Annotated in this window: 50 protein-coding genes (1 of these 50 cut by a window edge); 15 read left to right on the plus strand and 35 right to left on the minus strand. The window is 71.0% G+C overall.

The window, feature by feature from the left end; all coding sequences use genetic code 11:
* Positions 1-151: 151 nt before the first annotated feature.
* The 3 genes from ACZ7OI_RS19145 to ACZ7OI_RS19155 form a co-directional block, all read right to left on the minus strand.
* Positions 152-556 carry a DUF3040 domain-containing protein gene (locus tag ACZ7OI_RS19145; protein WP_451998853.1) on the minus strand — a complete coding sequence of 135 codons (405 nt, stop codon included), beginning with the start codon at positions 554-556 and terminating at the stop codon, positions 152-154.
* Positions 557-1722: 1166 nt separating this feature from the next.
* Complete coding sequence (locus tag ACZ7OI_RS19150) at positions 1723-2940, minus strand: DNA polymerase IV (RefSeq protein WP_470265987.1); 1218 nt, start codon at positions 2938-2940, stop codon at positions 1723-1725.
* 157 nt (positions 2941-3097) lie between these two features.
* Positions 3098-3823 (minus strand): methyltransferase domain-containing protein, encoded by a 726-nt coding sequence (locus tag ACZ7OI_RS19155; protein WP_470265535.1) that lies wholly within the window; start codon positions 3821-3823, stop codon positions 3098-3100.
* A gap of 112 nt (positions 3824-3935) precedes the next feature.
* Here ACZ7OI_RS19155 and ACZ7OI_RS19160 point away from each other — a divergent pair, with 112 nt between their 5' ends.
* From ACZ7OI_RS19160 to ACZ7OI_RS19175, 4 genes are all read left to right on the plus strand, one after another.
* The gene (locus ACZ7OI_RS19160; RefSeq protein ID WP_470265536.1) at positions 3936-4787 is read left to right on the plus strand and encodes a ParA family protein; all 852 of its coding nucleotides are present in this window, start codon (positions 3936-3938) and stop codon (positions 4785-4787) included.
* 3 nt (positions 4788-4790) lie between these two features.
* A complete protein-coding gene (locus tag ACZ7OI_RS19165) occupies positions 4791-5609 on the plus strand; it encodes a DNA-formamidopyrimidine glycosylase family protein (protein WP_470265537.1) in 819 nt (272 codons plus the stop codon).
* A gap of 375 nt (positions 5610-5984) precedes the next feature.
* On the plus strand, positions 5985-6557 hold the full coding sequence (locus ACZ7OI_RS19170) for a GNAT family N-acetyltransferase (protein WP_470265538.1): 573 nt from the start codon (positions 5985-5987) through the stop codon (positions 6555-6557).
* A 653-nt stretch (positions 6558-7210) separates the two neighbouring features.
* Positions 7211-8236 (plus strand): quinone-dependent dihydroorotate dehydrogenase, encoded by a 1026-nt coding sequence (locus tag ACZ7OI_RS19175; RefSeq protein WP_470265539.1) that lies wholly within the window; start codon positions 7211-7213, stop codon positions 8234-8236.
* A 384-nt stretch (positions 8237-8620) separates the two neighbouring features.
* On the opposite strand, the gene ACZ7OI_RS19180 is transcribed toward ACZ7OI_RS19175, so the two are convergent.
* The 9 genes from ACZ7OI_RS19180 to ACZ7OI_RS19220 all read right to left on the minus strand — a co-directional run bounded on the left by ACZ7OI_RS19180 (position 8621) and on the right by ACZ7OI_RS19220 (position 22122).
* Entirely contained in the window at positions 8621-9919 is a 1299-nt protein-coding gene (locus tag ACZ7OI_RS19180) for an allophanate hydrolase-related protein (RefSeq protein ID WP_470265540.1), read from the minus strand.
* A 386-nt stretch (positions 9920-10305) separates the two neighbouring features.
* The gene (gene pspM, locus ACZ7OI_RS19185) at positions 10306-11304 is read right to left on the minus strand and encodes a phage shock envelope stress response protein PspM (RefSeq protein WP_470265541.1); all 999 of its coding nucleotides are present in this window, start codon (positions 11302-11304) and stop codon (positions 10306-10308) included.
* Positions 11305-11338: 34 nt separating this feature from the next.
* The gene (locus ACZ7OI_RS19190) at positions 11339-12205 is read right to left on the minus strand and encodes a PspA/IM30 family protein (RefSeq protein ID WP_470265542.1); all 867 of its coding nucleotides are present in this window, start codon (positions 12203-12205) and stop codon (positions 11339-11341) included.
* Between the two features lie 254 nt (positions 12206-12459).
* Positions 12460-12909 (minus strand): helix-turn-helix domain-containing protein, encoded by a 450-nt coding sequence (locus ACZ7OI_RS19195; protein ID WP_162834710.1) that lies wholly within the window; start codon positions 12907-12909, stop codon positions 12460-12462.
* Positions 12910-13009: 100 nt separating this feature from the next.
* Positions 13010-13474: a CinA family protein gene (locus tag ACZ7OI_RS19200; RefSeq protein WP_470265543.1), complete on the minus strand. Its 465-nt coding sequence runs from the start codon at positions 13472-13474 to the stop codon at positions 13010-13012.
* Positions 13474-14121, minus strand: a complete 648-nt coding sequence (gene pgsA, locus ACZ7OI_RS19205) for a CDP-diacylglycerol--glycerol-3-phosphate 3-phosphatidyltransferase (RefSeq protein WP_470265544.1) — start codon at positions 14119-14121, stop codon at positions 13474-13476. The genes ACZ7OI_RS19200 and pgsA overlap by 1 nt, the downstream gene beginning before the upstream one ends.
* Positions 14118-15566: a 30S ribosomal protein S12 methylthiotransferase RimO gene (rimO, locus tag ACZ7OI_RS19210; RefSeq protein WP_470265545.1), complete on the minus strand. Its 1449-nt coding sequence runs from the start codon at positions 15564-15566 to the stop codon at positions 14118-14120. The genes pgsA and rimO overlap by 4 nt, the downstream gene beginning before the upstream one ends.
* 161 nt (positions 15567-15727) lie before the next feature.
* Complete coding sequence (locus tag ACZ7OI_RS19215) at positions 15728-19954, minus strand: AAA family ATPase (RefSeq protein WP_470265546.1); 4227 nt, start codon at positions 19952-19954, stop codon at positions 15728-15730.
* A gap of 119 nt (positions 19955-20073) precedes the next feature.
* A complete protein-coding gene (locus ACZ7OI_RS19220; protein WP_470265547.1) occupies positions 20074-22122 on the minus strand; it encodes an acyltransferase family protein in 2049 nt (682 codons plus the stop codon).
* 110 nt (positions 22123-22232) lie between these two features.
* Here ACZ7OI_RS19220 and ACZ7OI_RS19225 point away from each other — a divergent pair, with 110 nt between their 5' ends.
* Entirely contained in the window at positions 22233-22805 is a 573-nt protein-coding gene (locus tag ACZ7OI_RS19225) for an amino-acid N-acetyltransferase (protein WP_470265548.1), read from the plus strand.
* A 4-nt stretch (positions 22806-22809) separates the two neighbouring features.
* On the opposite strand, the gene ACZ7OI_RS19230 is transcribed toward ACZ7OI_RS19225, so the two are convergent.
* Both ACZ7OI_RS19230 and ACZ7OI_RS19235 read right to left on the minus strand, forming a co-directional pair.
* Positions 22810-23217 (minus strand): hypothetical protein, encoded by a 408-nt coding sequence (locus ACZ7OI_RS19230; RefSeq protein WP_470265549.1) that lies wholly within the window; start codon positions 23215-23217, stop codon positions 22810-22812.
* Between the two features lie 44 nt (positions 23218-23261).
* The gene (locus tag ACZ7OI_RS19235; protein ID WP_470265550.1) at positions 23262-25823 is read right to left on the minus strand and encodes a DNA translocase FtsK; all 2562 of its coding nucleotides are present in this window, start codon (positions 25821-25823) and stop codon (positions 23262-23264) included.
* Positions 25824-25963: 140 nt separating this feature from the next.
* Here ACZ7OI_RS19235 and ACZ7OI_RS19240 point away from each other — a divergent pair, with 140 nt between their 5' ends.
* From ACZ7OI_RS19240 to ACZ7OI_RS19255, 4 genes are all read left to right on the plus strand, one after another.
* The gene (locus tag ACZ7OI_RS19240) at positions 25964-26611 is read left to right on the plus strand and encodes a hypothetical protein (RefSeq protein ID WP_470265551.1); all 648 of its coding nucleotides are present in this window, start codon (positions 25964-25966) and stop codon (positions 26609-26611) included.
* Positions 26612-26782: 171 nt separating this feature from the next.
* Positions 26783-27592 (plus strand): lysophospholipid acyltransferase family protein, encoded by an 810-nt coding sequence (locus ACZ7OI_RS19245; protein WP_470265552.1) that lies wholly within the window; start codon positions 26783-26785, stop codon positions 27590-27592.
* 47 nt (positions 27593-27639) lie between these two features.
* Positions 27640-28254, plus strand: a complete 615-nt coding sequence (gene wrbA / locus ACZ7OI_RS19250; protein WP_470265553.1) for an NAD(P)H:quinone oxidoreductase — start codon at positions 27640-27642, stop codon at positions 28252-28254.
* A gap of 41 nt (positions 28255-28295) precedes the next feature.
* Positions 28296-29240 carry an EamA family transporter gene (locus ACZ7OI_RS19255; protein ID WP_470265554.1) on the plus strand — a complete coding sequence of 315 codons (945 nt, stop codon included), beginning with the start codon at positions 28296-28298 and terminating at the stop codon, positions 29238-29240.
* Between the two features lie 222 nt (positions 29241-29462).
* Here the strand turns inward: ACZ7OI_RS19255 and ACZ7OI_RS19260 are convergent, their stop codons facing one another.
* The 6 genes from ACZ7OI_RS19260 to thyX form a co-directional block, all read right to left on the minus strand.
* On the minus strand, positions 29463-31052 hold the full coding sequence (locus tag ACZ7OI_RS19260; RefSeq protein WP_470265988.1) for a ribonuclease J: 1590 nt from the start codon (positions 31050-31052) through the stop codon (positions 29463-29465).
* 104 nt (positions 31053-31156) lie between these two features.
* A complete protein-coding gene (gene dapA / locus ACZ7OI_RS19265) occupies positions 31157-32170 on the minus strand; it encodes a 4-hydroxy-tetrahydrodipicolinate synthase (RefSeq protein WP_470265555.1) in 1014 nt (337 codons plus the stop codon).
* A gap of 112 nt (positions 32171-32282) precedes the next feature.
* On the minus strand, positions 32283-33785 hold the full coding sequence (locus ACZ7OI_RS19270; protein ID WP_470265556.1) for a serine/threonine-protein kinase: 1503 nt from the start codon (positions 33783-33785) through the stop codon (positions 32283-32285).
* Positions 33786-33869: 84 nt separating this feature from the next.
* Positions 33870-35111 (minus strand): Nramp family divalent metal transporter, encoded by a 1242-nt coding sequence (locus tag ACZ7OI_RS19275; protein WP_470265557.1) that lies wholly within the window; start codon positions 35109-35111, stop codon positions 33870-33872.
* Between the two features lie 97 nt (positions 35112-35208).
* A complete protein-coding gene (locus ACZ7OI_RS19280; protein WP_344284707.1) occupies positions 35209-35607 on the minus strand; it encodes an ACT domain-containing protein in 399 nt (132 codons plus the stop codon).
* A gap of 10 nt (positions 35608-35617) precedes the next feature.
* Positions 35618-36358: an FAD-dependent thymidylate synthase gene (gene thyX / locus ACZ7OI_RS19285; RefSeq protein ID WP_470265558.1), complete on the minus strand. Its 741-nt coding sequence runs from the start codon at positions 36356-36358 to the stop codon at positions 35618-35620.
* A 101-nt stretch (positions 36359-36459) separates the two neighbouring features.
* On the opposite strand from thyX, the gene ACZ7OI_RS19290 reads away from it, so the two are divergent.
* Both ACZ7OI_RS19290 and ACZ7OI_RS19295 read left to right on the plus strand, forming a co-directional pair.
* On the plus strand, positions 36460-36984 hold the full coding sequence (locus tag ACZ7OI_RS19290; protein WP_470265559.1) for a toxin-antitoxin system HicB family antitoxin: 525 nt from the start codon (positions 36460-36462) through the stop codon (positions 36982-36984).
* 464 nt (positions 36985-37448) lie between these two features.
* Positions 37449-38324 carry a DUF4097 family beta strand repeat-containing protein gene (locus ACZ7OI_RS19295; RefSeq protein WP_470265560.1) on the plus strand — a complete coding sequence of 292 codons (876 nt, stop codon included), beginning with the start codon at positions 37449-37451 and terminating at the stop codon, positions 38322-38324.
* A gap of 621 nt (positions 38325-38945) precedes the next feature.
* Here the strand turns inward: ACZ7OI_RS19295 and ACZ7OI_RS19300 are convergent.
* Entirely contained in the window at positions 38946-40160 is a 1215-nt protein-coding gene (locus ACZ7OI_RS19300; RefSeq protein WP_470265561.1) for a winged helix-turn-helix domain-containing protein, read from the minus strand.
* A gap of 50 nt (positions 40161-40210) precedes the next feature.
* Here ACZ7OI_RS19300 and ACZ7OI_RS19305 point away from each other — a divergent pair, with 50 nt between their 5' ends.
* Positions 40211-40765, plus strand: coding sequence for a GNAT family N-acetyltransferase (locus tag ACZ7OI_RS19305; protein WP_370935891.1), 555 nt, complete (start codon positions 40211-40213; stop codon positions 40763-40765).
* Here ACZ7OI_RS19305 and ACZ7OI_RS19310 read toward each other — a convergent pair.
* The gene (locus tag ACZ7OI_RS19310; protein ID WP_470265562.1) at positions 40755-41231 is read right to left on the minus strand and encodes a GtrA family protein; all 477 of its coding nucleotides are present in this window, start codon (positions 41229-41231) and stop codon (positions 40755-40757) included. The genes ACZ7OI_RS19305 and ACZ7OI_RS19310 overlap by 11 nt on opposite strands.
* 152 nt (positions 41232-41383) lie before the next feature.
* Here ACZ7OI_RS19310 and ACZ7OI_RS19315 point away from each other — a divergent pair, with 152 nt between their 5' ends.
* Both ACZ7OI_RS19315 and ACZ7OI_RS19320 read left to right on the plus strand, forming a co-directional pair.
* The gene (locus ACZ7OI_RS19315) at positions 41384-41899 is read left to right on the plus strand and encodes a hypothetical protein (protein WP_470265563.1); all 516 of its coding nucleotides are present in this window, start codon (positions 41384-41386) and stop codon (positions 41897-41899) included.
* 20 nt (positions 41900-41919) lie between these two features.
* On the plus strand, positions 41920-42633 hold the full coding sequence (locus ACZ7OI_RS19320) for an SAVMC3_10250 family protein (protein WP_470265564.1): 714 nt from the start codon (positions 41920-41922) through the stop codon (positions 42631-42633).
* A gap of 3 nt (positions 42634-42636) precedes the next feature.
* On the opposite strand, the gene ACZ7OI_RS19325 is transcribed toward ACZ7OI_RS19320, so the two are convergent.
* The 13 genes from ACZ7OI_RS19325 to ACZ7OI_RS19385 form a co-directional block, all read right to left on the minus strand.
* Positions 42637-43086: a tetratricopeptide repeat protein gene (locus ACZ7OI_RS19325; protein WP_470265565.1), complete on the minus strand. Its 450-nt coding sequence runs from the start codon at positions 43084-43086 to the stop codon at positions 42637-42639.
* On the minus strand, positions 43083-43832 hold the full coding sequence (dapB, locus tag ACZ7OI_RS19330) for a 4-hydroxy-tetrahydrodipicolinate reductase (protein WP_470265566.1): 750 nt from the start codon (positions 43830-43832) through the stop codon (positions 43083-43085). The genes ACZ7OI_RS19325 and dapB overlap by 4 nt, the downstream gene beginning before the upstream one ends.
* Positions 43829-45193 carry a M16 family metallopeptidase gene (locus tag ACZ7OI_RS19335; RefSeq protein WP_470265567.1) on the minus strand — a complete coding sequence of 455 codons (1365 nt, stop codon included), beginning with the start codon at positions 45191-45193 and terminating at the stop codon, positions 43829-43831. Before ACZ7OI_RS19335 ends, dapB begins: the two co-directional genes overlap by 4 nt.
* 82 nt (positions 45194-45275) lie before the next feature.
* A complete protein-coding gene (locus ACZ7OI_RS19340; protein ID WP_470265568.1) occupies positions 45276-47525 on the minus strand; it encodes a polyribonucleotide nucleotidyltransferase in 2250 nt (749 codons plus the stop codon).
* 240 nt (positions 47526-47765) lie between these two features.
* Positions 47766-48035, minus strand: a complete 270-nt coding sequence (gene rpsO / locus ACZ7OI_RS19345; RefSeq protein ID WP_037812514.1) for a 30S ribosomal protein S15 — start codon at positions 48033-48035, stop codon at positions 47766-47768.
* Between the two features lie 164 nt (positions 48036-48199).
* Positions 48200-48676 carry an RNA 2',3'-cyclic phosphodiesterase gene (gene thpR / locus ACZ7OI_RS19350; RefSeq protein ID WP_470265569.1) on the minus strand — a complete coding sequence of 159 codons (477 nt, stop codon included), beginning with the start codon at positions 48674-48676 and terminating at the stop codon, positions 48200-48202.
* 4 nt (positions 48677-48680) lie between these two features.
* Positions 48681-49157, minus strand: a complete 477-nt coding sequence (locus ACZ7OI_RS19355) for an XRE family transcriptional regulator (RefSeq protein WP_470265570.1) — start codon at positions 49155-49157, stop codon at positions 48681-48683.
* A gap of 159 nt (positions 49158-49316) precedes the next feature.
* A complete protein-coding gene (locus ACZ7OI_RS19360; protein WP_354746819.1) occupies positions 49317-50282 on the minus strand; it encodes a bifunctional riboflavin kinase/FAD synthetase in 966 nt (321 codons plus the stop codon).
* A 41-nt stretch (positions 50283-50323) separates the two neighbouring features.
* The gene (truB, locus tag ACZ7OI_RS19365) at positions 50324-51244 is read right to left on the minus strand and encodes a tRNA pseudouridine(55) synthase TruB (RefSeq protein ID WP_470265571.1); all 921 of its coding nucleotides are present in this window, start codon (positions 51242-51244) and stop codon (positions 50324-50326) included.
* Between the two features lie 212 nt (positions 51245-51456).
* On the minus strand, positions 51457-52776 hold the full coding sequence (locus tag ACZ7OI_RS19370; RefSeq protein ID WP_470265572.1) for an MFS transporter: 1320 nt from the start codon (positions 52774-52776) through the stop codon (positions 51457-51459).
* Between the two features lie 112 nt (positions 52777-52888).
* A complete protein-coding gene (locus ACZ7OI_RS19375) occupies positions 52889-53710 on the minus strand; it encodes a PhzF family phenazine biosynthesis protein (RefSeq protein ID WP_470265573.1) in 822 nt (273 codons plus the stop codon).
* Between the two features lie 61 nt (positions 53711-53771).
* A complete protein-coding gene (locus tag ACZ7OI_RS19380) occupies positions 53772-55109 on the minus strand; it encodes an MATE family efflux transporter (protein ID WP_470265574.1) in 1338 nt (445 codons plus the stop codon).
* A 753-nt stretch (positions 55110-55862) separates the two neighbouring features.
* Positions 55863-56873, minus strand: a complete 1011-nt coding sequence (locus ACZ7OI_RS19385) for a DHH family phosphoesterase (protein ID WP_470265575.1) — start codon at positions 56871-56873, stop codon at positions 55863-55865.
* 25 nt (positions 56874-56898) lie between these two features.
* On the opposite strand from ACZ7OI_RS19385, the gene ACZ7OI_RS19390 reads away from it, so the two are divergent.
* Positions 56899-57671: the 5' portion of a TRM11 family SAM-dependent methyltransferase gene (locus ACZ7OI_RS19390; RefSeq protein ID WP_470265576.1), read on the plus strand. The gene runs 262 nt beyond the window's last position; the window shows 773 of its 1035 coding nt (coding positions 1-773); its start codon is at positions 56899-56901; its stop codon lies beyond the right edge, outside the window.

Here is a 57671-nt window from a genome sequence, read left to right on the forward strand (position 1 = left end):
CGCACACCGCGCGTTCCCGGAGCTGACGCAAACCGAGCACGCACCGCCCGCGCGTTCGGGAACCCCGTGTCCCGCTAGCCGGTGCAGTCCGTGCCCGCGCACGAGAATCCGCGCTCCGCCCCGAGGGGAGAAGCGCGGATTCGCCGTCGTGCTATTGGCCTTCGAAGCGCTGGCGGAAACGTTCCTCCATGCGCTGGGTGAAGGAGCTCTTGCGGCCGGACGGCTTCCCCCCGCCGCCTCCGTCGTCATGGCTGTCCTTGCCGCCGCTGTCGCTGTGGCGCAGCGACGTCACGGCCATCATGACCCCGAAGAACATCACGAGGAACCCGAGCACGCTGACCACCGGCACGTCGGCGACCCGCAACACCGGGATCACCACGCCGAGCACCAGCAGCGCAACGCCCACCACGAACAGGGCGATCCCCTGGATGCGCCGACGGCGCGCGGGTCGGCGCAACCGGGTGCCTCGCACCGTGGATGCGAACTTGGGGTCCTCGGCATAGAGCTCGCGCTCGATCTGGTCGAGCAGCCGCTGCTCATGCTCGGAGAGTGGCATCTTTCCTCCTCCGGCACAGCTGTCGCGGGCGCCGGGCCGCGCAACGTCCTGGACCCAACAGCCAACCCCAGGCGGGGTGGCACTGTCCAGGATACGAGCCCCGCGCGCGTCCGACTACCCGATCCCCGATCCGGAAATGATCGAATCGGGGGAAATCCCGCACAACGCGGGTTGACAGTGCGTCACCGCGACAGAAGTCACCCCTTTCGGCGCAGTCCAGGGCCCTCCGCAGCCCCGTCGGCCTCCCCCGCGCGGGGTCCCTCGTCACGGAGAGAAACTGTCCTCGCGCCGACCACCCGGCCCGCCGACGCCCTCGCCGACGCGATCTTCCGCCGATCGATACCCTCCGATATTTTTTCACTCGCACGGAGCCAAGATCGGCAATCCCCCACCACGCGAACAACCCGGATTCCGCTGACTCAGAGCGACCGCCGAACCCCTGTTTCGGACCCCGGAGGCCGAGCCCGCACCGGACGCTTATCGCCGACCAAGCACCCATTTCGGCGAATCGCCCACGAACCCGCCGAGGGGGACGAGTCCGGCACCCTCGGTGGGCTCAGCCGCGTGGGGACCGCAGCGAAGGTCCGGCTGCGTTCAGGACAGGGTTTCGCGCCGCCGCCAGCCTGAGCGCCCTGCGGTGCGAAACCAGCGCCCGCGGGACGCCGAGCAGGCACTGCGAATTTCGCGCGCTTCGCCGCTCTGCATCTCGTGCGCTTCACGGCTCTGCACCGCCGACCGAGGCCGCGTAGCTTGCCCCCTCTGCACCGCCAACCAAAGCCTCGCGGCTCGACCGCGCTGCGCCGCCGACCAAAGCCACGCGGCCTAACCGCTCTGCGCCGCCGACCAAAGCCACGCGGCCTAACCGCTCTGCGCCGCCGACCGAAGCCTCACAGCCCGACCCCTCTGCACCACCGACTAAAGCCACGCGGCTCGACCGCTCCGCGCCACCGACCGAAGCCACGCAGCTCGACCGCGTGGTTTAAGACGACGCACGCGATCCGGGCACACGCGGCAACGTGGTGAGCCCGAACCGCAGCCGCTCAGCTCACCCCCGCGACGAAATCCCCGTGCCTCCGGACGGAAACTCGGCCTTCGACCCGCCACGGGACCCGGCACAGAAAACACCGGCCTCGCAAACGCCCCCTCCCACGAGACCCCTCCAGCCCTCACTCCTCCCGAGGAGAAAGCAGCGAAGCAGGCCGAATCGCCGCCGACCCGAACTTCAGCCGTGCCACGTCCGCCGCCACCTCGGCGTCCCGCCAGCGCGGCTCATCGTTCGCGAACGACAGCTGCTCCCCCTCGTCCCCGGTGTCCAGGCCCTCCACTCGCACTCCGATCAGCCGGACCGCTCCAGTCGGCGCGTGCTCCGTCAGCAGCTCAACGGCCGTGCGGTGGATGTCCCGGGCCACGTCCGTCGCCGAGAGCACGGTGCGCGCCCGGGTGATCGTGCGGAAATCGGCGAACCGCACCTTGATCGACACCGTCCTCCCGCGCAGCCCGCGCGACCGGAGCGTCGCCCCGACCCGTTCGGACAGGCGCAGCAGCTCCAGGCTCAGCTCGTCGCGGTCCAGGACGTCGACGTCGAAGGTGTGCTCGGCTCCGATCGACTTCTCCTCCGACTCCGGCTCCACGGCCCGGTCGTCATGGCCGTTCGCCAGCGCCCACAGGTGATCCCCGACGGCCCGGCCCACCGCGCGCCGCAGCCGGGCGGGCGGGGTGGCGGCGATGTCCGCGATCGTGTGCCAGCCGTGTTGCCGCAGCTGTTCCTCGGTCCGCTTCCCCACCCCCCACAGCGCCGACACCGGCAGCGGGTGCAGGAACTCCAACGTCTCGGCGGCGGGGACGATCACCATCCCGTCCGGTTTCGCCATCCCCGAGGCCAGTTTCGCCACGAATTTCACCTTCGCGACGCCCACCGAACACGCGATCCCGTGTTCCGCCTGCACTCGCTCCCGAATCCGCGCACCCAGCACGCCCGGAGTAGCCCCCAGCCGCCGCAGCGCGCCTCCTACGTCCAGGAACGCCTCGTCCAGGCTCAGCGGCTCGACGAGCGGCGTCAGCTGCCGGAAAATCCCCATGACGCCGCGCGACACCTCGCCGTACAGCCCGGGCGTCGGCTGGATGCACACCAGCTGCGGGCAGAGCCGTTTGGCCGTGGAGAACGGCATCGCCGAGCGCACTCCGAAGCGCCGCGCCGGATAGCTCGCCGCGGCGACGACCGAGCGCGGGCCGCCGCCGGACACGACGACCGGCTGGCCCGCCAGCTCCGGCCGCGTGCGCAGTTCGCACGACACGAAGAAGGCGTCCATGTCCACGTGCAGAATCGAGCATCCGGTGTCGTCCGGCAGCTCGGTCGCGCCCGTGGTGACGCGATAGCGGCCCATCCCGCTCGGCAGTTCGGCGTTTCTCCCCACGCCTCCGGACGCTACCCGCCGCCACCGACAATTCCCGGCGCTCGAGCCGCGGCGACCACGCTTACGGGTGGTCCGCGATACCGCCAGGACGATTCCCGCACCGCGACGCGGCTGGGAACTGAGCTTCTCAGCCCCGCCGGGCGATCGCGTGCAACCGGCCCGCGACATCGCGCAGCGCGGGCACCGCCGAAGCGCTCAGCTCGAACTCGGCCAGTTCGTCCTCGCGGACCCCGCCGGGCACGACGTCCGAGATCACCCGGTCGCCCTGCAGCAGCGTGACCTCCAGGCCGGCGGCCACGAGGGACTCGGTCAGCCCGGAACTGTCGTACCTGCGCAGTACGGTGTCCCCCGCGACAACCCCGTCAGAACCTTCCAGCAGCCGCTGCGCCTCGGAGATCCGGCCGGCCAGCGCGCGATGCAGCACGGCCGCGGTGCGGTTGGCCACCAGCACCGACACGGCACCGCCCGGCGCGACGGCCGCGGCGAGTGCGTCGAGCACCGCGCGCGGGTCGTCGACGACCTCCAGCAGGCCGTGCGCCAGCACCAGGTCCGCCGACCCGGCCGGGACGTGCGCGCCCAGCGCGTCGGAGTCGTCGGCGATCACCGTGATCCGCCCGGAGACGCCCTCCTCCTCGGCGCGCCGGCGCAGCGTCGCGAGCGCGTTCGGGTTCGGTTCGACCACGGTGACCAGGCATCCGGCCGAGGCGAACGGCACCGCCCAGCCGCCGCTCCCGCCGCCGACGTCGACGACGACCGGCTGCTCCACGCCGCGGGCGCGGGCGGCCCGCAGTTCGGCCTCGAGCGCCCGGCGAACGGCGCCCGAACCCCGGGCTGCCACGGTGTCGGTCTTCATGGCCGACAGGGTAATGGCCGCCGGTCACTTGCCGTGACCCGCGTGGGCGCCGCAGCGGCGTTCGCCACCTTCCGCACTACCGCCCCGGCTGGCGGGCCGTAGGCTGTGTCGAGTGCACACGGTCGCCGTTCTCAGCCTCAAGGGTGGTGTCGGCAAAACGACGGTCGCGCTCGGTATCGCGTCGGCCGCGCTGCGTAGGGGAACCCGCACGCTCGTAGCCGACCTCGACCCGCAGGGCAACGCCACCACCTCGCTCGACCCGCCGTTCACCGACGCGACGCTCGCCGACGTGCTCGAGACGCCCGCGCGGGCCGTCATCGAACGCGCGATCGCGCCGAGCGTGTGGAGCGAGGAGATCGACGTGCTGGTCGGCGCCGAGGAACTGGAGTCGCTCAACGAACCCGACTCCGACGGCCGCCGCCTGGAAAACCTTTCCCGCGCGCTCGACGAGCTGCATCAGCACCCGTTGCGCGAGGACCCGTACGAGCTGGCGATCATCGACTGCCCGCCGTCGCTCGGCCGGCTCACGAAATCGGCGCTCGTGGCAGCCGACAGCGCGCTCATTGTGACTGAGCCCACAATGTACGCGGTGGCGGGCGCCCAGCGCGCGCTCGAAGCGATCGAACGGATCCGCGAGGACAGCAATCCGGCGCTGCGGCCGATCGGCGTCCTGGTGAACAAGCTGCGCGTGCGGTCGTACGAGCACCAGTTCCGGGTCGCGGAGCTGCGCGAGAACTTCGGCTCCCTGGTGATGCCGACCGCGATTCCGGACCGGCTCGCGGTGCAGCAGGCACAGGGCGCGTGCAGCCCGATCCACGAATGGCATTCCCCTGGCGCGCAGGAGATCGCGCTGACCTTCAACATGGTCCTCGCCAAGATCCTGCGCTCCAATCGCGCCGGACGGCACCGCGTGCGCGCCGAGGAAGAAGCCGCGCAGGCGGAAGTGTCGGAAACCGCGGGCTGAACCGTGCCCGAGGGCGACGCCGTATTCCTGGCCGGAAAGCTGCTCGACCGCGCGCTCGCCGGGAAAACGTTGGTGCGCGGGCAGTTCCGGCATCCCGAACTGGCCACAGTGGACCTCGCCGGCCGTGAGGTGCACGGCGTCGGCACCGTCGGCAAGCACCTCTTCACGCGCTTCTCCGGCGACCTGACGCTGCACAGCCATCTGCGGATGGACGGCTCCTGGAAGATCCAGCCCGCGGGCGCGAAGTGGCCGATGCCAGCCCATCACGCACGCGTCGTGCTGATGACCGAGGACGTCCAGGCGATCGGTTTCCGCTTGCACGACCTGAAACTGGTGCCCACCGCCGAGGAGCACGACCTCGTCGCACACCTCGGACCGGATCTCTTGGATCCACAATGGACAGACGAGCACGCCGCACTGGCCGCCGCCAACCTGGCCGCGCAGCCAGACCGGGAACTCGGCGACGCCCTCCTGGACCAACGGATCATGGCCGGCGTCGGCAACCTGTACAAATGCGAGATCTCTTTCCTGCTGGGGGTTTCCCCGTGGACCCCAGTGTCCGAAGTGGACCCCGCGCGAGCGGTGACGCTCGCCCGGAAACTGCTGGTCGCCAACGCGTGGCGGCACGAGCAGGTCACCACCGGCGACCTCCGCCGCGGCCGCCGCACCTGGGTCTACGAACGCACCCGCCAAGGCTGTTTCCGCTGCGGCGGCCCGCTGCTGGTGCGCCAGCAGGGCGACGGACAGTACCAGCGCCCGACCTGGTGCTGCCCGCGCTGCCAGCCCGGCCCCGTCCCGGCCGACGGACCGCCGCGCAAATGATGTTGCCGTACCGAGAGGTTCGCGGTTAGCGTGGCAGTACACGAGAGAGGAGGTGGTCCTAAGTTGTATTCACACAGGACTCGTGAGGTGGCTGTCCGCTAGCGGATGGCACGTGTTGGGACTTTGAGCAGCGATGCAACAGAGCCACCTTCGGCTCATCGCCTGCTTCACGTGCTGCCTGCTGACGAATACCAGGCAGTCACCGGGTTCCCGGGGTTCTCGAGCACCGGTCCGGCTCGAGCCTGGACGCTGACGGCGTCCAGGAGGCGCCCCGGGAATTTCCATGTCCGCTTTTCGGTCCCCCCGCGCGATGTTCCCTCTCCGCGATCACCGCGGCGGTTCCTGCGGAACGGCAGAAGTCGCTAGGCTTGGGGGATGCTCAGGCCGGACTATCCGATCAGCACCGAACGCCTGCTCCTCCGCCCCTTCAGGAACGACGATCTCGATGCCCTGAACTCGTTCCAGTCCCGCGCGGACGTCGTCCGCTACCTGTACTGGGGACCTCGCAGCCGCGCGGAATCCGCCGCCGCGCTGGCGAAGCGAGTCCACAGCGCGACGCTGTCGGAGGAAGGCCAGTTCCTCGCCGTCGCCGTGGAACTCGCCGAAACCGGGCAGCTCATCGGCGACCTCAACCTCGAATACCTCAGCGCCGAACACCGCCAAGGCGAGATCGGCTTCGTCTTCCACCCCGACCACCACGGAAAAGGCCTGGCCCTGGAAGCAACCCGCGAAGTCCTGCGGCTCGGCTTCGAAGACCTGGGACTGCACCGCATCATCGGCCGCTGCGACGGCCGCAACACCGCGTCGGCGGCGTTGATGGAGCGCCTGGGCATGCGGCAGGAAGCAAGGCTGCGGGAAAACGAGGTCGTCAAGGGCGCATGGACCGACGAACTGGTCTACGCCATGCTCGAAGACGAGTGGAAAGCCAGCACTGCCCGGCTGAACTGACCGCCGGATGGCGGTGGCCAGCAAGTTTCGCGGATGTCGCCTGGGTTCGGGAGTCCGATGGTTCGGCAGGCTCCTGGCTGAAACCTGGCCTGGCTCAAGCCGGTCCCCAGGCACCGATGCGGCCACGACCTTGAAGAGCCCCCGCGTGCCGTGAAGGGCTCCTTGAAGGACTTAGATTCCCTCAAGGAGCCCCTCACAGACATCGCTAGCGCGAGGTCGCCGCAGCAGTTGACGCTGTGAGGGGAACCCTGACGGACTCTGATTCCCCCAGGGTTCCCCTCACAGACGCCCGCTCCCTCAGAGTTCCCCTCACAGACCGGCATTCCCTCAAGGAGCCCTTCACAGACCACCCACCGCACCCAACAAGCGAGCCGCCCAACCGCAGCCCGCGCCCCCCACTATCGAGGCACCCAGCCCCTCCCCCGCACCCCGATACGAAGCCTCCCTGCGGTCTGGGGTTGCTTGTCAAGGCATCTTTCCCGCCTTGACAAGCAACCCCAGACCGTCAGCACAATCAAGCTTCGGGGTGCCCCACGCAACGCACCCGGGCGCAACGTCGCCCCCAGGCGACGAGCCGCCCAGCAACGCGACCCCCGCCACAAGACCCCGAGCCACCCCAGCAACCCCACCCCCCATACGGCAGCATGGACCCCGTGCTCTTCGACAGGATCGTCCGCCCAGCGATGTACCGGCTCGCCTACCACGACCCCGAGGTAGTCCACGAACGCACGGTCACCCTCCTGAGCCGAGCCGGAACCGCCCTCCGCCCCATCGCGAAGGCCTACCGGACGAACGATCCCACCACAGTCCTGGGCCTGACCTTCCCCAACCGCATCGGCCTGGCCGCGGGCATGGACAAGAACGGCCGAGCCCTCCACGCCTGGCCGTCCCTGGGCTTCGGCTTCGTCGAAGTAGGCACCGTCACCCGCCACCCCCAGCCGGGCAACCCCAAACCCCGTCTCTTCAGCCTCCCGGCCACCGACGCGGTCATCAACCGCATGGGCTTCAACAACGACGGAGCCCAAGCACTGGCCGACCGCCTGGCCGCACACGGAAAACCCGCGGTACCGCTGGGAATCAGCATCGGCAAGTCGAAGGTGACGCCGCTGGACGAGGCCGTCGAGGACTACCGCTACTCCCTCCGCGCCCTGCACCCCTTCGCCGACTACTTCGCGATCAACGTCAGCTCCCCGAACACCCCCGGCCTCCGTGCGTTGCAAGACAAATCCGCACTCGCCGAACTGCTCGCCGAACTCCGCAAGACCGGCGGCGAACTCGGCGGCAACACGCCGCTGCTGGTGAAAGTCGCCCCCGACCTCACCGACGACGCCCTCGCCGAACTCCTCGAAGTCTGCCTGGACCACGGCGTAGCCGGAATCATCGCGACCAACACGACCCTCTCCCGCGCCGGCATCGCCCCCGCCGAAGCCGCGCTCGCCTCCGAAACCGGCGGCCTCTCCGGCCGCCCGCTGACCGAACGCGCGGCCGAAGTCGTGCGCTTCGTCCACGAAAAGACCGAAGGCAAGCTGCCGATCATCGGCGTCGGCGGCATCCTCGGCCCGGACGACGCCCGCCGCATGCTCGACGCCGGCGCCAGCCTCGTCCAGCTCTACACCGGCTTCGCCCTGCACGGGCCCGGTCTGGTCCGCCGCGTCGGCCGGGGGATCGCCGCCCGGTAACGGTCGGGCCCGAGTTCGACCGCCGAAACTGCCCAGCCGCGACGTCTGGGTTCCGGCGCGCAAACCACCGGCGAACGACCGCTCGGCAGGACCAGAGTGGCGCGGCTTCGATCGCTCGGCCCCGGCCCAGCCGACCGCTGGCGGCACAAGCCGGGCCCGCTCCTCGCCAAGCCGGGCCCGCTCCTCATCAAGCCGGGCCCGCTCCTCATCAAGCCGGGCCCGCTCCTCATCAAGCCGAGCAGGGCAGTGCCGGGGCCCGAGCCCGAACGCGCGCACTCAGGCCCCCGCCTCAGGTGCCAGGGCCCGAGCCCGACGTGCGCACCCAAGCCCCTCCGCCTCAAATGCCAGGGCCCGAGCCCGAACGCGTAGTCAGGCCCCTCCGCCTCAGCCAGGGAACCGCGGCCCGCCAGTGCTGACGAACCTCAAATACCCCCGCCAAGACGCATACCGGTCCAACCCTTCCCCGCCTGCCGCGGCCGCGGGTTCGCACAGCACCGCAAGCGGTGAACTCCCGTCCTCCAGCTCCACCCGGCCCACCACGAACGGCGCCGCCAAGCCCTCCGCGAAACGGTCGAACGCCGCCGGAGACAGCCGCCAGCGCTCGCCGTCCACACCGGCCGAGCCGGAGACCACTCCGGGCTGGGGCGGGGTGACACCGTCCAGCAGCACCAGGCGGTAGCGCTCCGCAGTCCGGACCAGACCGCCGAACCGCGCCCCGTGCAGCTCGTCATGCAGCGGCTGTCCGCACAAATGCGCGCCGAACACGACGACGTCGACGCTCTCGCTCGGGTACGGGTCCGGCGACTGCTCGCCAGTCAGCACCGAAGCCAGGTCGATGCCGATCTGGTCCTCGAACGCCCGCGTCACCACAGTGATCCCGTACGGCCGCCGATCCCCCGGCACGGTCGCCGCGGCGAGGTCCAGTGCGTTCAGCGTCGCGTCCAGGACGCCGACGGTCGGCAGCAGCACCGCATCCAGATCCGCGAGCAGCGAGCGGGCTCCAAGCGCGTCTCCGGCCCCGTAAAGCGCGCTGACGTCCACTGGGACCAAGACAGCACCGGAAGCCTCCAGAGAGGCAGCGGCGACGTCGAACGCCCTCCTCGCGGGCAGCGGGAGACTGGCTTCGGCGGGAATGCCGAGGCGCGGGTGCTGTCCGGCGGCAAGGCGAACGTCGGCGGGCCACTCGCGGACCGTCGAGTCCGTGCCGCGCATCGCCGCGACGGCCCGCTGGGCGGTCGTGAGGCGGTGCGCGGACACCGAGACGGTCGGCCCCGGGATCAGCCCGGGCGTCGGCTTGAGGGTGAGCACCCCGGGCGGGGCGGCGATCTCTCGCGAGGACGAATTCAGTGCCAGGTCGACGATCTCGAGACCGACCGCCGCGTTTTCCGGGTCTGCGACGGTGGTTCCGAGCACCACCGCGCCGGCGTCGGTCAGGCGGGCGAGCGCGGGCGGGCCGTCGGCGTCCGCGGCGCAGACGGTTCCGGCCAGCGGGAGGTCTTCGCCCGCGTGGACGCGTTCGTCGACGGTTTTCGCTTCGACGAGCACTTCCTCCATGGTGCGCACCGAGGCCCAGAGTCCGGGGCGGTCGGCTTTCGCCAGCCGCTCGAACGCGGTGCGGACCCGCTCGTGCGAGCTGGGCGGAGGGACGGGAACAGGATCAGGTTCCGGCGGGAGCGTAGTCACGAGGGCGTCCTTTCCTCGGCGGGATCGGAGGAGTCCACTGTGTACGTCCGGCGCCGCGAACCTCAGCCCGTGACGCCGGGCCTGGCAGATGCCAACACCGACCTCATGGGAAAAACGTTAAACCGCAGACGTTTCCGTCACCAGCAGGATCGGATTACGCGATTGTTGCGGTATGCGGGGGAAACTCACGCACCGTCGCGGCCGAACTGTCCCGTTGCGCCGACCGGAATCCCAAACTCGGCCATCAGGACGGCGTTCCGCCCGGCCGCGGCGATTCCCGGAGCCGGCGCGAAGCAGCGCGCCCGGACCACATTCACCCCAGGATCGGGCGTTTCGCGGCGGATTACCGCGCCGTGCGACCCCGCAAAGGGGCCGGACCGGGCAGGTCAGCTGAGGTCTTTCAGGGCCAGCGCCAACCCGGCGAGCCGGTCCGTCGCGTCGGTCAGCGCCTCCCGCGACGTGACCATCCCGTCGCTGCTCGCTGCCACCGCCCGACCGGCCGCGGCGACCAGGCCGCCGTAGCCTTCGATCCCGTCGTCGAGCTGTTCGCGCAGTTTCGCCACCGCGGCGTGCAACGCCGACCGTTCGCGTTCCGGCGCGGAATTGCGGCCCCGCTCGATCGCCTGGATCCGGTCGGCCAGGCCGCGCAGCGCACGGGCGGCCTCGTCGGCCGTCGCGCGGGCATCGGCGACCGAGACCTCCGGAACCGCGGTGGTGCCCAGAGAAGTCGGCACCGACAGCTGCTTCAAGAGTTCCCGCAGCGAAGCCTCGGACTCGGCCAACCGCTCCATCGGCTCGCGCGCGGCCGAACCGGCGGCGGGCAGCGGCGGCGGGCCGCTGGACGCGGCGGGAAGTTCGACCTTCTTCAGCTCTCGCAACCGCATCCCGGTGCGGACGCTGAACGTCCCGAACACCAGCGTCGCGAAACCGGAGAACACCGCCTGCCCGATCTCCGGGCCGGCCACCGCTCCACCGAGCAGGCCGGTAGCGGTGAGCACGGTGAGGATTCCGAGCAGGATCGTGACCAGCACCCACAAAGTGAGCACGCGCGAGGTGCGGCGGATCCGGCGCTGGTGCTTCGCGCTCGGTTCGTTCCAGCGCTGCCATTTGGCCCGGACCTCGGCGACCGCGGGCACCTGCCCGGCAACCGTGGAAAATGCCGCGGACGCCGCGGACCCGGCCGCACTCGACGGGCGGCGCGGCACCGGCGGCGAGACCGGACCGCGCGGGGTCCGGCCGCTCTGCTGCGGCTTCCCGCCGGCCTCGTCGGCCGGCGGGAAGTACCGCTGCAGTTTTTCCTGAGCGCGCTGGGCGTAGTCGGGCAACCGCTCGATGTGCTTCTCGAGCTTGGCGTTGAACTCGCTGAAGTCCCGCCTCTTGGTCATCCCGTCGCCCCCTGCGCCGCTCGTGCCCGGCCGGTCAGGCCGGGTTCTTGCCCTGTTCCGCCTGCACGCGGGCCTGGATCTCCCGCTGGATGTCGCCCGAGGCGGCGGCCGGCTTGGCCGCAGCCGCGCCCGCGCCGGCGCCCGCGGACGCGCCGCCGTCGGTGACCTGGGCGACCGAGTCGCCGCGCATCGAGGCGCGGATCTGCTCCAGCCGCGAGTGGCCCGCCATCTGGGTGGCCGACTCCTGGACCTCCATCATGCGGCCCTGCACCGAGTTCTGCGCCAGCTCCGCCGAGCCCAGCGCGGTGGTGTAGCGCTTCTCGATCTTGTCCCGGACCTCTTCCAGCGACGGCGTGTTGCCCGGCGCGGCCAGCTGGCTCATCTGGTTCAGCGAGGCGGAGACCTGCTCCTGCATCTTCGCCTGCTCCAGCTGCGAGAGCAGCTTGGTGCGCTCGGCCAGCTTCTGCTGCAGCATCGTCGCGTTGCGCTCGACGGCCTGCTTGGCCTGCGTGGCCGCCTGCAGCGACTGGTCGTGCAGCGTCTTGAGGTCTTCGATGCTCTGCTCTGCGGTGACCAGCTGCGCGGCGAAGCTCTCCGCCGCGGTCTCGAACTGGGTCGCCTTCGCCTCGTCGCCCTTGCCGCGGGCCTCGTCGGCCAGCACGAGCGCCTGGCGCGTCGACGCCTGCAGCTTCTCGACCTCGCCGAGCTGGCGGTTGAGCTTCATCTCCAGCTGACGCTGGTTGCCGATCACGGAGGCGGCCTGCTGCGTCAGCGCCTGGTGGTTGCGCTGCGCCTCCTCGATGGCCTGCTGGATCTGTACCTTCGGGTCGGCATGCTCGTCGATCTTCGACGAGAACGCCGCCATCATGTACTTCCAGAACTTCACGAACGGGTTGGCCATCTCCTCCGCCTGCCTTCTTGCGTCCCACGGGCCCTGATTGCTTCGGGGCGGGGCGTCGCTCCCCTAGTCGCACAACGTACCGACCCCGGCGTTGGGTTCCATCGTGTCAGGTCGGCCTCCGCCGTTCCAGGCGACCCCGGGGGAATTCAGGGTCAGCCCTGACCGGCGGTCAGGACCCGCCCGGAAGGGGAACCCCGCGCACGCCGACGGCCCCGGGGAGAGCCCCGGGGCCGTGCAGCGAAACAGCGCAGGCGTTACGCCGCGATCGTGGACGCCAGCTTCGGCGCGCCGATCGTGGTCCGCAACGTCGTGTTCATCCGCGGAGCGGGCTGAAGCCGCAGGTCGGAGAGGTCGTCGCCGATCAGCTCCGACACCAGGCGGCCGCCTTCGAAGCCGGCCTCGCCGCGGTCGGGCACCGTCTGGCTCGGCGCGGTCTCCACCTCTTCCACCGGCGCGACCTCGACCTTGTCGAGAGCCGAAACGTCCGCGGCGACCTTGTGCAGCAGCTCGCCCAGCGGCAGCTCCAGCGCCTCGCAAATCGACGCCAGCAGCTCGCTGGAAGCTTCCTTCTGGCCGCGCTCGACCTCGGACAGATAACCGAGGCTCACCCGGGCGGCGCGGGAGATGTCACGCAGCGTCCGACGCTGGTTGGTGCGGGCATGACGGAGCCGATCACCGATCGCCTCGCGCAACAGCACGGTCATCACGCGCCTCCCTTCCCGAACTGGTGCCTCCTACGTTACCCAGAGCGGTACCCCGAGTGCAGGACTTGACACGTACGTACGCCAAGGGCGAACGCCGTTTTCAGTCTAGTTGTTCCCCGAGCAGCACGAACGCGGCGCGCACCGACGCGGTCCGAATCGTGTCCCGGTCACCGGACTCGGCCAGTTCACGCACCGTGGTCACGCCCGGTCCGCTGAGCCCGAGGTACACCGTTCCCGGGGCGACTCCGTCCTGCGGATCCGGCCCCGCGACACCGGTCAGGCCGAGCCCCCAGGTCGCCCCGCAGCGCTCCCGCGCGCCCCTGGCCAGCTGCGCGGCGACCTCGGGGTGCACCGCTCCGTGCTCGGCCAGCAACTGTTCGTCGACGCCGGCGAGCGCGGCCTTCAGCTCTGTGGCGTACACCACCAGACCGCCGCGCAGCACCGCGCTCGCTCCCGGCACCTCGGCGAGCGTGGCGCAGACGAGACCGGCCGTGAGCGACTCCGCGGCCGCCACGGTTTCCCCCCGGCGGGTGAGGGTCGCGACAAGTTCGCGAGCCTCGGTCATCAAGATCCCATCGCGCGCCGGCCGGCGGCGCGCAGCCGGATCGCGCGGACCAGGTAGTCGACGCCGGTGACCACCGTCAGCGCCACCGCGATCCCCATCAGCGCCCAGCGCACCGGGTCCGCTCCGGCCGGGAGCGGCAGCAGGTAGGTCACGATCGCGAGGATCTGCGCCATGGTCTTCGCCTTGCCGCCGCGGCTGGCCGGGATGACGCCGTGCCGGATCACCCAGAACCGCAGCAGCGTCACGCCGATCTCGCGCACCGCGATCACGATGGTGACCCACCAGGACAGCTCCCCCAGCGCGCTGAGCCCGATCAGCGCTGCGCCGATGAGCGCCTTGTCCGCGATCGGGTCGGCGATCTTGCCGAAGTCGGTGATGAGCCCGTAGCGGCGGGCGACCCAGCCGTCGACCTGGTCGGTGGCGGACGCGATCGCGAACAGCCCGGTGGCGATCGCGCGCCACGTCGTGTCCTCGCCGTGGCCGGTGAACAGCGCCACGACGAACAGCGGGACCAGCACGAGCCGCGAGATGGTGAGCAGGTTCGCCAGGTTCAGCGTCGGGACCGGGGTGGCTTCGGGCACCTGGGCCCCGCCCTCGGAAGCGGCGCGGGGCACGCCCTCGCCCGCCCCGCTGGGCGCGGCACTCACCGGCCGGCGTCCGGCGCCGGGCGGACGACCAGGTCGACGCCGGCGGAGTCGACGACCTCGCAGCGGACGATGTCGCCCACCGCGAGCGGCTTGGTGTCTTCGTCTTCGAGGATGACGCATTCCCCGTCCACCTCGGGGGCCTGGTGCGCGGCGCGGCCGACCGCGTCGTCGCCGTCCGTGCCGTCGTGCTCGACCAGGACGTCCACGAAGGTGCCGATCCGGTCCTCGGCGCGCTGCGCGGTCAGCTCCTCGACCAGCGCCGAGATGCGCGCGACGCGCTCGGCGACCACGGCCGGGTCGAGCTTGCCGTCGAAGGTCTCCGCCTCGGTGCCGTCCTCGTCGGAGTAGCCGAACACGCCGACCGCGTCGAGCCGGGCCCCGGTCAGGAACCGCTCCAGCTCGGCGAGGTCGTCTTCGGTCTCGCCGGGGAAGCCGACGATCACGTTGGTGCGGATGCCCGCCTCGGGCGAGTGCTCGCGGATCTGCTCGGTGAGCGCGAGGAAGGAATCGGTGGAGCCGAACCGGCGCATCCGGCGCAGCACCTGCTCGCTGGAGTGCTGGAAGGACAGGTCGAAGTAGTCCGCGACGCCCGGCGTGGTCGCGATCGCCTGCACCAGCTGCGGCCGCGTTTCGGCGGGCTGCAGGTAGGACACGCGGACGCGCTCGATGCCGTCGATCTCCGCCAGGCGCGGCAGCAGCAGCTCGAGCGCGCGGGTGCCGTCGCGGCCGAAGTCCTTGCCGTACGACGTGGAGTTCTCGCTGACGAGGAACAGTTCCTTCGCGCCGTTCTCGGCGAGCCAGGCCGCCTCGGCGACGATCTCGTCGGGCTGGCGGGACACGAACGACCCGCGGAACGACGGGATCGCGCAGAACGAGCAGCGCCGGTCGCAGCCGGAGGCGATCTTCAGCGCGGCGACCGGGGAATCGTCCAGCCGCGTGCGCAGGACGCGCGGGCCCCAGCCGTGCTGCGCGTGCCCGGGCACCTCGACCTCGGCCGTCGCGGCGGGCCGCTGCACCGGGCTGATCGGCAGCAGCTTGCGGCGGTCGGACGGGGTGTGCGCGGCGATCGCGCGGCCGGCGACCACGTCGTCCAGCCGCGAAGACAGGTCGGCGTAGTGGTCGAAGCCGAGCACCGCGTCGGCCTCGGGCAGGCTGTCGGCGAGTTCGTTGCCGTAGCGCTCGGCCATGCAGCCGACCGCGACGACCTTGCGTCCGGTGTCGGCCGCGGCGAGCAGCGTGTCGACCGAATCCTTCTTGGCCGATTCGACGAAGCCGCACGTGTTGACCACGACGACGTCGGAGTCCTCCGGTTCGGCGGCCAGCTCCCAGCCGCCCGCGGCCAGCCGGCCCGCCAGCTCCTCGGAATCGACCTCGTTGCGGGCGCAGCCCAAGGTCACGAGGGAGACACGGCGGGCGCGAGCGGAATCAGCGGCTGGAGAAGGCACGACGCTCAGGGTAGCCGTCGCATTCGGACCGCCCCGCGACGGCGTCGCCCAGTGCGGTGACGCGGTCTCCTCCGGCCGGGTCGCTCCGCCCATGCCTGGGGCTCGACGCGGTGCCATGGGGTGCGGGGTGTTGCCGGGACCGGAATCAGTCTCCGAGCGGGTCACTCCGCCGCGGACACGTCCGGAACCGTCAGCAGGGTCAGCTCCGCGTCGTCCAGCGCCTCCAGGTCGACGTCCGGGCCGGCCAGCCGCATCGCCTGCGCCCGGATCGCGCGTTCGAGCAGGCCACGGGCCGAGCGGCCGTTCGCGAAACCGGTGCCGCGGTCGAGCCCGGCCATGAATCCGGGCAGCGCTTCGGCGAGCCCGGCGTCGAGGCGGTAGCCCTGTTTCCCCGCCATGGCCGTGAAAATCGCGGCCAGCTGCGCGTTGTCGTAGTCGGCGAAGTGCACGGTGGCGCCGAAACGGGACCGGAGGCCAGCGTTGGCGTCGAGGAAGCGGTCCATGTCCGCCGGGTAGCCCGCGGCGATCACGATCAGGTCCTCGCGATGGTTCTCCATCTGCACCAGCAGTTCGGCGATCGCCTCGGATCCGAAATCGCTGCCCGTCCCGGCGCCTTGCACCAGCGTGTAGGCCTCGTCGACGAACAGCAGCCCGCCGATCGCCCGCTCGCAGACCTCGCGGGTCTTCGGCGCGGTCTGGCCGATGTACTCGCCCACCAGGTCCGGCCGCGCGACCTCGACGAGGTGCCCGGACGGCAGCACGCCCAGCTCGCGGTACAGCTGCCCCATCAGGCGCGCGACGGTCGTCTTCGCCGTGCCCGGGTTGCCGGTGAACACCAGGTGCCTGCTGCGCGCCCCGACCGGCAGCCCGGCCTTGCGGCGGCGCGCGTCCAGCCGCGTTTCCGCGACCAGCGCGCGGACCTGCGACTTCACCTCGTCCAGGCCGATCATCCCGTCGAGTTCGGCCAGCAGGTCGTCCAGTCCCCGGCGCGGTCCGGCGTCGTCGCTGACCGCGACCCCGGCTTCGCCCGGAAGGTCCGCGGCCACCAGGACGGCCAGCTGGTCCGACGGCGTGTCCGGCGCGGCGGCCAGGCGGCTGGACTGCCCGCTGATCGCGGCTTCCAGCAGGCCGCGCGCGGACCGGCCGTTCGCGAACCCCCGGCCGCGCGGGATGCGGCGGATCGCCTCGGGCAGCGCGGCGGCGAGATCGGCGGACAGTTCGTAGCCCTGGCTCTTCGCCATCACCGTGAAGATCCCGGCGAGTTCGTCGTTGGAGTAGTCCGGGAACTCGATCCGGCCGGAGAACCGCGACCGCAGCCCGGGGTTGGACTCGAGGAACTCGTCCATCTGCTTGGGATAGCCCGCGACGAAGACCACCAGGTCCTCGCGATGGTTTTCCATCTGCACCAGCAGTTCGGTGACGGCTTCCTTGCCGTAGTCGTCGTTGTCGTCGCGCACGAGGTTGTACGCCTCGTCGATGAACAGCACGCCGCCCGCGGCCCGTTCGCACACCTCGCGGGTCTTCGGCGCGGTCTGGCCGGTGAACTCGGCGACGAGATCGCCGCGGCCGACTTCGACCAGGTGACCGGAGGGAAGCACGCCCAGCTCGCGGTAAATCTGCCCGACCAGCCGCGACACCGTCGTCTTCGCCGTGCCCGGGTTGCCGGTGAAGAGCAGGTGGCGGCTGCGGACGGCGACCTTCATGCCCGCGTCGCGGCGCCGAGCGTCGACCGCCATCTCGTCCACCATGGACCGCACGCGCTGCTTCACCGAATTGAGCCCGATCATCGCGTCCAGCTCGGCCAGCAGTTCGGGGAGACTGCGCCTCGGACCGGAGTCGTCCACCGCACCCACGCCGGACTCGCCGGGCTGGGGCAGGTCGGCGGCGACGAGCGTGACGAGGTCCGCGCCGCCGTCGGTGGTCAACCGGGTCGACTGCTTGCCGATCGCCGCTTCCAGCAGCACGCGCGCGGACCGGCCGTTCGCGAAGCCACGGCCGCGCGGGATCCGCCGCACCGCTTCCGGCAGCGCCGCGAGCAGGTCCGCGGACAGCTCGTAGCCCTGGCCCTTCGCCATCGCGCGGAAGATCTGCGCCAGCTCGTCGTTGGAGTAGTCCGGGAATTCGATCGTGCCGGCGAACCGCGAGCGCAGGCCGGAGTTGGACTCCAGGAAGGCGTCCATCTCCTTGGGATAACCGGCCGCGAAGACCACCAGGTCCTCGCGATGGTTTTCCATCTGCACCAACAGCTCCGCGACCGCTTCCCGGCCGAAGTCGTCGTCCTTGTCGTTCACGAGGTTGTACGCCTCGTCGAGGAACAGCACCCCGCCGACGGCCCGCTGGACCGCCGCGCGGGTCTTCAGCGAGGTCTGGCCCACGAACTCGCCGACCAGGTCGGTGCGGGTCACCTCGACGACGTGGCCCTTGGGCAGCGCGCCGAGCGCCTGGTAGATCTTGCCGAGCAGCCGGGCGACGGTCGTCTTCGCCGTGCCCGGATTTCCGGTCAGCAGCAGGTGCCGGCTGCGCACGGCGACCTTCATGCCCGCTTCCCGGCGCCGCGCGTCGATCGTCATCTCCGACGTCAGCGAGCGGACCCGCTCCTTGACCGCGGCGAGGCCGATCATCCCGTCCAGCTCGGCGAGCAGTTCCTCGATCGAGGATCCGCCGCGCTGTCCCGCCGCGGCCACGAGCGGTTCGATGTCCGGGTGGCCGATCTCGATCCGGCTGCCCGGCATCGCGCCGCGGCTGATCGCCTGCCGCGAAGCCGCGTCCAGCAAGGCCTCGACCGTGCGGGCGCTGGGTTCCTTCGCCAGCGCGGCGAGGCGGTCGCGCACGTCGCCCGGCAGGCCGAACGAGCGTTCCCGGGCGAGGACGTCGAGCAGCGCGGCGGCTTCGGCGGGCCGGTCGAACCGGGGCAGCCGGTACTGCAGCATGGTCTGCACCAGGTCAGGGGCCTCGGTGCTGAGCTGTTCGAGCACCTTCTCGGTGCCGTCCAGGATGATCAAGCGGCAGCTGTCCTGGTCGCGCGCGTAGTTGCGCAGCATGCGGACGGTGGCGGCGACGTCCTTCTCGAAGAGGGCGTCGACGCGCTCGGCGAGCAGCAGCGCGGAGCCGCCGTTCTCGATGTCGTTGATCGTCGCGGGCACCGAACGCTCGACCGGGTCGTCGGCGTACTCGGCGAGCAGGGCGGCGCAGTCGAAGAACTCGGCGGTGTCGAACCCGACCTCGGCCTCGGTCAGCGACGCCTTCAGCGCCCGCGTGAACCGGCGCTGGCCGGTGTTCGCCTCCCCCACCAGCAGGATGAACGGATTCGGCTGCTTGGTGCCCGCCGTCATCCTGGCCGCTTCGCGCTTCTCCCACTCGGCGTAGGCGGTTTGCCATTCCTCGTACGCCTTTTCGTAGCGGGACTGCTCCTTGCGCTGCCACATCCGGTTGCCCGCGGCCAGCAGGTCGAGCGTGACCGACCGGCTGTGCCGCGCCATGTCGCCGAGCACGTTGTTGCCGGAGCCGTCCGAACCCGGCCGTTCCGGTTCGGGCGGCGGGGGTTCGCCGGGGCCGTTCGCGGTGCCGTGCCGGGTGGCGTCCGCCCACGCGACGACCCGGGTGGCGCGCGCGACGAACTCGGCCATCGACTCGGTCCCGGAGACGAACATCCCGGTCTGGCCCAGGCTCTCCACGCGGATCTGCGGCTGGACGGGATTCGGCGCCGGGGCGCTCGCGGGGGCCGGCGCCGCGGCGACCGGCAGCGGCCCCGAAGGCGCGGGTGCGGCGGGCGGCGGCTGCGCCGGGACTTGGCCGGACCACGGGCCGCCCTGCGGCGCGGGCGGGAACCCGGGCTGCGGCGGGCGGTAGCCCTGCGGAGGCGAGGGCGGGCCGTTGTAGCCGCCGGGATTCCCTTGCGGCGCGGGCGGTCCGGCGTATCCGCCCGGGTTGCCCTGCGGGCCTGGATAGCCGCCGGGGCTGCCCTGCGGGCCGGGGTAACCGCCGGGATTGCCTTGCGGCGCGGGCGGTCCCGCGTAACCGCCAGGGTTGCCTTGCGGTCCGGGGAATCCGCCGGGGTTGCTCTGCGGGCCGGGATACGGCGGCCGGGGGCCGCCGCCCGGGTAGCCCTGCTGACCGCCCGGGTACTGCTGCGGCGCGCCGTATCCGCCCGGGGCGGGCACGCCGGGGGCGGGAGTGCCCGGCGGCGGCACGCGCCGGGCGGCGCCGCGGTAGCCGGGGTCCGCGGGCGGCTGCGTGTACTGCCAGTTCCCGTCCGGCAGCCGCCGCTGCCACGCCTGGCCGGGGACGAGCAGCCATCCGACGCCGTCCGGGCCGGTCAGCGCGGCCGTCCGGCCCGCCGCCGCCTCGGACTGTGCGGCCTGGAATGCGTCCCACCCTGCGCGCGTCAAAAAAACCAGCTCCCCCTCAGGTGCCCGTGCGGCAAGCCCGCCGCCGCCCCATTGTGCCCAACCCGGGACGCTCCGCGACGGCTAGTCGCCGAAGTCGTCCGTTCTCTCCTTGCGCGCGGTCACCACTGCAGGGCGTGTTTGAGCTGTTTGACCGCGATCGGCGCGAGTGTCGTGTTGAAGGTCGCGGACGGATGGTTGTCGTCCATGTAGACGAGCACGTTCCCGACGACCGCGCGGCAGCGTTTCTGGTCGCAGTAGTAGTCGGTGAAGTCCAGGAACGTGACGTTGTCCGGGATGTCTTCGACCCGCTCCCACGACGGCGCCGGGGCTACCGCGGCGGGCCGCGGCACCGAGCAGGACGCGTCGGTCGGGCTCTTCTGCGCGACGCAGCTGGCCATGTTGAACGCGTAGCGCGGGTTGTCGCGCACGGCCACGACCGGGATGTTCGCGTCGTTCAACTCCGACCAGACGTCGACGAAGCCCTTCGGCGTCGACTCGTTCGGCCCCGGTTTGGCATTCACCGTGCCGAGCATGACGACCGCGTCCGGGCGGGTGTCGAGCAGTTCGTCGGTGGCGGCCTTGTTCCAGTCGATGCAGTTCTTGTCGCCCGGCATCAGCTCGGAGCCCGACGAGTACGGGCACGCGCCCTTCAGCATCGTCGTGACCTGCCAGCCGTCGGAGACGACCGCGGGCCGGAAGGCGGCGAGGTACTGCTGGATGTGCGAGTCGCCGACGAGCACGATCCGCTTGGCCGGCGGCCCTTCCGGGCCCTCCGTGCAGATCTCCAGCTCCTTGTTGCGCGGCGACTTCGAGCACTGGTCCGGCGAAATGCGGGCCCAGTCGTCGGCGAGCTTCACCGTCGGCGGCACGATCGACGGCGACGGCGAACCGCGGTAGACGAAGCCCTGCGCGTGCGCGACCGCGCCCGGGTGGTCCGGGTCGCCGATGGCGATCTCGTAGTTCGCCCGCGCGCTGCTCACGCCCTGCCAGACGCCGCTCGCGACGAGCACCGGGGCCAGCGCGAGCACGCCGAACCGGTAGGCGCCCCAGTGTTTCGCGGTGCCGATCTTCGACAGCCGGATCGGGTTCTCGATCAGGTGGTAGGTCAGGATCGAGAGCAGGAACGACACCCCGACGACGAACGTGCCGCCGAGCAGGCCGACCGCCGCCCGGTCGCGGATGATCAGGTAGAAGACCAGCACCGGCCAGTGCCACAGGTACAGCGAGAAGCTGAGATTGCCGACGTAGCCGAGGAATTTCGAGCTGAGCCAGCGGTCCGCGCCGAGCACGCTGCCGGTCTGCCCGGCCACCAGCACCAGACCGGCCGAGACGGTCGGCCACAGCGCGATCCAGCCGGGGAACACGCTGTCGACCTCGAGCAGGACGCCGCACAGCACCAGACCGGCGACGCCGACCCAGCCGAGCACGATGCGCAGCGGCCGCGGCAGCGTGACCTGGTCGAGGAACATCGCCATCAGGCCGCCGAGCGCGAATTCCCATACGCGGGTGAGGCCGTGGAAATAGGCCAGCGGCTGGTCGGCCGCGGTGAGGTAGACCGAGTACGCCAGCGAGGCCGCGAACAGGACGATCAGCAGCAGGTTCACCGTGGCGCGCAGCGACCAGCCGAGGCGGCGCACGAGCAGGCCGAGCCCGACGAACAGCAGCGGCCACACCAGGTAGAACTGGCCCTGGATGGACAGCGACCAGAAGTGCTGCACGAGGCTCGCGCTGTTGTGCTGGGCGAAGTAGTCCACCGAATCGGCCGCGAGCTGCCAGTTCTCGTAGAACAGCGCCGACGCGACGACCTCGCGGATGGTCTGGAACCAGCGGTCCTGGGGCAGCAGCAGCTGCGACACGACCACGACGGTCAGCAGCACGGTCATCGCGGCCGGGAAGAGCCGCTTGATCATCCGGCCCCAGGTGGCGCGCAGTTCGATCCGGCCGCGCAGCAGCGCCCGGTAGAGCTGGCCGGTGATCAGGAACCCGGAGACGAGGAAGAACACGTCGACGCCGCCGGAGATCCGGTCGAACCACACGTGGTAGACCACGACCAGCACCGACGCCAGCGCCCGCACGCCCTGCAGCTCGGGCCGGAACCGGGCTTGCGCGCTCGGCCCGGCGGGAGGGTTGCCTGGTCGTTCCGGGGCCACCACGGTACTGCCGGACATGCAGGTTCCTCCCGAGGGCCGGTAGCCGGCCGACGGCCGCCGACTACTGGTCATGTGCGCTCACTAGCTATACGTGACGACGCCCGCCGTCACGCATCCGGGGTCCCCCGATGGAGCCGCTCGGCGCACCCGGTGCTCGCGGTAGTTATCTTGACCTGGTGCCCGATTCCCGTCCTCCGTCCGTCCGCCGCGCGCGGATCGCCGACGTCCGCAAGATCAAGGCCCTCGTCGACTCCGACGCCGGCCGCGTGCTCCTCGAGAAGGATCTGGTCACGCTGTACGAGGCGGTGCAGGAGTTCTGGGTCGCGACCGACGAGAACGGCTCCGGGAACGACGCCGACGTGCTAGGAGCGGCCGCGCTGCACGTGCTGTGGGAGGACATCGGCGAACTGCGCACCGTGGTCGTCGACAAAGCGGCGCGCGGCCGCGGGATCGGGCGCGCGCTGGTCGGCAGGCTCGTCGAAGAGGCCCGCGAGCTGGGGCTGAAGCGGCTGTTCGTGCTGACGTTCGAGACGTCGTTCTTCTCCGGGCACGGGTTCGTCGAGATCGACGGCGCCCCGGTGTCGCACGAGGTGTACGAACAGATGCGGCGCTCGCTCGACCCGGGCGTCGCGGAGTTTCTCGACCTGCCCTACGTCAAGCCGAACACGCTGGGGAACTCGCGGATGCTGCTCGAGTTCTGAGCGCTCACGAGAACCGGACGAGGATCCGGCCCCCCGACCCGTCCACGGCCGCGAGCTTCACCGTCGTGCCCGCGAAGGTCGTCGCGTCCGGGCCTTGGCGGCCGGTGTGCAGCTGCACGGACGTGTGCTCGCCGCGCCCCGGCTCGGTCAGGACCAGCGCCACGACCGCCTCCCCCGCCACGAAGCACTGCCTGCCCGGTTTGCAGCGCGAATCCGAGACCAGCTGGCGATAACGCACAGTCAGGTCCCGGCCGGAGACCTGTACCTCCTGGCCGGGCGTGAGCGCCACGTTCCCGCCCACGTCAGCGGCAGGCGGTCGCGACGGTGTCTGCGCGACGGCGACCGTGCCGCCCGCACACCCGGCCAGCGCGGCGGCCGTCCCGATACCCAGTGCGAGCTTCTTGAGGTCCATGCTGAGGGGACGAGACCGGCCCGCCGCCGGGTTGCACGCGCGGCTCAGAAGTCTTCGTCCTCGCCGCCGGCGGGCGCCCCGCCCGCGTCGGAACCGCCGCGGATCATGAACAGCACCGACTCCAGCTCTTCCGGCTTGATGAGCACGTCGCGGGCCTTCGAACCCTCCGACGGGCCGACCACGCCGCGGCTTTCCAGCAGGTCCATCAGCCGTCCGGCCTTGGCGAACCCGACGCGGAGCTTGCGCTGCAGCATCGAGGTGGAGCCGAACTGCGACGTGACGATCAGCTCGGCGGCCTGCAGCAGGACGTCGAGGTCGTCGCCGATGTCCGGGTCGATTTCCTTCTTCTCGCCGGCCTTGGCGCTGGTGACGCCCTCGTTGTAGTCCGGCTGCGCCTGTTCCTTGGCGAAGTTGACGACCGCGGCGATTTCTTCGTCGCCGACGAACGCGCCCTGGATGCGGACCGGTTTCCCGGCGCCCATCGGCAGGTAGAGCGCGTCGCCCATGCCGATCAGCTTCTCCGCGCCCGGCTGGTCGAGGATGACCCGCGAGTCGGTGAGCGACGACGTGGCGAACGCGAGCCGCGAGGGGACGTTCGTCTTGATCAGGCCGGTGACGACGTCGACCGACGGCCGCTGCGTCGCGAGCACCAGGTGGATGCCCGCGGCGCGGGCCTTCTGGGTGATCCGGACGATCGCGTCCTCGACGTCGCGCGGGGCGGTCATCATCAGGTCGGCCAGCTCGTCGACGATCGCCATGATGTACGGGTACGGCTGGTACTCGCGTTCGCTGCCCGGCGGCGCGGTGATGTCGCCGGAGCGGACCTTGGCGTTGAAGTCGTCGATGTGGCGGACCCGGTTGGCCTGCATGTCCTGGTAGCGCTGCTCCATCTCCTCGACGAGCCAGGCCAGCGCGGCGGCGGCCTTCTTCGGCTGCGTGATGATGGGCGTGATCAGGTGCGGGATGCCCTCGTACGGCGTCAGCTCGACCATCTTCGGGTCGATCAGGATCATCCGGCATTCCGCGGGCGTCGAGCGGGCCAGCAGGGACACCAGCATCGAGTTCACGAAGCTCGACTTGCCGGAACCGGTGGAACCGGCGACCAGCAAGTGCGGCATCTTCGTGAGGTTCGCGGTGACGAACTCGCCCTCGATGTCCTTGCCGAGCCCGATCAGCATCGGGTGGTTGTCCTTGACCGTGGTCGGCGCGCGCAGCACGTCGCCGAGGCGCACCATCTCGCGGTCGGAGTTGGGCACCTCGATGCCGACCGCGGACTTGCCCGGGATCGGCGCGAGGAGGCGGACGTTGTCGGTGGCCACCGCGTAGGCGATGTTCTTGGTCAGCGCGGTGATCTTCTCGACCTTCACGCCCGGGCCGAGCTCGACCTCGTACCGGGTGACCGTCGGGCCGCGGGTGAAGCCGGTGACCTGTGCGTCGATGCTGAACTGGTCGAGGACGCCGGTGATCGCCTCGATCATCTGGTCGTTGGCCTTGCTGCGGGACTTCGGCGCGTCGCCGAGCTTCAGCAGGTCCGGCGGCGGGAGCGCGTAGTCGCCCTCGACGGTGCGGGTGACCGACAGCGCGGGTTCCGGCGCCTTCTTCGGCTTCTTCTCCGGCACCTCGGCAGGCGGCGCGACCGGCTTCGGCGGCCGGATCGGCGTGGCCGGCTCGGCGAGCGCGGCGTCGATGTCGAGCTGCTCGCCGTCCTTGTCGGCGCTCGCCTGGCGCCGCCGCGACGGCTTCCGCAGCCGGACGGACTTCGGGTCGACCTCGGGTTCGGGTTCTTCGGTGTCGTGCTCGTCGCGCTGGCCGGCCTCGTACTCGGCCAGCTCCTGCTCGTCGAGACCCCAGGTGCGCAGCCGGTGCGGGATGTCGCGGACCGGCGTGCCGGTGAACACGAGCACGCCGAACAAGAGCGCGAGGATCAGCAGCGGCACCGCGACCCACGTGGTGACGCCCTTGGTCAGCAGCCCGCCGGAAAACGCGCCGAGAATGCCGCCCGCGTACATCCGGCCGTCGTTGGTGTCCGGGAGCGCGGTGAAGATGTGCAGCATCCCGAGCACGGACAACACGACCAGCACCGTGCCGATGACCATCCGCGGCCGGGTTTCCGGCTGCGGCTCGGACCGCATCAACGCGACCGCGACCACGAGCAGCACCAGCGGAAGCGTCACCGCCCCCGCGCCGAGCACCGTCCGGGTGGCGACCTCGACCCCCGCCCCGATCGGCCCGGCGGCCCGCCACCAGACACCGACCGCGGCGACGATGGCCAGCGCGATCAGCCCGAGAGCAAGCCCGTCGCGACGGTGTTCCGCTTCGAGCTCCCGCGTGCGCCCTACGGTCCGGGCGAGCGAGCCGATCCCCTTGGCGGCGAGGTTCCAGGTGCTGCGCACGCCCCGCCCGAACGCCCCGGAGTTCTTGCGGCCGGCCGGACGCCGCGCAGGAGACGTCCGGGGCCGGGAGCTGCTCCTGGCCCTGGTGGAACCGCCTTTCGACGACCTGCTCGAGGCAGCCGTCCGAGACTTCGCCGGCGTACGCGAACTACGCGCCGGTGCCTTCCCGCCGCTTCCCGCAGTGCTCCGCTTTCTCGTCGCCGACCCAGCCATGCCTCCACGGTAACGGGCGCGGACCGATAGTCACATGTGCCACTCGCAGCGCACCCGAAACAATCGTCTCTGGATCACAGTGGATCTTGTGGAAGCATCGGGGTGTCCCTCGCCGTTCCCCTGGAAGCCGAGGCCCCTTGATGCCGAGCCCCGCCGAGGTCGTGCGCGCGCTTGCCGACCGCACTGCTTTTGCTGCCGCACCTCGGGGTACGGGGCGATACCACTACCTCCGGACGTCCGGGTGGCACGGGCATACGGACCAGACCACGGCCGGGCGGATCCTGTCGGCCAGCACGGAGTTCTTCGACCGCGAGGACTGGATCGCCCCGGACGGTTCCGGACGGCTGCTGGTCCGGCAGGGAGACACGGTCGTGCGCCCGAGCGGCGACTTCCCGCCGGGAGGTTTGATGGGCGATTTCCTGACCGCGACGGACCTGCCGTCCGTGGCTGCCGCATTGCGCCGCCGGACGAGCCGAGCGGGGGTGGTCAAGGCTTTCGGCACTTTCTGGCGGACCCAGGTCGTGCCCCCGGAACTGCAGCGGTCGCTGCTCCAGTGCTTGGCCGAGCAGCCGGGGCTGGCGGTGGAGGACACGGATCTGCCGGGGGTTGCGGTGAGCGTCCGGGATTCGGCGTTCGCGAGGACGCGGCAGCTCGTGTTCGATCCGGAGACCGGGATGGTGCTGGAGAGCCGGGATGTCGACGAGGACGGGACGGTGTCGGGCTGTACCCGCTGGTTGGAGTCGGGTTACACGGACTCGACTGGGGTTCGACCGGCGGAGGGTTGCTGACCGGTGACAAACCGGCTCGGCGCTGAGGGCGGCGAATGCCGGGCAGCACCGACCGCGAGTCCGGCAGCGACCTGCCCTGAGCAGCTACTACAGGCCGCGAAGGCGGTATCGACTCCACGCCACCCCGAACCGTGTTGTCCCAGGTGGACCCGCCCGTGAAATGCTCTGCTCATGTTCGCGCTGCAACAGGACGAGGCTCCGCGCCGTGCCCCCGCGATCTGGCGGACGATGCTCAACATCGACCGGGGCCTGGTGAACCTCGTCGGGCGGCTCACGGTCACCGGTTCGGTCCCGAGGGAACTCCGGGGCAAGCCGCTGCTCATGGCGGCCAATCACATCGGCGTGTTCGACGCCTTCGTGCTCATGGCGGCCTGCAAGCGGATCGGCATCAATCCCCGGTTCATGCTCGCCGGCGGGATTCTCGACGCTCCGGTGATCGGCCCGGCGCTCAAGGTCAGCGGGCATCTGCGCGTGGACCGGGCCAAGGCGGCGACCGCGATCGGGCAGTTCGCTGAGGCGGCGGAGGCGTTGCGGACCACGCGCGAGCCGATCGTCGTGTATCCGGAGGGGCGGATCAGTCACGACCCGGGGCTGTGGCCGGAGCGCGGCAAGACCGGGGCGGCGCGGCTCGCGCTGGCCGCGGGGGTGCCGGTCATTCCGATCAGCCAGTGGGGCGCGCACGAGGCCGTGTACTGGGGCACGGAGACCGTGAACGGGCCCGCGGATCTGCTGCCGCTGGCGAAATCCGGGTTGAGCGCGCCGTTGCGGCGGCCTCGGTTCAAGGTGCATTTCGGGACGCCGGTGGACCTCTCCGACGTCGAGCCGGAGCGGCCGGGCGCGGGCGTTCGCGCGCACGCCAAGATCATGCAGGCCATCACGGACGGGCTGATTCCGTTGCGCCGCCACGAACCCATCCGTCCGCGCTTCCACGACCCGACCCGGCCGACCGACACGGTCAGTCCCTGGAAACCGCAGCGCTGAGTCCGGATCGTGGGACACACCAACCAGTCCGGCTAGGGTCGCGAGGTGTGAGCACCCGCATTCTGGTCGTCTACTACAGCGCTACCGGCAACACCGCCGCCCTTGCCGGCGCGCTCGCCGAAGGGGCGGGCGAAATCGGGGCGGAGGTACGCGTCCGCACCGTGGCCGAGACCGCGCCGCCGGAGGCGGTGGCGAGCAATCGGCGTTGGCAGGCCTGGGTGGATTCCGGACCGCACCACGAGCTCGCCACGCTGGCCGATCTGGAGTGGGCGGACGGGCTCGCGCTCGGCAGCCCGACCCGGTTCGGCGGGCCCGCCGCGCAGCTGAAGTCCTTTGTGGACACCACGGGCGGCCTGTGGGCGCAAGGAAAACTGGCCGACAAGGCGGCGACGTCGTTCACCTCGGCGTCCACCGCGCACGGCGGCCTCGAAGCAACTGTGCTGGCAATCAACAACATCTTCTACCACTGGGGCGCGATCGTCGTCCCCCTCGGCTACGCCGATCCGCACCTGATGGAGTCCGGCAACCCGTACGGCGGCTCGTTCGTCTCGCGCAAGTCCGCGGCGCCGGACGACACCGCGCTGCGGGCGCTCCGGCTTCAGGGACGGCGGCTGGCGACGATCGCGACGCACGTCGCGACGGGCCTGAAGCGCCTGGAATAACTCGGTTTCGTTCGGTAGTCCCGCTCCGTAGTGTCCCGCGCGTGACCACCGAACTCCCTGTCCTGGAACGACCCCGGGTGATCCGCCGGGGCCGCGGGCTCTCGCTCGTGCTGTTCGCCGCGGTCTTCTTCAGCACGTCCGGCACGCTCGCGAAACCGGTCATGGGCGCGGGGATGACGCCGGAACAGGTGGCGGTGCTGCGGATCGGGACGGCGGGAGTCCTGCTGCTGATCGGCACCGCGCTCTTCGCCCCGCACACGCTGCGGGTCCGGCGCGGGGAATGGTCGATGCTGCTGGCGTACGGCGCGCTCGGCGTCGCCGGGACGCAGCTGCTGTATTTCATCGCGGCGGAACGGATCCCGGTCGGCATCGCGATCCTGCTGGAGTTCCTGTCCCCGGTGCTGATCGCGTTGTGGGTGCGCGTGGTGCGGCGGAAGCGGCTGCCGCGCATGTTGTGGTTCGGGATGGCGGTGGCGCTGCTGGGGCTGGCGCTGGTCGCGCAGGTGTGGCAAGGGCTGCGGCTCGACGCGATCGGGCTGCTGGCCGGGACCGGCGCGGCGCTGTGTTCGGCCGGGTACTTCCTCATCGGCGAACGCGCGGTCGCCGACCGCGAACCGCTCGGGCTGGTCACCTGGGGCATGGTGATCGGCGGGGTGTTCGTGAGCCTCACCGCGCCGCCGTGGACGCTGCCACTGAGCATGGCGGGCCAGACCGTCCCGTTCGGGCCGTGGACGCCGCCGCTGTGGCTGCTGCTGATCTGCCTGGTGGTGCTGTCGACGGCGATCCCGTACGTCGCGGGGATCTCCGCACTGCGCCACTTGCCCGCTTCGGTGGCCAGCGTCGTCGGGCTGCTCGAACCCGTCGCGGCGGCGGCGTTCGCGTGGGCGCTGCTCGGCGAAGCGCTCGCCTGGCCGCAGGCGGTCGGCGCCGCGCTGCTGCTCGGCGGCGCGTACCTGGTCCAACGACAGACCGCCGCGGTGGCCTGACTCCCCCTCCGGATGGAGACGGGAACCAACCTCGGGCGGGATGTGTCCTATCCGCGGGGCCGCCACACTGGAGCGAGCCGCACGAGAAACCTGGGGGATCTCATGGACAACCGACCGAGCCGGGCCGAGCAGCGCAGAGCGCGCAACGCGCTCGCCCGCCAGGCAGCGATCGTCGTGATGGCGTTGCTGCTGGCGGGCGCGCGCCGCTGAATCAGAGCGGGCTCAGACCGGGATAACCGTCGGCACGATCATCGGCCGCCTGCGGTAGGTGTCGGCGACCCACCGGCCGACGACCCGGCGCACCGCCTGCGCGATGCGGTGGGTGTCGGTGATGCCCTCGGATTCCGTCCGCGCCAGCTCCATCTCCACGAGCGGCACGACGGCGTGCAGGGCCTTCGGGTCGTCGGAGAAGCCGCGGCCGGAGATCGTCGGGCTGCTGACCGCGCGGCCGGTGTTCGAGTCGATCACCACGGTGATCGCGATGAACCCGCCCTCGCCCAGCACCAGCCGGTCGGACAGGGTCGACTCGCCGACGTCGCCGACGGACAGCCCGTCCACGTACACGTGCCCGACCTCGACGCGGCCGGTGCGCGAGGCCTTGCCGTCGACCAGGTCCACGACCACGCCGTCCTCGGCGATCACCACGTTGTCCGGCGCGACGCCGGTGCGGATGGCGAGCTCTCCGTTGGCGCGCAAGTGTTTCCACTCGCCGTGCACCGGCATCACGTTGCTCGGCCGGACCGCGTTGTACAGGTAGAGCAGCTCGCCCGCGGACGCGTGGCCGGACACGTGCACCTTCGCGTTGCCCTGGTGCACGACGTTCGCGCCGAGCCGGGTCAGGCCGTTCACGACGCCGAACACCGCGGTCTCGTTGCCCGGGATCATCGAGCTGGCCAGCACGACGGTGTCGCCCGCGCGGATCGAGATCTGCCGGTGCTCGCCGCGCGCCATCCGCGACAGCGCGGACAGCGGCTCGCCCTGCGAACCCGTCGACACGAACAGCACCTTGCTTTCGGGCAGGTTGCTGGCCTGGTCCAGGTCCACGAGCAGGCCGTCCGGCACGTTCAGCAGGCCCAGTTCGGCCGCGATGCCCATGTTCCGGACCATCGAGCGGCCCACGAACGCCACGCGGCGGCCGTGCCGCACGGCGGCGTCCAGCACCTGCTGCACGCGGTGCACGTGGCTGGCGAAACAGGCGACGATCACGCGCTGGTCGACCTTGCGGATCACGTCGTCGACCACCGGGCCGATGTCGCGCTCGGGCATGACGAACCCGGGCACCTCGGCGTTGGTCGAGTCGACGCAGAACAGGTCCACGCCCTCGTCGCCCAGGCGCGAGAAGCCAGCCAGGTCGGTGAGCCGCCCGTCGAGCGGCAGCTGGTCGAGCTTGATGTCGCCGGTGTGCAGCACGACGCCGGCCGGCGTGCGGATGGCGACCGCGAGCGCGTCCGGGATCGAGTGGTTCACCGCGAAGAACTCGAGGTCGAACGCGCCGACCTTGCGCCGCTCCCCCTCGCGGACCTCGATCAGCTTCGGGCGCTGGCGGTGCTCCTTGGCCTTCGCCGCGAGCAGCGCGTTGGTGAACCGCGAACCGTAGATCGGCACGTCCGGGCGCAGCCGGAGCAGGAACGGGACGGCTCCGATGTGGTCCTCGTGCCCGTGGGTGAGCACGAGGCCGTCGATGTCGTCGAGCCGGTCCTCGATCGCGCGGAAGTCCGGCAGGATCAGGTCGACGCCGGGCTGGTCGTCCTCGGGGAAGAGGACGCCGCAGTCGACGATCAGGAGCCTGCCGTCGTATTCGAAGACGGTCATGTTGCGCCCGACCTCGCCGATGCCGCCGAGCGCGACGACGCGCAGGGCTCCCTCGGGAAGGGCGGGCGGGAGGTGCGTCGGGCCGGGTCCGGCGGGAAGTGAAGTCACCGGGGCATTGTCCCAACGCTGGTGTGCGAGGTGGGGGCGGTGTAGGCCGCCTGCGAATCTGCTTGTGCCACCCGTGCACCATGCCAGTCCGAGGCCGCGCTGTCCTCCAGCGGCACGCCGCCCTGGGCGAGATCGGCCGCGATCTGCTCGAACTGGTCGTCGAACGGGGCCACGATCGGCAGCCGCGGGTCGCCGATGTCGAACCCGCGCAGCCGCAGCGAAGCCTTGCTGAACGCCACGCCGCCGACGCGCGACATCGCCCGCAGCACCGGCAGCATCGCGCGGTGGTTCGTGCGCGCGGTGGAGGTGTCGCCCGCCTCGTAGGCCTCGATCATCGCGCGGATGCGGCCCGCCACGACGTGCCCGATCACGCTGACCACGCCGACCGCGCCGACCGACAGCCACGGCAGGTTCAGCCCGTCGTCGCCGGAGTAGTAGGCGAGGTGGGTGTTCGCGATGACCTCGGAGCCCGCGATCAAGTCGCCCTTCGCGTCCTTCACCGCGACGATCCGCGGGTTCTCGGCCAGCCGCTGCAGGGTGTCGACCTCGATCGGCACGATCGAGCGCGGCGGGATGTCGTAGAGCATGACCGGCAGCTCGGTCGAGTCCGCGACCGTGGTGAAGTGCGCGTACAGCCCGGCCTGGCTCGGCCGCGAGTAGTAGGGCGTGACGACGAGCAGGCCGTGCGCGCCCGCGTCGGCGGCGGCCTGTGCCTGCTCGATGCTGTGCGCGGTGTTGTTGGTGCCCGCCCCCGCGACGACGGTCGCGCGGTCGCCGACCGCCTCGACGACGGCGCGGATCAGCGCGGCCTTCTCCTGGTCGGTGGTGGTCGGGCTCTCGCCGGTGGTGCCGTTGACGACCAGACCGTCGTTGCCGAGGTCCACAAGGTACTCGGCCAGTTCCTGGGCCCGCTTCACGTCCAGCGCCCCGGCCCGGTCGAAGGGGGTCGCCATCGCGGTGAGCACGCGGCCGAACGGACGTCCGGGCGCGGCGGCAGGTGAGGTGGACATGGCCACGACGGTACCTCGTCGGACCGCCGAACCCGGCCTCGACCTGGTGTGCCACCGGGAACTTCGGAGAATTTCCGCCGCCGCGCCGCTTCGCGCGGAACTTCTCGCGCGGCTACTTGACCTTGACGGTGATCTGCGCCGGGATCTGGTCGTTGCTGGTGCGCGACAGGACACAGTAGATCTTCCGGTTCGGACCGCTGCTGCTGTCGTTGTCCGGCTGCACCTGCCAGGCCTGCTGGGTCGGCACGATCGCCCGGTACGCCAGCCCCGCGCGCTGCTGCTGCGGCACCACCGCGGAGCGGAACGCCGCCGCGCAGCGCGCCTCGGCCGCCCGGCTGAGGTCCTCCAGCCCGGGATACGGGGCGACGACCGCGTCGCTGTCGCTCCAGCTCTCCAGCGGCAGCGGGTCGGCGACGTCGTAGACCTCGAGCGTGTGGTTCTTCTTGCAGTCGACGTTGTTGTCCGAGCTGATCACCACGCCCGGCTGGACCACGGCGTTGTAGCAGATCTGGTAGGAGGAGATCTGGGTCTTGAGGTAGCCGTCCGGGCCGTAGGTGACGGTCTCGGCCTGCTGTACGTCCTTCTTCGGCGACCACACCGGCTTGCCGAGGAAGAACCCGCCGACGAGCGCCGCGACGACCAGCACCGCGATCGCGCCCGCCCACCAGCCGCGCCTGCTCTTGCCTTCCGGCTTCGCGGCCATCCGGGTCGGCTGCCCGCTCACCCGGGTCTCCTGCTGCGGCATCACCGCGGTCGCCGGACGTTGCGTCGGGCCGGTCGCGTGCGCGAGCTGCGCCCGCGCCTGCGTCGCGGTGAGCCGGGCTTCCGGGTTCGCCACCAGCAGGCCGAGGATGACCGCGCCGAGCGGCCCCTGCACGCGGGTCAGGTACGGCACTTCGGTCATGATCGCGTGCAGCGTGGCGGCCGTGGTGGGCCGTTCGAACGCGACGATGCCCTCGACGGCGAAGTACAGCGTCGCGCCGAGCGACCACAGGTCCGATTCCGGCATCGCCTCGCGGCCTTCGACCCGTTCCGGGGCCATGAACGCGGGCGAGCCGACGATCATCCCGCTCGTGGTGAGCCGGGGGTCGTCGATGGCGTGCGCGATGCCGAAGTCGGTGAGCTTCACGCGGCCGTCCGGCGCGACCATGATGTTGGCCGGTTTGACGTCGCGGTGCACGATCCCGGCGGCGTGCGCGGCCTGCAGCGCGGACAGCACCCGCTCCCCGATCATCGCCGCCTGCTGCTCGGGCATCGGGCCGTGCGCGCGCACCAGGTCGGCGAGCGTGGGCGCTTCGACCAGCTCCATCACGATCCAGGTGGTGCCCTGGTCGGTGACCACGTCGTACACCGTCACGACGGCCGGGTCGTTGAGCCGCCCGCCTGCCCGCACCTCGCGCAGGATCCGCTCGGAGAACACCGCGGCGCCTTCGGCTTCGGGCAACCGCAGTTCCTTGATCGCGACCTGCCGTCCGATCACCTGGTCCTGCGCGCGCCACACGATGCCCATGCCGCCGCGGCCCAGTTCGCCGAGCAGCAGGTAGCGGCCGGCCACCACGCGGCCGGCGGGGGCCGTGCGGTTCGGGTCGTGCGGGCGGGTCTGTTCGTCGGTCACGGGGTCGGGCTCCTCGGTCGGCTTCGCGCAGATGCTAGTCGGACCGTGGCGCGGGCTTGCCGGTTCCGTCCGGTTAGGACTGCCTCAGCCGCCGAAGGTGAGCACGATCAGCACGACGTTGAGCAGGATGATCACCGCGGCGACGACCGAGGCGAGCACCGTGGTGGTCCGGCGGTTGACGTCCTCGCCCATCAGGCCGCGGTCGGCGGTGAGCCGGATCAGGGGCACGAGCGCGAACGGGATGCCGAAGGACAGCACCACCTGCGACACCACCAGCGCCGCGCTCGGATCTGCTCCCAGCGCCAGCACGACGATCGCCGGGCTGAGCGTCACGAGGCGGCGCGCGACGATCGGAATCCTCTTGCGCAGCAAGCCTTGCATGATCATCGCGCCCGCGTACGCACCCACCGACGTCGACGCCAATCCGGACGCGAGCAGTCCGATCGCGAACAGCAGCGCGACGCCCGGCCCGAGCGCGGCGGCGACTGCCCCGTGCGCGCCTTCGATGGTGTCGACGCCTTGCTGGCCTTGAAGATTCGTCGCCGCCACGAGCAGCATGCCGAGGTTCACCGCGCCGGCGAGCAGCATCGCGAACCCGACGTCGTAGCGAGTGGCCCGCAGCAGGCTCCGGCGACGCGCGGGTTCCGGTTTGCCGTGCCGGTCGCGGACCAGTCCGGAGTGGAGGTACACCGCGTGCGGCATGACCGTCGCGCCGAGCATCGCGGCCGCGATCAGGACGCTGTCGCCGCCGCTGAACCGCGGCACCAGGCCGTGCGCGATCCCGGCGGCGGACGGCGGTTCGATGAACAGGCTCGCCAGGAACCCGACCGCGATCACCACCAGCAGACCGGTCACGACGCGTTCGAACGGACGCTGCCCGCCGCGGTCCTGCACCGCGAGCAGCACCAGCGACACGAGGCCGGTGATCAGCCCGCCTGCGACCAGCGGAAGCCCGAAAAGGAGGTTGAGCGCGATCGCGCCGCCGACGACCTCGGCCAGGTCGGTGGCGATCGCGACGATCTCGGCCTGCGCCCAGTACGCGAGCCGCGCCCGGCCGGACAGCCGGTCTCGCAGCGCTTCGGGCAGCGACTGGCCGGTGACGAGACCGAACTTCGCCGACAGGTACTGCACCAGCACGGCCATCAGGTTCGCCGCGACGATCACCCACACCAGCAGGTAGCCGTAGCGCGCGCCGGCGCTGACGTTGGCCGCCACGTTGCCCGGGTCGACATACGCGATCGCGGCGACGAACGCCGGCCCGAGCAGCGCCCAGCCTGCCCGCAGCCGGGCCACGCCGCGCGGACGTGCCGCTTCCGCCACCGCCATGTGCGCCCACTCCCTGATATCGGTCGCCCCAACTCGAAGTTTAGGCATGCCGAACTTTGCCGGGCAAGGGTGTGCTGCGCCACGCTCCTGAGCTTTTTCAGGCGGGCAGGAGGACTTCGTGGCCCGCTTCGCGGAAGGCGGCCACTGCCCGGTCGAGATCGTCCGAGCGCACCAGGATGTGGTCGGTGTCGAAAGTGGACAGCGAGAACAGCGCGACGCCCGCCGCCGCCAGCTCCGACGCGAGCGCGGAAATGATGCCGGTGAGCGTGAATTCCAACGGCCCGCGCACGGTGAACAGCCGCCAGCCGTCCTCGACCGTGCCGCCCTCGGGTTCGCGGCCGGTCGGGCAGATCACCGACAGCTCGTCGGGCGTGCGGGTCACCGACACGAGCGCGGGCTCGCCGGGTTCCAGCAATTCGGCGGGCACGGAGGCGTCGGCGGGGAGCCGCACGACCGAGTAGGAGCCGGGGCGGAGGTCGATCGTCAGGTGTTTCATCAGTGCGTTGTCAGCCTTCCAGCACTTTCGGGCTCGAGGCGATCTCGGTGCCGTCGGGCAGGGTCGAAATCGTGAAGTCGGCGAACACGTTGGCCGCCGCCTTGTGCAACTGCCGCAGGCATTCGATGGCCAGCGAACGGATCTCGACGTCCGCGTGCTCGGTCGCGCGCATCGCGACGAAATGCCGCCAGGCGCGGTAATTCCCGGTGACGACGATGCGGGTTTCGGTGGCGTTCGGCAACACGGAGCGGGCCGCCTGGCGCGCCTGCTTGCGGCGCAGGGTGGCGCTCGGGGTGTCCGCGAACTTCTCCTCGAGCCCGGCGAGCAGCTCGTCGTACGCGGCGGCGCTGGCTTGGGTGGCCTTGACGAATTTCTCGTGCAGCACCGGGTCTTCGGCGATCACGTCGGGCTCGACGAACTCGGCGTCGCTCTCGGGGACGTAGCGCCGCGACAGCTGGGAGTAGGAGAAATGCCGGTGCCGGATCAGCTCGTGGGTGAGCGAGCGGGAGATCCCGGACAGGTAGAAGGTGACCGACCCGTGCTCCAGCACGGCCAGGTGGCCGACGTCGATGACGTGCTCGAGGTAGCCGGCATTGGTCGCGGTCGCCGGGTTCGGCTTCTCCCAGGATTGGTAGCAGGCGCGCCCGGCGAACTCGGCGAGCGCTTCGCCGCCGTCCGCGTCGGTGGACCACGGCACGTCCTCGGGCGGGAAGAACTCGGTTTTCGCGATCAGCTGCACCTTGGGCGGCACCGGTCTCGCTCCCCTCGTGTCGGCTCCGTCAGCCTACCCGGCAGCACGGGTGACATCACCGCGCCTTGACATGACGTCACCGGTGACGTCATAGTGATGTCATGGACTTGACGCCGTATATCGCGAACCTTCGCGAAGACCTCGCGAACACGGCCTCCGCCGGGGACGAGCAGACCCGCCGGGCGGCCGCACTGCTGTCGTCTGCTCTGGAGCCGGCCGTCCGGCTCGCGCTGATGAACGCGCTGGCCGACCTGGCGGCCGAGGTGACCGCCGCCCTGCCCGGCCAGGTCGTGGACGTCCGGCTGGACGGCCGGGACGTGCGCGTGGTCGTGACCGGCGGCGAGGAGCGTTCTTCTTCCGCGCCTCCCACTCCGCCGCCCCCCGCGCCTCCCATCGACGGCGGGGACATCTCGCGGATCACCCTGCGGCTGGTCGAGCAGATCAAGGGCCAGGCCGAACAGGCGGCGGCCGCGCAGGGAGTTTCGCTGAACACGTTCGTGGCGCAGGCCGTGCAGGGGGCGCTCGGCCAGGCGCAGCAGCACCAGCAACGGCACCAGCGCTGGCAGAACAGCGGCGGGGGCGGGGGCCGCACGGAGACCAAGCTGCACGGCTGGGTCGAAAGCTAGAAGGGGGCACCACCATGGGCGAGAACCGGGAAGACCAGGGGAAGAACACCGAAGGCCGGGTTGGGGAACCTGGATTCGGGAGCGCGGGCCAGGCTGCTGCGGCGGGCGAGGCTGGGTCTGCGGGCGGCGCTGCTGCGGCGGCGAGCGGGACTGGGGCGGCACCGAGCGGAGCCGGGGCGGGCGAAACCTCGGCGGGGGCAGAGGGAACCGCTGCGAGCGGAGCTGAGTCCGCGGCAAGCGGGACCGGGGCTGCGGCGGACGGAACGTCCGCGGATGCGGGGGCCGGGCACAGCGGAGCTCCCTCGGGGACTCCGGCCTCGGCGAACGATGCGGGCAGCGGGTCCGAGTCTGTTTCCGAGGCTGCTGGAACCGCTTCGCGCGAGGCCGGGGCTGCATCTGCCAGCTCTGAGTCCGCTTCGGACAGTTCAGCGGACGGGACCGATTCCGCGGAGCCCGGTCCGTACGTGCGGCTGCAGGACTTCGAGGCGGACGGTCCGGTCGAGCTGGACCTGGGCGTCACGATCGGGCGGGTCGAGGTCGTGCTCGGGCGCGAGTCCGGGGTGACCGTGCGGCTTCAGCACGACGCGGGCGAGCAGCCGTCGTGGGTGAACGGGGTCAGCAGCCTGCTGTCGTGGGTCGGCGAGAAGTTCGGGGACCAGCTCGGCGGCATGCCGGAGTTTTCGGTCGCCGACGCGGTGCGGCAGGCGCGGATCGAAAAGACCGGCAACCGGGTCGTCGTTCGGGCCGCGAAGGCGTGGCAGCTGCGGAACGTGCCGGTGTCGGTGACGGTCCACGCACCTGCCGGGTCGCATCTCGAAGTGCGCGCGGGATCGGCGGACGTCAAGGTCACCGGTGCCGCGGGCCGCGCGGACATCCTCACCGGGTCCGGCGAGGTGTCACTGGAACGCGCGGACGGCGCGGCCACCATCCGGACCGGCACGGGAGCCGTGAAGCTCGGCCCGACCTTGGCCGGACTGCAGCTGCGGAGCGGAAGCGGTTCGGTCGAGGCAGCGTCGATCGCCGGACCGGCGACGCTCGGCACCGGCACCGGAAACGTCTGGCTGGGTGCGGTCGAAGGTGACGTGATGGCCCGCACCGGCAGCGGCGACCTCTCGGTGGCCGACGCGGCTTCCGGATCGCTCGAACTGATCACCGGCTCGGGAGAGGTGCGGATCGGCATCCGGGGCGGGGTCCGGGCGGAAGTGGAACTGGCGTCGGCGGCCGGGCGGGTCTCGAGCGAGCTGGACGTCTCGGACACGCCGCCGGAGGGCGCGGTCGCGCTGAAAGTCCGCGCCCGCACCGGAACCGGCAACGCGGTGGTGACCCGCGCGGCCGGCTGACGGCGGGAACATCCCGTCCGCTCAGGCCGACACACCCGATACCTCACACCCCGGGTGCGCCGAGCGGACGGATGCAAGGGGGAGGCGGCGGGCCGCACCGGAGAAATTCCGGGTGGCCCGCCGCTTCGTGCTGTCGGGGGGGGGGGAAGGCCTTGTCCGCCAAGGCATTCGACCGGAAGCGCGGGCTCGAGCGCGGACGGTTGTTGTGAGTGCGGGTATTTTCCCGGCACGCCAAGGCCTTTCCGACGCCGCGGAGCCGAACGCGGGATTCGGCGGCCGGTTCGAGCTGAGGGAGCCGGAATTCCCTTGTGAGCACTAGGCCCGCAGGTGCAGTGCCTGCCGATCGCCGTCCAGCCGGGCCAAGCTGAGCGCGGTGGTCCCGGAGATGGCTCCGAGTCCTCCCGCCCCGCCGAACGCGCTTCCGGCCACTGACCGCGAGCCGTCTCCGGCCAACTCGAACACACGCCCCGGCCACTGACCGCGAACCTTTCCGGTCAACCCGAACACACGTCCCGGCGACCGTCCGCGAACCTTCCCCGCCTCACCGAACGCTTCCCAGTCCGGACCGCACCGAGCCGCCAGCGCGTCTCCCCCACAGGCCCTCAGCTCACCCGTCTCCCCTCACTTCACCGCGCGCCGCAACGCCCGGGCCAGATCGCCCCGCTCCCCCACCACGACGCCGTCCAGCCCCTGCCATTCCGCCATCGTCCGCAGTTCCCCGGCCAATTCCGCCGCCACCCGGGCCTGGTCGACTCCGGGCTCGGCGAACGCCCCCTGCACCCGCAGGACCCCAGCCGCCCGGTCGGACTTCAGGTCCACCCTCGCCGACAACGCACCGTCCAAGAGGAACGGGAACACGTAATACCCGTGCACCCGTTTGGGTTCCGGCACGTAAATCTCGATGCGGTACCGGAAACCGAACAACCGCTCCGTCCGCGCGCGCTCCCAGATCAGCGGGTCGAACGGGCACAGCAAAGCCCGCCCGGACACGGCCCTCGGCGTGCGCGCATCGACATGCCGGTAGGCGACCGCGCGCCAATCGTCCACCTGGACTGGCTCCAGGACGCCTTCCTCGACCAGCTCCTCGACGGCTTGCCGCGAAACAGCCGGGCCAAGGCGGTAGTAGTCGCGCAGGTCGGTTTCCGTTGCCACGCCCAGAGCCCGCGCCGAACGGTCGATCAGGCCGCGGGCGCCTTCTTCCGCGGAAACCTTGCGGGACAAGATCTCCGGCGGCACCACTCGCTCGGTCAGGTCGTACAGCCGCTCGAACGACCGCCGGGTGCCGGTGCTCAGCTGGCCGACGCCGAACAGGTACTCGCACGCCTTCTTCACCACCGAGCGTTCCCACCACGCACCCGGCCCGCGCCGGACCGCGTCGGTTTCCAGCGCTTTTTCGATCGCTCCGGCTCCGATCGGTCCCTGTTCCTTGACGACCGCCAGCACGTCGTCGAGCAGGCCGGGCACGGTGTCGACCACTCGCGTGTAGTTGCGCCACCAGCCGTCCCGTTTCGCGCCGGACTTCAGCAGCGGCCAGTCTTCGATCGGCAGCAGGCTCGCCTCGTGCGCCCACGATTCGACCAGCAGCCGCGGCCTCCGCGCGCGGTGGCTCCACGCGGCGTCGTCCACCAGCGCCGGGTCGTATCCGCCCAGGCGCGAGAACAGCGGCATGTAGTGCGCGCGCACGGCCACATTGACCGAGTCCAGCTGCAGCAACTGGACCCGCGACAGCACCTTGGCGAGGTGCCGCCGGGTCGGGGCGGAGGCGGGGCGGGGCTCGGCGAACCCCTGCGCGGCCAGAGCGGTGCGGCGGGCGGCGGAAAGGCTGATCGTCTGCATGATTCCGCCATGGTGCCAGCCACCCCCGACAGTTTCGGTACATTGCCCGCGTGAGTGCCGCCGAAGTCCGTCCCGCGAACCCGTCCGACGCCGCGGAGATCGCCCGCATCCAGCGGCTGACCTGGCGGGCGGCCTACGCCGACCTCCTGGGAGCCGAGGCCATCGACGAATTCGAGAAGGCCGACCTCGAGGGCACCTGGGCGGAGACGATCGAGTACCCCGATTCCCGGGTCTACCTGGCCACCGAAGGTTCGTTCACAGTCGGCTACTGCGTCGCGGGCCCGGCCCCGCAGGACGAAGCCGCCGCGGCTGACGGATCGCCGGCCGACGACGCGCCCGGACTGATCGCGTCGCTGGTGGTCGAACCGCGCTGGGGCCGTCGCGGGCACGCTGGCCGCTTGCTCGCGACCGCCGCCGCCGATCTGCGCGCGAACGGCCTGAACCGCGGCATCACCTGGGTCGCCCAGTCCGACCACGCGACGCTCGGGTTCTACCGCCGCGCCGGCTGGTCTCCCGACGGCACCGTCCGCACCCTCGACACCGGCCGCGGAACGCTGCGCGAAGTCCGGCTCACCGGCACGCTGGAACTAGAACTCACACACTGACCGGCTCTTCGCGCTTCGCGAAAACAACCCAGCGCATCACCGAGTACATGAACACGCCCTCGCACGCCCCGGCGATCAGCCGCGACAGGTGGTATTCCATGCCCAGCGCGGTCAATCCCGCACCCAGCCCGAGCAGGAACGCCGCGTAGTTCACCGCGATCGCCACCACGTACAGCACCGCCTGGCGGCCCACCGGCGCGTGCGAACGGAAGTTCAGCGCGCGGTTCAGCACGAAACTCAGCCCGAACGCGACCACGTACGCGGCGCTGATCGACAGCCACACCGGCCACTTGAGCCCGCCGTGGAACAGCGTCAGCAGCAACAGATCGACGCCGAACGTGAAGCCGTTGATCACCGCGAAACCGAGGAAACTCGGCGCGACGATCCGGGACAATCCGAACGGCAGGATGCGGACGACCGCCTCGCACAGCCGGGCGAAACGGTCAGCGATGGGCACCTCAGGCACCCGTCCGAGAGTGGCAGCAGAAGGTGTCCGAGACCGGTCGGCCAGGTGATCTTCTGGGGTTGGCTCCCAGGGAAAGAGTGGGGTTAGCCCCCGTGATCTTTTCGTGATGGCTGCTAGCTTGGAGTGAGCAGGGACACGAAGGGGGTGACACGATGGGCTGGGTGCTCCTGACCCTCGGCGTCGCCTTCGGCTCGGCGATCGTCCCGCTGATCAACGCCGAACTCTTCGTCATCGGCCTCTGCGCGAGCCAGCACAACGTGCACTGGCTGTGGCTGGGCGGCGCGGTCGCGGTCGGGCAGATCGCCGGGAAGCTGCTGTACTACCTGGCCGCGCGCGGCTCGATCCGGCTCCCGAAGTTCCTGCACGACCGGCTGCACCGCGAACGCCCGCTCACGCCGCGACGGGTCCGCTGGCAGCTGCGCACCAAGGCGATCCGCGGCAAGATCGAGGCGCTGCGCGAACGCTGCCAGCGTCACCCGCATTGGATGACCGGCACGTACGGGGTCAGCTCGCTCGTCGGGCTGCCCCCGTTCATGGCGACGAGCGTGCTCGCCGGGATGGTCCGGATGCGGCTGTCGACGTTCCTCGCGGCGGGACTGGCCGGGCGATGGGTGCGGTTCAGTTTGCTGGCGGCATCGCCGGCGATGTTCGCTGGCTGGCTGCAGTAACCGGCTGCCATGCTGGTGTGATGCGCGAACTGGTCTACCTCTCCGAGCGCAAACTCCGGCAGTTCGACCTCCGGCGACGGCGGTGGCCCGGCCGGGGCCGCGTCGAGGGAGAGGTGAAAATCCCCGGCGTGGGCGGCCTGAAGGTCGGTCCCGGGCCGGGAGAACCGCCCGCCCCGGACCTGGACGCGGTCATTTCCGCGCTCGACTCGTCGGACCGGGCCGCCAAGTGGTTCGCCGACGACAGCGTGCGTCCCGGCGACTGGGTGCAGTTCGAGGCGCCGATGAGTTACACCCGCGGGTGGTTCACGGCCTTGTTCGTCGATCTGGACCAGGCGACCGAAAGCTATCCGACCGGCGGCGCGATCCGGCTCATGCTGCACGGGTCGGAAGAGCACCTCGCGGGCGCCCGGCCCGACCGCCGCAACTACGACGCCGCCGCCGGGAGCACTCTGCCGGAGCCGACCGGTTCCGAACTCCTGCGGATGTGGTTGCTGCTCAAGAAGTTCCACGAAGACGAAACCGAACCGAAGCTGTTCTCGGCGGACGGGGACGACGACCTGACCGCGAGGTTCGACCGAGTGATCGACGCGCTCTCCCGCCGGCTGGTCGTGCGGGAGACCGGCGCGTGGATGGGCGGCTACGCCCGGGTCACTTCAGTCCTCGGCCACACCGCGGAGCGCCGGATCGTGACCGCCACGCCGCTGTATGTCGAGTACGTCTCCGAACCCGGCTGACCGCTACTTCCGTTCCGCGGCTTCCAGTTCGATCGCCTTGCGCATCGTCGCCCGAGCCCGCCGCCGGTCGCCCGCGATGTCGTACGCGTACGCCAGCCGGTACCAGGGCCGCCAGTTTTCCTGGTCCGCCTCGACTTCCGCGCGGCGCTCGTCGAACCACGCGTCCGCGGCGTCGCGGTCCACGCGGCCGGACGGGCGGCGCGGCAGGTCCGACACGTCCGGCAGGCCGCCCTCGGCGTCCAGCTGCCGCGACAGCCGCTGGATCTGCATGCCGGACCGCCAGGTCACCACGACGATCCACACGCCCAGCAGCGGAAGCAGGAACACCCCGACGCCCAGCGCGATCCCGGCCGGGGTCCCGGTCTGCAGCAGTGCCACGGCCCGGCTCGCCAGCAGGACCAGGTACACCACGAGCGCCGCCGTCATCAGCAGCGCGAAATTGCGGGCTTTCACAGGTCGAGCACGTTCTCCAGGCCGACCGTCAGGCCGGGGCGCGACACCACCGAACGCACGCCGAGCAGCACGCCCGGCATGAACGACGTGCGGTCCAGCGAATCGTGCCGGATGGTCAGGGTTTCGCCCTCGCCGCCGAACAGGATTTCCTCGTGCGCCACCAAACCCGGCAGGCGGACCGAGTGCACGTGGACGTCCTCGACGGAAGCGCCGCGGGCACCGTCCATTTCGGACGTTGTCGCGTCAGGGCCGGGGGCGACCCCGGCCTCGGCCCGGGCGGCGGCGATCATCCGGGCGGTGTGCGCGGCGGTGCCGGACGGGGCGTCGGCCTTGCGGTTGTGGTGCAGTTCGATGATCTCGGCCGAGGCGTAGAACTTCGCCGCCTGCGCCGCGAAGCGCATCGCCAGCACTGCGCCCAGGGCGAAGTTCGGCGCGATCAGAACGCCCAGCTGAGGCTTGTCCGCCAGCAGTCCGCGCAGTTCGGCCAGCCGCTCCTCGCTGAATCCGGTAGTGCCGACGACCGCGTGCAGGTCGTGCGCGATCAGCCAGCGCAGGTTGTCCATCACCGCGTCCGGGTGCGTGAAGTCCACGACCACCTGGGCGTTCTCCAGCGGGGCGAAATCGTCGCCCGCGTCCAGCGCGGCCACCAGTTCCTGGTCCGCGGCGCCTTCCACGGCTTTCACCACGGTGGCGCCCATGCGGCCGCGTGCGCCCAGCACGCCGACGCGGATCGGGGACTCGGTCATGACGCGATCACCTCGTGCAGATCGTCGGGCAGGTCGTCGGCGTGAGCGTACGGCCCCACCACCGCCGCGGACGACACCCCGCCGGGGCGCCGCAGCAGAGTGCGAGCAAGCGCACACACGTCTTCGGTCGTGACCGCGTCGATCCGCGCGATCGTGTCGTCGACGCCCAGGTACCGGGCGTAGTTCAGCTCGTTCTTGCCGATCCGGGACATCCGCGACGACGTGTCCTCCAGGCCCAGCACGAGCCCGCCGCGCAACTGCCCCTTGGCGCGCGCGACCTCGGCGTCGGACAGCCCGTCCGCGGCGACCGAGTCGAGCACCTCGCGGATCACGCCGGCGACCTGGCCCAGCCGCTCCGGCTGGCAGCCCGCGTACACGGACATGTGGCCGAGATCGGCGTAGCTCGCCACCGACGAATACACCTGGTACGCCAGGCCCCGGCGCTCGCGGATCTCCTGGAACAGCCGGGAACTCATGCCGCCGCCGAGCGCCGCGTTGAGCACCGACAGGGTGAACCGGCGCTCGTCGTGCCGCGGCAGGGCACGGAAGCCGAGCATCACGTGGGCCTGCTCGGTGTCGTCCGGGTGCAGCGCCAGCTTCGGGACCGTCTTCAGCCGCGCGCGGCCGGAGCGCGGTGCGACCGGGGTCGCGGCACCGGTGAGACGTTCTTTCAGCGCGCGCTTGACCAGCCGCAGGACCTGGCCGTGTTCGACGTTTCCGGCAACCGCCAGCACCATCCGCGGCAGGGTGTAGCGGCGGCGGTAGAAGCCGCGCAGCGCGGACGGCGACATTTCGGTGATGGACTTTTCCGTGCCCAGCACCGGACGGCCCAGCGGGTGGTCGCCGATGATCGCGCCTACGAAGGTTTCGTGCAGCAGGTCTTCGGGATCGTCGTCGCGCATCGCGATCTCTTCGAGGACGACGCTGCGTTCCATGTCCATGTCGCGGTCCGTGCACTGCGCTTCGAAGACGACGTCGGTGACGAGGTCGAGCGCCAGCGGCAGGTCGGCGTCGAGGACTTGGGCGTAGTAGCAGGTGTGTTCTTTCGCGGTGAAGGCGTTGAATTCTCCGCCTACCGCGTCGATTTCCTCGGCGATCTGGGTGGCGTCGCGGTTGGCGGTTCCCTTGAACAGCAAGTGTTCCAGGTAATGCGCGGCGCCTGCGACGGCGAGCGGCTCGTCACGGGAACCGACGCCTACCCACAGGCCGACTGTCGCCGAGCGGGAGGCGGGGACGTGCTCGGTGATCACCCGCAAGCCGCCGGGGAGGACGCTCCGCTTGACTACTGCACCGTCCGAAGTGGACTCGAGCGTACGGGTGGTGCCGACGGGCTGCTCGTGCCCGGAAACCTGCCGTGCCAATGCAATCCTTTGCTCACATGCGGTAAAGGCCCCCTCCCCAGCCGGAGAGGGGGCCTTCACGGACCAGCTTGCGGGGCGAACCCTACTTGGCTTCGGCGGTCTCGGCCGGAGCGGCGTCGCCTTCGGCGGGCTTCGCGGCGTCTTCTTCCTTGACCACGATCAGGCTGATCTTGCCGCGGTTGTCGATGTCGGCGATCTCGACGCGGATCTTGTCGCCGACGTTCACCACGTCCTCGACCTTCGCGATCCGCTTGCCGTTGCCCAGCTTCGAGATGTGCACGAGGCCGTCCTTGCCCGGCAGCAGCGAGACGAACGCGCCGAACGCGGCCGTCTTCACCACGGTGCCCAGGAAGCGCTCGCCGACCTTCGGCAGCTGCGGGTTGGCGATGGCGTTGATCTTGCCGATCGCCGCCTCCGCCGACGGGCCGTCGGCCGCGCCCACGTAGATCGTGCCGTCGTCCTCGATCGAGATGTCGGCGCCGGTCTCCTCGGTGATCGAGTTGATCATCTTGCCCTTCGGCCCGATGACCTCGCCGATCTTGTCGACCGGGATCTTCACCGACGTGACGCGCGGGGCGTACGGGCTCATCTCGTCCGGGCCGTCGATCGCCTCGGCGATGACTTCCAGGATGGTGAGGCGAGCGTCCTTCGCCTGCTTCAGCGCGGCCGCGAGCACCTCGGACGGGATGCCGTCGAGCTTCGTGTCCAGCTGCAGCGCGGTGATGATGTCCTTCGTGCCGGCGACCTTGAAGTCCATGTCGCCCAGCGCGTCCTCGGCGCCCAGGATGTCGGTGAGGGCGACATAGCGGGTCTCGCCGTCGACCTCGTCGGACACCAGGCCCATGGCGATGCCCGCCACCGGAGCCTTCAGCGGCACGCCGGCGTTGAACAGGCCCATGGTGGACGCGCAGACCGAGCCCATCGAGGTGGAGCCGTTGGAGCCCAGCGCCTCGGAGACCTGGCGGATCGCGTACGGGAACTCGTCCCGCTTCGGCAGGACCGGGACCAGGGCGCGCTCGGCGAGCATGCCGTGGCCGATCTCGCGCCGCTTCGGCGAACCGACGCGGCCGGTCTCGCCGGTGGAGAACGGCGGGAAGTTGTAGTGGTGCAGGTAGCGCTTCGTCGTCTCCGGGGAGAGCGAGTCGATCTGCTGCTCCATGCGGAGCATGTTCAGCGTGGTGACGCCCAGGATCTGGGTCTCGCCGCGCTCGAACAGCGCCGAACCGTGCGCCCGCGGGATCACGGCGACCTCGGCCGAGAGCTGGCGGATGTCGGTCAGGCCGCGGCCGTCCATCCGGATCTTCTCGGTGAGGACGCGGGTGCGCATGATCTTCTTGGTCAGCGCCTTGAACGCACCGCCGACCTCCTTGTCGCGGCCCTCGAAGGCTTCGCCCTCGCCGAGGCCGAGCTTCTCCAGGACAGTGGCCTTGACCTCGTCGGTTGCCTTGTCGCGCTCCTGCTTGCCGGCGATCTGCAGCGCCTTGGCGAGCTCGTCGGAGGCGATCGCGGAGACGGCCTCGTAGATGTCCGGCTGGTAGGCCGGGTACACCGGGAACTCGCCGGTCGGCTTCGCGGCGTCGGCGGCCAGGCGCTGCTGCGCCTCGCACAGCACGCGGATGAACGGCTTCGCGGCCTCGAGGCCCTGCGCGACGGTGATCTCGTCCGGCGCGGTGCCGCCGTCGGCGATCAGGTCGAGCGTGTGCTCGGTGCCCTCGGCCTCGACCATCATGATCGCGACGTCGTCGCCGACGATGCGGCCCGCGACGACCATGTTGAAGGTGGCCTTCTCGAGCTGCGACCAGGTCGGGAACGCGACCCACTGGCCCTCGATCAGCCCGACGCGCACGCCGCCGACCGGGCCGGAGAACGGCAGGCCGGCGATCTGGGTGGAGGCCGACGCGGCGTTGATCGCCAGCACGTCGTACGGGTCGTCCGGGTTGAGGCTCTGGACGGTGATGACGACCTGGATCTCGTTGCGGAGACCGTCGGCGAAGGACGGGCGCAGCGGGCGGTCGATCAGGCGGCAGGTGAGGATCGCGTCGGTCGACGGGCGGCCCTCGCGGCGGAAGAACGCGCCCGGGATGCGGCCGGCGGCGTACATCCGCTCCTCGACGTCCACGGTCAGCGGGAAGAAGTCGAAGTGCTCCTTCGGGTGCTTCGACGCCGTGGTCGCCGACAGCAGCATGGTCTCTTCGTCCAGGTACGCGACGACGGCGCCGGCGGCCTGCTTGGCGAGCCGGCCGGTCTCGAACCGGACGGTGCGGGTGCCGAACCGGCCGTTGTCCAGAACGGCTTCGGTCTCGAACACGGTGACTCCGGTGGAGTCGGTCATATGGTCAATCTCCTCTTTGGTTCCTTCGTACGGCGAGAGTCTCCCACTGTGGGACCCGGTTCGCCCGAGAACGCTCGAGGAGGTGTGAGGCCGGTCTTCGATCGAAGCCCCCGGGTCCGTTGCCCGGGAACCACTACCGAGGACCGGCGAGATCGTTCCTCCAGCGCGATCGCGCCGTGTGGGGGGGGGTGTGCTTGCGGCGAGGGGGAGCGGCCGAAGCCGCTCCCCCTCGTCAGCACGCTATCGGCGCAGGCCGAGACGCTTGATCAGGTCCCGGTACCGCGCCACGTCCACCTTTTCCGTGTAGTTCAGCAGCCGGCGGCGACGGCCGACCAGCAGCAGGAGACCGCGACGGGAGTGGTGGTCGTGCTTGTGGGTCTTCAGGTGTTCGGTGAGGCCGATGATCCGCTTGGTCAGCAGCGCGACCTGGGCCTCGGGGGATCCGGTGTCCGAGTCGTGCAGCCCGTACTCGGCGAGGATCGTCTTCTTCTCATCGGTGGACAGCGCCACTGGTGGTGCTCCTTGTGCATCTAGTGCCGTGAGGCCCGCACCGCGCCACGCGGCCGGGTGAGACGGTCACGGCCGCCACGGACTGCAGCCGGACCCGGTTGCTGAGGTTACCAGCCGGTTGAACTGCGGCTTCAGGCGCGTACGGCTAGCTGGGCAGCACAGCCTCACCCGCGCCGCAGAGGCCAAGTCCGCAGCGTGCGGTACGGGCTGCCGCCGCCCATCAGCTCGACCCGGTCCGCGGTCCAGACGCGGCTGCGGAAACCCGCGAGCCGTTCCGCCCACTCCGCGGGCGGCTGCGTGCGCGAGCACCGCGCCAGCGTCAGGTGCGGACGGTAGGGACGGTCCTCGCCGGAAGCCACGGCTTCGGCAAGGCCGGGCAGGTCCTCCCCCGCCACTCCCAACCAGAGCACTCCCGGAAATGTTCCCGAACTCCGGAGCCGGACGTCAACGGATTTCCGGCCGTCCAGCGCCCGGTCGAGGAAGGCGCCGCATCCGGCCGGGTCGACCTCGCCGTAAAAGGCCAGCGTGATGTGCCATCCGGCCGGGTCGGACCAGCGCAGCAGCCGGTCCCGGCCGCCGAGCGCGCCGGCGATTTCCGCCGCGACGTCGGCGGGCGGGCGCAGCGCGGAGAACAACCGCATCGGCTTACTGGCCCGAGGCTCCCGCGCGGCGGAGCAGGTCGGCGATCGCCGGGTAGTCCTCGTCGAGCAGCTTCGCCGCCTCGGCGAGATTCTCGTCCTCGGCGACGTCGCGGATGCCCGCGAGCACGATCTTCTCGTCCGAGTTGACCGGGATGTTGTCGCGGCCGACGGTGGGCCGCGAATCGCGCACGTCCTCCAGCGCGGCCTGCATCGCGTCGCGGTCGCCCGCGGCGACCTCGGGCACCAGGATCTTGCGCTCGAGCATGATCATCCGGGCCAGCACGACCGGATTGCCGATCTTCGCCCGCCGCCCGCTCATCACCTGGCTCAGCATCGGCGCGCTGATCCCCAGCACCTCGGCCAGGAACGCCTGCGACACGTCGAAGGCCACGACCAGCCTGCGCACCCGATCGCCGAGCGGCTCCCCGTACCACTGCCGCTGCAGCGCGATGTTCCGCTGGACGATCTTGTGGTCCTCCACCTGGCTCCGCTCCCCTAGCGCTGTCGTCCCGCGGCGACCGGCCGCGGGATGTGCTCCTCCGGCCCGGCGCCGCCGGCCCATCTTGCCACTCCGGACGCCCCCGCCGGGCCGGAACGCCCGATTCGCCCCGGGTCCGGCCCGCCCCGGGGCGCGCTCCGCTCAGCTGTCCGAGCCGAGCGCTTCCCTGGTCCGGGCCACGTCCTCGTCGATCTTCTTCACGAGATCGGCCGACGCGCCGAACCGCGCTTGATCCCGCAACCGGGTGACAAAGTCCAGCGCGACGTGCTGGCCGTAGAAGTCCTCGTCGACGTCCAGCACGAACGCCTCGACGGTGCGTTCGCGGCCGGAGAACGTCGGGTTCGTACCCACCGACACCGCCGCGCGCAGCCGCCGGTCCGGGTCGGACAGCCGGCTGAACCAGGCCGTGTAGACGCCGTCCGCGGGCACGGCGGCGAACCGCGCGGTGGACAGGTTGGCCGTCGGGTAGCCGAGGTCGTGGCCCCGGCCGTCGCCGCGGACGACGATGCCCTCCAGCCGGTGCGGGCGGCCGAGCGCGTCGGACGCGGCCACCACGTCGCCGGCGTCGATGCACGAGCGCACGTAGGTGGAGGAGAAGGTGATGTCGTTGGCGCCGCGGTCGTCGTCGAGCGAACGGCCCTGCAGCTCCGCGCCGTAGGCGACGAACCCGAAACGGCGGCCGAGTTCGCGCAGCAGCGCGACGTTGCCCGCGGCCTTGGCCCCGAAGGTGAAGTTGTCGCCGACCAGCACCGCGGCCGCGTGCAGCCGGTCGACCAGCACCTCGTGCACGAACTCGTGCGGGCTCAGCCGCGACAGCTCCAGGGTGAAGGGCAGCACGCAGAAGACGTCCACGCCCAGCCCTTCGACCAGCTGGGCCTTGCGCCGCAACGTGGTCAGCTGCGCGGGATGGCTGCCCGGGCGCAGCACCTCGGACGGATGCGGGTCGAAGGTGAGCACCACGCTGGGCACGCCGCGTTCGGCCGCCGTCGCCACGGTGCGCTTGATCAGTTCCTGGTGCCCGCGGTGCACGCCGTCGAACACGCCGATGGTGACCACGCACCGTCCCCAGCCGCCCGGGAGGTCCCCGAGCCCACGCCACCGCTGCACTGTTGTCAACTCTCCCCGAGCAAGGTGCCTTTGCCCCCACCCTATGCGGGCAGGAGGACCACCACCGAGCGGGTCACTCCCTCGGTGTCCGAGGCCAGCGCGAGCACGTGGCCGTCCGGCGCGAACAGGCCGTAAGTGCCGGTGATTCCCGCAGCCGGGATGCGCCTGCCGTACTGGACCGCCTTGGCGGTGGCCGCGTCGAGATCCCGGCGCGGGAACGCGGCGGCGACAGCGGCGTCGAGGTCCAGGGACAGTTCCGGGGTCTCCTCGAGCTGGTCGAGCGTGCGCGCGCGGGCGAGCGTGAACGGCCCGACTGTGGTGCGGCGCAAGGCTTTCAGGTGCCCGCCGACGCCGAGCCCGGCGCCGAGATCCCGGGCGAGCGCGCGGACGTAGGTGCCGGACGAGCATTCGACGATCGCGTCGATCTCGATCCGGTCGTCCTCACGGCGGAGACCCAGAACGTCGAAGCGGTGCACAGTCACCGGCCGCGGCGGGATGACGACGTCTTCTCCCGCGCGCACCCGGGCGTAGGCGCGCTTGCCGTCGATCTTGACGGCGGAGACGGCACTGGGCACCTGCTGGATGTCGCCGGTCAGCGCGGCGATGCCGTCGGCGATCTGCTCGTCGGTGACGGCGGCGAGAGTCTCCGGCGCGGCATCGGTTTCGGCCAGCGGTTCGCCTTCGGCGTCGTCGGTGGTGGTGGACCGGCCGAGCGACAAGGTGGCGAGGTAGGTCTTGCGGTCGAGGGCGAGGTGGCCGAGCAGTTTGGTGGCACGTTCGATGCCGAGCACCAGGACGCCGGTCGCCATCGGGTCGAGCGTGCCAGCGTGGCCGACCTTGCGGGTGCCCATGATCCGCCGCGCCCGCGCGACCACGTCGTGCGACGTCATTCCCGCCGGTTTGTCGACGATGAGCAGTCCGGGCGGCGGGGCGGGGCGACGCGGTTCTTTCGGGCGAGACACGGCGGAAACCCTACCTAGCCGGGGTTTCACGGGCGGCGCCCGGTTCGGGCGGGGGTGTGGGCGGCGAAAAGGCTGGGGTGACTGGCTTGAGCGGGCGGGCTGGGTTGTCGTGAGTGGCAATGCCGGTTAGAACCGGCACGGCCACTCACGAGCGCCCGGAGCAAGCATTGCGGGCGGAGCGGCTGTCGCCGGGAAGGGTCGAGGCAGTTCGGTCAGGCGGCGGCCACAGCCTCTTCCGGTGCGCGGTCCCAGCGGTGCCTCCGGATCTGGACCGGGACTTCCTCCCCGCGCGCCTCGGCGGCGAACACGTGGGCGCGGGCGCGGCGCCACCACACCAGCATCTTGGTCGCCCCGAACGCCAGCACGGCCACCACGACCAGCAGCGCGATCCGGAAGTTGCCGCCGGTCGCCTGGAGCAGGATGCCGATCAGCAGGGCGGTCACGGTGGTCGCGAGGAAGCCGCCGACGTTCACCACTCCGGTCGCGGTTCCGACGCGCGACAGGGGGTTGTAGTCGCGGGCGATGGCGAAGCCGATCATCGACGCCGGGCCGCCCAGGGTGAGGAACGCGAATGCCGGGACGAGGACGCCCACCGGGACGTGGCCGTTCCAGCCGAGCAGCACCGCCCATACGATCGCCGCGCCGCTGAGGTAGCCGACGACCAGCGGCACCCGCAGCGCCGGGGAGCGGCCGATCACCGCGCCCAGCAGCGGGCCGCCGGCCATCGAGCCGAAGACGAAGACGGTCAGCAGCGCGCTCGCGGTCGCGGCGGGCAGACCCTCGCCTTGCACCAGGAACGGCATGCCCCACAACAGGGTCAGCACGTTCGGCGCGAACATCGTCGAGAAGTGCACCCAGAAACCCAGCCGGGTGCCGGGGGTTCGCCAGGCCAGCTTGACCTGCGCGGCCAGTTCCGCCGGGCGCACGGGTTCGCGCTTGCGTTCCGGCACGCCTTCCGGGGTGTCGCGGACGCGCAGCACGACCGGCACCGCGTACAGGACCGTCACGGCACCGACGACGAGGAAGGTGACTGTCCATCCTGGACCGTCGAGGAGCAGGGTGAGCGGGACGGTCGCGGCGAGGTTGCCGATGTAGCCGACGCAGGAGGTGAAGGACGCGAGCAGCGCGTAGCGGTGGGCTGGGAAATGCGCGGCGACAAGGCGCAGGACGCTGACGAAGGTGAGCGCGTCGCCGAGGCCGAGGACGCCGCGGGCCACCAGGCCGAGCGCGTAGGTGTCGGCGATGCCGAGCAGCAGCTGCCCGGAGCCGAGGATCAGGACGGCGGCGGTGAGCACGCGCCGCGGGCCGTAGCGGTCGACCAGCACGCCGGTCGGGATCTGCATGGCCGCGTAGACACCGACCTGCAGGACGGTGAAGATGCCGAGCGCGGCGGACCCGACGCCGAAGCGTTCGGCCGCCTTCAGCCCGGCGACGCCGAACGAGGTGCGGTGGAAAACGGCGAGCAGGTACACCGTGACCGCGGTGAGCCAGATGAGCCAGGACCGGACAGGGGCGCGGCCGGCGGGCGTCAAGGGTTCCTCCAGAGAGCAGGCGAGCGTCGGACAGAGGAGGACGACGACGCTGCCGCCTCGATTGTTGTATCGCCTCAGCAACCTCGAGACATAGCCGTAACCGGGGTGTGTTTCACCACAGATCCGCTTCGCCCCGGATTCCGACGACTGTGTCGCCGCCGACCCAGACGTCGTCGCCGTCCCGTTCGACGTGCACCCGCCCGCGCCTGCCGAGCCGCGTGCCCTGCGCCGCGACGTACGACTCGGGCGCGACGCCGTCGCCGATCAGCCACTGGCCGAGCGCCGCGTTGAGGCTGCCGGTGACCGGGTCCTCGACGACGTCGCTGAACGCGCGGACCTCGAACGCCGTCTCGGAGCCAGCCGGCTGCGCACCCGCGACGCCCACCTTGAACGAGCCGAGCGCACCGAAGTCCGGCTCGATCGCGAGGACGGTCGCCGCGTCGCGCAGCAGCAACGCGACCCAGCCGGGACCGTTGTCCGCCCAGCGCGCGTCGAGGACGTCGGCGTCGCCGAGGTGCAGACCGCGTTTCACCGCGGCGAGGTCGGCGTCGTCTACCGGACCGCCGCGGCGGAGCGGAGGAGCGGCGAACGCCAGCCGGTCGCCGTCGCGCCGCACCCGGACCAGGCCGGCCCCGCATTCCTGCACGAGGTGCCCGGCTTTCGGCACTCCCCCGGCGGCCAGCCACGCCCGCGCGGACCCGATCGTCGGATGCCCGGCGAACGGCAGCTCGCCGTGCGGGGTGAAGATCCGCACGCGGTAGTCGGCGGCCGGGTCGGACGGCTCCAGCAGGAACGTGGTCTCGCTGAGGTTCGTCCACCGGGCGAACGCGGCCATCCGCTCGTCGGACAGCGCGTCCGCGCCGTGCACGACAGCGAGCGCGTTGCCTCGGGTGAGCTCGTCGGCGAAGACGTCGACCTGGGTGAACTTCGGCATGCGCCCACCCTCGCATCCGCCGGTCGGCGGCGGCGACCGAGTTGTCGCGTGAGTTACGCCATCAAGCCTCCCTGACCGCGCCGACCACGGCCCACCGCCCGGACCGCCACCGCGCTACGACCGCCGCCAGCCGGAACACCATGAACAGCGACAATCCGGTCCAGATCCCGCTCAATCCCCAGCCCAGCGCCAGCGACAGCCAGATCAGCGGCAGGAACCCGAGCCCGGCGCTGACGAGCGTCGCGGTGCGGAGGAAGGCGGCGTCGCCCGCACCGAGGAGTACGCCGTCGAGCGCGAACACCACGCCCGCGATCGGTTGCAGCGCCACGAAGAACCACCACGCGTGCGGGATTTCGCCGAGCACTCCCGGGTCGGACGTGAACGCGTGCGGCAGGACGCTCCACAACGCCGCGAACAGCACGCACAGGAAACAGCCGAGGGCGAGGCCGTATCCGGTGATCTGGTTGGCCACCCCGCGCGCCTGCCGCGCCGCACCCGCGCCGAGCGCCGCGCCGACGAGCGATTGCGCGGCGATCGCGACTGAATCGAGCACCAGGGACAGGAACGTCCAGAGCTGCAGGACCACCTGGTGCGCCCCGACCGCCTCGGTCGAGGTGCGCGCGGCCACCGCGGCGGCGGACACGAAGCACGCCTGGAACGCGAAACTGCGCAACACCAGGTCCCGGCCGAGACCCAGTTGCGCCCGCATCACCGCGAAATCCGGCCGCAACGGCACCTTTTCCCGCACCAGCGCGGCGACGAACATCGACGCGGACACCACCTGCGCGACGACGTTCGCGATCGCCGACCCCTCCAGCCCGAGACCGGCGGCATACACCAGCACCGGGCACAAAACGGCCGAGATTCCGTTGCCCGCCAAGACATAACGCAACGGACGGGTGGCGTCCTGCACGCCGCGCATCCAGCCGTTGCCCGCCATCGTGACGAGGATCAGCGGCGCGCCGAACAACGCGATCCGCAGCCACGACACGGCCGCCGCGGCGATCTCGTCGCTGCCCGAAAGCGCGCGGGCGATCGGCCCCGCCAGCAGTTGCCCCGCGACGAGCAGCACCAGCCCGACCAGCACCCCGAGCCAGGTGGCCTGCACGCCCTCGCGGACCGCGTCGGCGCGCCTGCCCGCGCCGTGCAGCCGCGCGGTGCGCGAGGTGGTGCCGTACGACAGGAAGGTGAGCTGCGTGGAGACCTGCGACAACACCACGCCGCCCAGCGCGAGGCCGGCGAGCGGCAGCGCACCGAGATGGCCGACGACGGCGGTGTCGACCAGCACGTAGAGCGGCTCGGCGGCGAGCACGCCGAGCGCGGGCACGGCGAGCCCGAACACTCGGCGGGGCGGGATGCGGTCACCGCTGACGGCGGTGGTCGTGGCGTTTTCGGACACGGGGACGAGAGTAGCTACCGGGTCCGACAATTCCGGCGGGGCGGAGGCTGCGGTTCGCTGAGGTGGGTGACAGGAGTGGGGAATGTGGTTGCGGGGCAAGGGGATTCTGCTGGGTTCGCGGCGGATTCCCGGGATGCGGGAGGTTTGTTCGGATGGCTTGGCTTTGGCTGCGGGCATGCTGGACGGGCATGCCTGGGAGCGCAGGCAACCGGCGTTTCAGCGGGGCGGACGGTCGGTTTTTGGCTGCGATCACGACGGACGGACAGACCTGGGAGCGCGCAGCGGACCGCCAGCGGCTCGGGCAGGGGCTCTGCTAGCTCGGCTTCATCTGCGGGCATGCCGGACGGACACACCTGGGAGCCAGCGGACCGGCAGCGTCTCGGGCAGGGGCTCTGCTAGCTCAGCTTCATCCGCGCGCATGCCGGACGGACACACCTGGGAGCCAGCGGACCGGCAGCGTCTCGAGCAGGAGCTCTGCTAGCTCAGCTTCATCCGCGCGCACGACGGACGGACACACCTGGGAGCGCGCAGCGGACCACCAGCGTCTCGGGCAGGGACGCTCTGCTAGCCCAGCTTCATCTGCGCGCATGCCGGGCGGCATGCCCGCAGGCGCACAGCGGACCGCCAGCGTCTAGGAGCAAGAGACCAGCGCCCGTATCTCCCGCCGGACGGCTATCGCAGGCCGAGGGAGATGCGTTTCGACACGCGGTCCCCAGGAGCGCTGGCGAACCCGCGCCAAACGCCCCGCCCGGATCAGGAAGCCCGCAGCAGCGGTGCCCTCCCCAGCGCCACACGCAGCCGCTCCAATACCTCCTCCGTCGGGCCTTCCGCCGTGCACCCAGCAGCCATCCGATGACCTCCCCCGCCGAATTCCGCGGCGGCGGCCGATACGTCGATGTCACCGGCCGAGCGCAGCGAGACCGTCCACACTGGACCCGGCCCGGCCTCCTTCAGCACCGCCGCGACCCCCGCCTCCCGCGTAGCGCGCACGACGTCGATCACCGACTCGACCTCCTCGAGCCGCACCGTCGCCGCGGCTGCCGCGCGCACTACCGTGTGGACGAAGCCGAATCCTTGCGCCCCTTCGGGTTCCAGCCTGGCCTCGGACAGGACCGTCGCCAGCATCGGCAGCCACGCGAACGGGTGATCGTCGACGATTCGGCGGGCTACCTCGCCCGGGTCCGCCCCGGCTTCCAGGAGGCGCGCGGCGATCCGGTGAGTTTCGGGGCTGGCCCGGCGGAAGCCGCTGGTGTCGGTGACCACCCCGGCGTACAGGCAGCGAGCGGCGGCCGCGTCCAGGTCGGCACCCATCGTTTCGATGATCCGCGTGACCAGGATCGCCGTCGCTTCGGCGGTCTCGTCCACGACGTGGTGGGTGCCGTAGCGGGCGTTCGTCGCGTGGTGGTCGACGACCAGGACCTGCCCGCCCGCATCGCGGACCGCGGCGACTCGCGGGGCGAGCCTGCCCAGGCGGGCCAGGGTCGGGGTGTCGAGCGCGACCAGCAGGCCGTCGGTCGGAGGGAGATCTTCGACCGGGGTGATCAGGCCGTCGACGTCCAGCCAGGCCAGTGTTTCCGGGGCCTCGTCCGGCTCGCCGAAAGCGACCCGGACGCGCGCGCCGCCGCGATGCAGCACGTGGCCCAGGGCCAGCGCGCTGCCGAGGGCGTCGGCGTCGGGGCGCACGTGTCCGAGCAGCGTCACGTCGGTGGCCCCGGCCAGCAGTGCGGCGGCGGCCTCGATGTCCTGTACCAGGGAAGCTGTCACAAAGTGTCACGCTACGCTCTGCGGGATGCCTGAGTACGTGATCCTCGTTCTTCCTTCCGCCAACCGCGTGTACGCCGCGTCGTCGCCGGCGCTGCTGCGCGCCGAGCTGGCGGCCTTCGGCGCTGGTCTTTCCGCCGAGGTGTCGGCGATCGAAGAGATCGAACTCGGCGGCGTCGGGTACGTGAAATTCGCCTGCGCGGCTCCTCTCGGCGAGCGAGACCTGGCGCTGCTGTCGAACCTGTCCTCGCTGTACGCCCTGTTCGAACTGGGCGACGGCGTGCTGCGGCCGGTTGCCGTGCACCCGCTGGCGAAGGCGGACTCGGACCTGCTGACGATCCAGAAGTACCCGGGCAAGACCAACGAGCAGTTCACCAAGCTGCTGCTCAACCTCACCCTGCTGGCGACCGCGCGGCCCGCGGACTGGCCGGACCGCGAGCTGCACGTGCTCGACCCCCTGTGCGGCCGCGGAACGACGCTCAACCAGGCCGTGATGTACGGCTTCGACGCCACCGGCCTGGACGTCGACGAGCGCGACTTCGAAGCGTACGAACAGTTCGTGAAGACGTGGCTGCGCACGAAGCGCGTGAAGCACACCGCGGAGACCGGGCAGCTGCGACGCAACAAGGTCCGCCTCGGCCGTCGGCTGGACATCGAGTACGCGTTCGACAAGGACGACTACAAGGCCGGCCGCATCCGTCGGCTCAGCTACCTCAACGCGGACACCCTGACGACCGACGAGGTCCTTCGCCCGGCATCGGTGGACCTCATCGTGACCGACGCGCCGTACGGCGTGCAGCA

The sequence above is a fragment of the Amycolatopsis sp. NPDC114503 genome, from assembly GCF_055633655.1.

Coding starts and splice junctions, on each gene's coding strand:
- ACZ7OI_RS19145 (WP_451998853.1), bottom strand. CDS start 556: ATGCCACTCTCCGAGCATGAGCAGCGGCTGCTCGACCAGATCGAGCGC.
- ACZ7OI_RS19150 (WP_470265987.1), bottom strand. CDS start 2,940: ATGGGCCGCTATCGCGTCACCACGGGCGCGACCGAGCTGCCGGACGAC.
- ACZ7OI_RS19155 (WP_470265535.1), bottom strand. CDS start 3,823: ATGAAGACCGACACCGTGGCAGCCCGGGGTTCGGGCGCCGTTCGCCGG.
- ACZ7OI_RS19170 (WP_470265538.1), top strand. CDS start 5,985: ATGCTCAGGCCGGACTATCCGATCAGCACCGAACGCCTGCTCCTCCGC.
- pspM (WP_470265541.1), bottom strand. CDS start 11,304: ATGACCAAGAGGCGGGACTTCAGCGAGTTCAACGCCAAGCTCGAGAAG.
- ACZ7OI_RS19190 (WP_470265542.1), bottom strand. CDS start 12,205: ATGGCCAACCCGTTCGTGAAGTTCTGGAAGTACATGATGGCGGCGTTC.
- ACZ7OI_RS19195 (WP_162834710.1), bottom strand. CDS start 12,909: ATGACCGTGCTGTTGCGCGAGGCGATCGGTGATCGGCTCCGTCATGCC.
- ACZ7OI_RS19200 (WP_470265543.1), bottom strand. CDS start 13,474: ATGACCGAGGCTCGCGAACTTGTCGCGACCCTCACCCGCCGGGGGGAA.
- ACZ7OI_RS19220 (WP_470265547.1), bottom strand. CDS start 22,122: ATGTCCGGCAGTACCGTGGTGGCCCCGGAACGACCAGGCAACCCTCCC.
- ACZ7OI_RS19225 (WP_470265548.1), top strand. CDS start 22,233: ATGGAGCCGCTCGGCGCACCCGGTGCTCGCGGTAGTTATCTTGACCTG.
- ACZ7OI_RS19230 (WP_470265549.1), bottom strand. CDS start 23,217: ATGGACCTCAAGAAGCTCGCACTGGGTATCGGGACGGCCGCCGCGCTG.
- ACZ7OI_RS19235 (WP_470265550.1), bottom strand. CDS start 25,823: ATGGCTGGGTCGGCGACGAGAAAGCGGAGCACTGCGGGAAGCGGCGGG.
- ACZ7OI_RS19240 (WP_470265551.1), top strand. CDS start 25,964: ATGCCGAGCCCCGCCGAGGTCGTGCGCGCGCTTGCCGACCGCACTGCT.
- ACZ7OI_RS19245 (WP_470265552.1), top strand. CDS start 26,783: ATGTTCGCGCTGCAACAGGACGAGGCTCCGCGCCGTGCCCCCGCGATC.
- ACZ7OI_RS19260 (WP_470265988.1), bottom strand. CDS start 31,052: ATGACCGTCTTCGAATACGACGGCAGGCTCCTGATCGTCGACTGCGGC.
- dapA (WP_470265555.1), bottom strand. CDS start 32,170: ATGTCCACCTCACCTGCCGCCGCGCCCGGACGTCCGTTCGGCCGCGTG.
- ACZ7OI_RS19275 (WP_470265557.1), bottom strand. CDS start 35,111: ATGGCGGTGGCGGAAGCGGCACGTCCGCGCGGCGTGGCCCGGCTGCGG.
- ACZ7OI_RS19280 (WP_344284707.1), bottom strand. CDS start 35,607: ATGAAACACCTGACGATCGACCTCCGCCCCGGCTCCTACTCGGTCGTG.
- ACZ7OI_RS19290 (WP_470265559.1), top strand. CDS start 36,460: ATGGACTTGACGCCGTATATCGCGAACCTTCGCGAAGACCTCGCGAAC.
- ACZ7OI_RS19300 (WP_470265561.1), bottom strand. CDS start 40,160: ATGCAGACGATCAGCCTTTCCGCCGCCCGCCGCACCGCTCTGGCCGCG.
- ACZ7OI_RS19315 (WP_470265563.1), top strand. CDS start 41,384: ATGGGCTGGGTGCTCCTGACCCTCGGCGTCGCCTTCGGCTCGGCGATC.
- ACZ7OI_RS19320 (WP_470265564.1), top strand. CDS start 41,920: ATGCGCGAACTGGTCTACCTCTCCGAGCGCAAACTCCGGCAGTTCGAC.
- dapB (WP_470265566.1), bottom strand. CDS start 43,832: ATGACCGAGTCCCCGATCCGCGTCGGCGTGCTGGGCGCACGCGGCCGC.
- ACZ7OI_RS19340 (WP_470265568.1), bottom strand. CDS start 47,525: ATGACCGACTCCACCGGAGTCACCGTGTTCGAGACCGAAGCCGTTCTG.
- thpR (WP_470265569.1), bottom strand. CDS start 48,676: ATGCGGTTGTTCTCCGCGCTGCGCCCGCCCGCCGACGTCGCGGCGGAA.
- ACZ7OI_RS19375 (WP_470265573.1), bottom strand. CDS start 53,710: ATGCCGAAGTTCACCCAGGTCGACGTCTTCGCCGACGAGCTCACCCGA.